At 47.5% G+C, this 57,200-nt stretch carries 59 protein-coding genes and 1 tRNA gene (1 of these 60 running past the window's edge); 30 read left to right on the plus strand and 30 right to left on the minus strand.

All coding sequences use genetic code 11. The annotated features are described in order from the left end of the window. Window positions 1-465: 465 nt before the first annotated feature. Window positions 466-984: a hypothetical protein gene (locus F6Q11_RS04500; RefSeq protein ID WP_297026623.1), complete on the plus strand. Its 519-nt coding sequence runs from the start codon at window positions 466-468 to the stop codon at window positions 982-984. 3 nt (window positions 985-987) lie between these two features. Here F6Q11_RS04500 and F6Q11_RS04505 read toward each other — a convergent pair whose 3' ends face one another. Continuing rightward, complete coding sequence (locus F6Q11_RS04505) at window positions 988-2,337, minus strand: acetyl ornithine aminotransferase family protein (protein ID WP_297026625.1); 1,350 nt, start codon at window positions 2,335-2,337, stop codon at window positions 988-990. 160 nt (window positions 2,338-2,497) lie between these two features. On the opposite strand from F6Q11_RS04505, the gene F6Q11_RS04510 reads away from it, so the two are divergent. From F6Q11_RS04510 to F6Q11_RS04540, 7 genes are all read left to right on the plus strand, one after another. Continuing rightward, the gene (locus F6Q11_RS04510) at window positions 2,498-3,478 is read left to right on the plus strand and encodes a VIT1/CCC1 transporter family protein (RefSeq protein ID WP_297026627.1); all 981 of its coding nucleotides are present in this window, start codon (window positions 2,498-2,500) and stop codon (window positions 3,476-3,478) included. An 80-nt stretch (window positions 3,479-3,558) separates the two neighbouring features. Beyond that, on the plus strand, window positions 3,559-4,338 hold the full coding sequence (locus tag F6Q11_RS04515) for an ABC transporter ATP-binding protein (protein ID WP_297026629.1): 780 nt from the start codon (window positions 3,559-3,561) through the stop codon (window positions 4,336-4,338). Further along, window positions 4,322-5,959, plus strand: a complete 1,638-nt coding sequence (locus F6Q11_RS04520) for a permease (RefSeq protein ID WP_297026630.1) — start codon at window positions 4,322-4,324, stop codon at window positions 5,957-5,959. The genes F6Q11_RS04515 and F6Q11_RS04520 overlap by 17 nt, the downstream gene beginning before the upstream one ends. Before the next feature lie 127 nt (window positions 5,960-6,086). Beyond that, complete coding sequence (locus F6Q11_RS04525) at window positions 6,087-6,359, plus strand: acylphosphatase (protein ID WP_297026631.1); 273 nt, start codon at window positions 6,087-6,089, stop codon at window positions 6,357-6,359. Window positions 6,360-6,365: 6 nt separating this feature from the next. Then, a complete protein-coding gene (locus F6Q11_RS04530) occupies window positions 6,366-8,678 on the plus strand; it encodes a DNA topoisomerase I (protein ID WP_297026633.1) in 2,313 nt (770 codons plus the stop codon). Further along, window positions 8,662-9,528, plus strand: coding sequence for a presenilin family intramembrane aspartyl protease PSH (locus F6Q11_RS04535; RefSeq protein ID WP_297026636.1), 867 nt, complete (start codon window positions 8,662-8,664; stop codon window positions 9,526-9,528). The genes F6Q11_RS04530 and F6Q11_RS04535 overlap by 17 nt, the downstream gene beginning before the upstream one ends. Before the next feature lie 252 nt (window positions 9,529-9,780). Continuing rightward, window positions 9,781-10,536 (plus strand): enoyl-CoA hydratase/isomerase family protein, encoded by a 756-nt coding sequence (locus F6Q11_RS04540; protein ID WP_297026638.1) that lies wholly within the window; start codon window positions 9,781-9,783, stop codon window positions 10,534-10,536. Between the two features lie 19 nt (window positions 10,537-10,555). Here the strand turns inward: F6Q11_RS04540 and purH are convergent, their stop codons facing one another. Then, window positions 10,556-12,031 carry a bifunctional phosphoribosylaminoimidazolecarboxamide formyltransferase/IMP cyclohydrolase gene (gene purH, locus F6Q11_RS04545; protein WP_297026640.1) on the minus strand — a complete coding sequence of 492 codons (1,476 nt, stop codon included), beginning with the start codon at window positions 12,029-12,031 and terminating at the stop codon, window positions 10,556-10,558. Window positions 12,032-12,165: 134 nt separating this feature from the next. On the opposite strand from purH, the gene F6Q11_RS04550 reads away from it, so the two are divergent. After that, window positions 12,166-13,368: a methionine adenosyltransferase gene (locus F6Q11_RS04550; RefSeq protein ID WP_297026642.1), complete on the plus strand. Its 1,203-nt coding sequence runs from the start codon at window positions 12,166-12,168 to the stop codon at window positions 13,366-13,368. A 216-nt stretch (window positions 13,369-13,584) separates the two neighbouring features. On the opposite strand, the gene rimI is transcribed toward F6Q11_RS04550, so the two are convergent. Further along, window positions 13,585-14,040 carry a ribosomal protein S18-alanine N-acetyltransferase gene (gene rimI, locus F6Q11_RS04555; RefSeq protein ID WP_297026644.1) on the minus strand — a complete coding sequence of 152 codons (456 nt, stop codon included), beginning with the start codon at window positions 14,038-14,040 and terminating at the stop codon, window positions 13,585-13,587. 53 nt (window positions 14,041-14,093) lie between these two features. Beyond that, the gene (locus F6Q11_RS04560) at window positions 14,094-15,956 is read right to left on the minus strand and encodes an ATP-dependent DNA helicase (RefSeq protein WP_297026646.1); all 1,863 of its coding nucleotides are present in this window, start codon (window positions 15,954-15,956) and stop codon (window positions 14,094-14,096) included. Between the two features lie 113 nt (window positions 15,957-16,069). On the opposite strand from F6Q11_RS04560, the gene pyrE reads away from it, so the two are divergent. Next, window positions 16,070-16,585: an orotate phosphoribosyltransferase gene (gene pyrE / locus F6Q11_RS04565; protein WP_297026648.1), complete on the plus strand. Its 516-nt coding sequence runs from the start codon at window positions 16,070-16,072 to the stop codon at window positions 16,583-16,585. A 21-nt stretch (window positions 16,586-16,606) separates the two neighbouring features. On the opposite strand, the gene F6Q11_RS04570 is transcribed toward pyrE, so the two are convergent. From F6Q11_RS04570 to fdhF, 9 genes are all read right to left on the minus strand, one after another. Next, on the minus strand, window positions 16,607-17,257 hold the full coding sequence (locus F6Q11_RS04570; protein ID WP_297026650.1) for a translation initiation factor IF-6: 651 nt from the start codon (window positions 17,255-17,257) through the stop codon (window positions 16,607-16,609). Window positions 17,258-17,303: 46 nt separating this feature from the next. After that, a complete protein-coding gene (locus F6Q11_RS04575) occupies window positions 17,304-17,573 on the minus strand; it encodes a 50S ribosomal protein L31e (RefSeq protein WP_297026652.1) in 270 nt (89 codons plus the stop codon). A 10-nt stretch (window positions 17,574-17,583) separates the two neighbouring features. Continuing rightward, window positions 17,584-17,739, minus strand: coding sequence for a 50S ribosomal protein L39e (locus F6Q11_RS04580; RefSeq protein ID WP_010900481.1), 156 nt, complete (start codon window positions 17,737-17,739; stop codon window positions 17,584-17,586). After that, window positions 17,736-18,083 (minus strand): DNA-binding protein, encoded by a 348-nt coding sequence (locus F6Q11_RS04585; protein ID WP_297026656.1) that lies wholly within the window; start codon window positions 18,081-18,083, stop codon window positions 17,736-17,738. The genes F6Q11_RS04580 and F6Q11_RS04585 overlap by 4 nt, the downstream gene beginning before the upstream one ends. 182 nt (window positions 18,084-18,265) lie before the next feature. Continuing rightward, entirely contained in the window at window positions 18,266-18,718 is a 453-nt protein-coding gene (locus F6Q11_RS04590) for a 30S ribosomal protein S19e (RefSeq protein ID WP_297026658.1), read from the minus strand. Between the two features lie 174 nt (window positions 18,719-18,892). Next, a complete protein-coding gene (locus F6Q11_RS04595) occupies window positions 18,893-20,323 on the minus strand; it encodes an MFS transporter (RefSeq protein ID WP_297026661.1) in 1,431 nt (476 codons plus the stop codon). 522 nt (window positions 20,324-20,845) lie between these two features. Beyond that, window positions 20,846-21,601 (minus strand): FAD/NAD(P)-binding protein, encoded by a 756-nt coding sequence (locus F6Q11_RS04600; RefSeq protein ID WP_297026663.1) that lies wholly within the window; start codon window positions 21,599-21,601, stop codon window positions 20,846-20,848. Between the two features lie 16 nt (window positions 21,602-21,617). Beyond that, on the minus strand, window positions 21,618-22,538 hold the full coding sequence (locus F6Q11_RS04605) for a 4Fe-4S dicluster domain-containing protein (protein ID WP_297026665.1): 921 nt from the start codon (window positions 22,536-22,538) through the stop codon (window positions 21,618-21,620). Further along, window positions 22,535-24,544, minus strand: a complete 2,010-nt coding sequence (gene fdhF, locus F6Q11_RS04610) for a formate dehydrogenase subunit alpha (RefSeq protein ID WP_297026666.1) — start codon at window positions 24,542-24,544, stop codon at window positions 22,535-22,537. Before fdhF ends, F6Q11_RS04605 begins: the two co-directional genes overlap by 4 nt. A gap of 281 nt (window positions 24,545-24,825) precedes the next feature. On the opposite strand from fdhF, the gene pyrG reads away from it, so the two are divergent. The 5 genes from pyrG (at window position 24,826) to F6Q11_RS04635 (ending at window position 27,925) form a co-directional block, all read left to right on the plus strand. Continuing rightward, complete coding sequence (pyrG, locus tag F6Q11_RS04615; RefSeq protein WP_297026668.1) at window positions 24,826-26,463, plus strand: glutamine hydrolyzing CTP synthase; 1,638 nt, start codon at window positions 24,826-24,828, stop codon at window positions 26,461-26,463. Further along, window positions 26,423-26,752, plus strand: coding sequence for an SCP2 sterol-binding domain-containing protein (locus F6Q11_RS04620; protein ID WP_297026670.1), 330 nt, complete (start codon window positions 26,423-26,425; stop codon window positions 26,750-26,752). Before pyrG ends, F6Q11_RS04620 begins: the two co-directional genes overlap by 41 nt. A gap of 75 nt (window positions 26,753-26,827) precedes the next feature. Beyond that, window positions 26,828-26,974: a hypothetical protein gene (locus F6Q11_RS04625; RefSeq protein WP_297026672.1), complete on the plus strand. Its 147-nt coding sequence runs from the start codon at window positions 26,828-26,830 to the stop codon at window positions 26,972-26,974. Window positions 26,975-27,032: 58 nt separating this feature from the next. Beyond that, window positions 27,033-27,311 carry a hypothetical protein gene (locus F6Q11_RS04630; RefSeq protein WP_297026674.1) on the plus strand — a complete coding sequence of 93 codons (279 nt, stop codon included), beginning with the start codon at window positions 27,033-27,035 and terminating at the stop codon, window positions 27,309-27,311. Continuing rightward, complete coding sequence (locus F6Q11_RS04635) at window positions 27,308-27,925, plus strand: DUF99 family protein (RefSeq protein WP_297026676.1); 618 nt, start codon at window positions 27,308-27,310, stop codon at window positions 27,923-27,925. The genes F6Q11_RS04630 and F6Q11_RS04635 overlap by 4 nt, the downstream gene beginning before the upstream one ends. On the opposite strand, the gene F6Q11_RS04640 is transcribed toward F6Q11_RS04635, so the two are convergent. After that, window positions 27,922-28,413 (minus strand): type II toxin-antitoxin system VapC family toxin, encoded by a 492-nt coding sequence (locus F6Q11_RS04640; RefSeq protein WP_297026678.1) that lies wholly within the window; start codon window positions 28,411-28,413, stop codon window positions 27,922-27,924. The two genes, F6Q11_RS04635 and F6Q11_RS04640, sit on opposite strands and share 4 nt — an antisense overlap. Window positions 28,414-28,549: 136 nt before the next feature. Between F6Q11_RS04640 and F6Q11_RS04645 the strand changes: the two genes are divergently transcribed. From F6Q11_RS04645 to F6Q11_RS04655, 3 genes are all read left to right on the plus strand, one after another. Continuing rightward, window positions 28,550-30,922, plus strand: a complete 2,373-nt coding sequence (locus F6Q11_RS04645; protein ID WP_297026680.1) for a valine--tRNA ligase — start codon at window positions 28,550-28,552, stop codon at window positions 30,920-30,922. 7 nt (window positions 30,923-30,929) lie between these two features. Continuing rightward, complete coding sequence (locus F6Q11_RS04650) at window positions 30,930-31,394, plus strand: molybdopterin-guanine dinucleotide biosynthesis protein B (RefSeq protein ID WP_297026682.1); 465 nt, start codon at window positions 30,930-30,932, stop codon at window positions 31,392-31,394. 93 nt (window positions 31,395-31,487) lie between these two features. Continuing rightward, window positions 31,488-32,192 carry a tetratricopeptide repeat protein gene (locus F6Q11_RS04655; RefSeq protein WP_297026684.1) on the plus strand — a complete coding sequence of 235 codons (705 nt, stop codon included), beginning with the start codon at window positions 31,488-31,490 and terminating at the stop codon, window positions 32,190-32,192. Between the two features lie 49 nt (window positions 32,193-32,241). Here the strand turns inward: F6Q11_RS04655 and F6Q11_RS04660 are convergent, their stop codons facing one another. Beyond that, window positions 32,242-33,021, minus strand: a complete 780-nt coding sequence (locus F6Q11_RS04660) for an ATP/GTP-binding protein (protein WP_297026685.1) — start codon at window positions 33,019-33,021, stop codon at window positions 32,242-32,244. 1 nt (window position 33,022) lies between these two features. Next, window positions 33,023-36,283: a DNA polymerase II large subunit gene (locus F6Q11_RS04665; RefSeq protein WP_297026687.1), complete on the minus strand. Its 3,261-nt coding sequence runs from the start codon at window positions 36,281-36,283 to the stop codon at window positions 33,023-33,025. Between the two features lie 135 nt (window positions 36,284-36,418). Between F6Q11_RS04665 and F6Q11_RS04670 the strand changes: the two genes are divergently transcribed. Continuing rightward, window positions 36,419-36,943 (plus strand): hemerythrin domain-containing protein, encoded by a 525-nt coding sequence (locus tag F6Q11_RS04670; protein WP_297026688.1) that lies wholly within the window; start codon window positions 36,419-36,421, stop codon window positions 36,941-36,943. Between the two features lie 88 nt (window positions 36,944-37,031). Continuing rightward, window positions 37,032-37,316 carry a ferritin family protein gene (locus F6Q11_RS04675; RefSeq protein ID WP_297026690.1) on the plus strand — a complete coding sequence of 95 codons (285 nt, stop codon included), beginning with the start codon at window positions 37,032-37,034 and terminating at the stop codon, window positions 37,314-37,316. Between the two features lie 85 nt (window positions 37,317-37,401). Here the strand turns inward: F6Q11_RS04675 and F6Q11_RS04680 are convergent, their stop codons facing one another. Further along, window positions 37,402-38,001, minus strand: coding sequence for a regulator (locus tag F6Q11_RS04680; RefSeq protein WP_297026691.1), 600 nt, complete (start codon window positions 37,999-38,001; stop codon window positions 37,402-37,404). A 315-nt stretch (window positions 38,002-38,316) separates the two neighbouring features. Here F6Q11_RS04680 and F6Q11_RS04685 point away from each other — a divergent pair, with 315 nt between their 5' ends. Further along, a complete protein-coding gene (locus F6Q11_RS04685; RefSeq protein WP_297026692.1) occupies window positions 38,317-38,820 on the plus strand; it encodes a hypothetical protein in 504 nt (167 codons plus the stop codon). Here the strand turns inward: F6Q11_RS04685 and F6Q11_RS04690 are convergent, their stop codons facing one another. Together F6Q11_RS04690 and F6Q11_RS04695 are read right to left on the minus strand one after the other, a co-directional pair. Next, window positions 38,821-39,285 carry a Zn-ribbon domain-containing OB-fold protein gene (locus F6Q11_RS04690; protein WP_297026694.1) on the minus strand — a complete coding sequence of 155 codons (465 nt, stop codon included), beginning with the start codon at window positions 39,283-39,285 and terminating at the stop codon, window positions 38,821-38,823. It abuts the gene before it with no gap. Between the two features lie 9 nt (window positions 39,286-39,294). After that, complete coding sequence (locus F6Q11_RS04695) at window positions 39,295-40,467, minus strand: thiolase domain-containing protein (protein WP_297026696.1); 1,173 nt, start codon at window positions 40,465-40,467, stop codon at window positions 39,295-39,297. Window positions 40,468-40,580: 113 nt separating this feature from the next. Between F6Q11_RS04695 and F6Q11_RS04700 the strand changes: the two genes are divergently transcribed. The 4 genes from F6Q11_RS04700 to F6Q11_RS04715 all read left to right on the plus strand — a co-directional run bounded on the left by F6Q11_RS04700 (window position 40,581) and on the right by F6Q11_RS04715 (window position 45,017). Next, entirely contained in the window at window positions 40,581-41,426 is an 846-nt protein-coding gene (locus F6Q11_RS04700) for an aldo/keto reductase (protein WP_297026698.1), read from the plus strand. Between the two features lie 142 nt (window positions 41,427-41,568). Further along, entirely contained in the window at window positions 41,569-42,519 is a 951-nt protein-coding gene (locus F6Q11_RS04705) for a pyridoxal-phosphate dependent enzyme (RefSeq protein WP_297026700.1), read from the plus strand. Further along, window positions 42,519-43,553, plus strand: a complete 1,035-nt coding sequence (locus F6Q11_RS04710; RefSeq protein WP_394349634.1) for a DUF1611 domain-containing protein — start codon at window positions 42,519-42,521, stop codon at window positions 43,551-43,553. Before F6Q11_RS04705 ends, F6Q11_RS04710 begins: the two co-directional genes overlap by 1 nt. Before the next feature lie 30 nt (window positions 43,554-43,583). Beyond that, window positions 43,584-45,017 carry a metal-binding protein gene (locus F6Q11_RS04715; protein WP_297026705.1) on the plus strand — a complete coding sequence of 478 codons (1,434 nt, stop codon included), beginning with the start codon at window positions 43,584-43,586 and terminating at the stop codon, window positions 45,015-45,017. A gap of 1 nt (window position 45,018) precedes the next feature. Here F6Q11_RS04715 and F6Q11_RS04720 read toward each other — a convergent pair whose 3' ends face one another. The 3 genes from F6Q11_RS04720 to F6Q11_RS04730 form a co-directional block, all read right to left on the minus strand. Further along, on the minus strand, window positions 45,019-45,510 hold the full coding sequence (locus F6Q11_RS04720) for a DUF367 family protein (RefSeq protein WP_297026707.1): 492 nt from the start codon (window positions 45,508-45,510) through the stop codon (window positions 45,019-45,021). After that, on the minus strand, window positions 45,507-46,277 hold the full coding sequence (locus F6Q11_RS04725) for a D-aminoacyl-tRNA deacylase (protein ID WP_297026709.1): 771 nt from the start codon (window positions 46,275-46,277) through the stop codon (window positions 45,507-45,509). Before F6Q11_RS04725 ends, F6Q11_RS04720 begins: the two co-directional genes overlap by 4 nt. Window positions 46,278-46,438: 161 nt before the next feature. Then, a complete protein-coding gene (locus F6Q11_RS04730) occupies window positions 46,439-47,443 on the minus strand; it encodes an aminotransferase class I/II-fold pyridoxal phosphate-dependent enzyme (protein WP_297026710.1) in 1,005 nt (334 codons plus the stop codon). A 156-nt stretch (window positions 47,444-47,599) separates the two neighbouring features. Between F6Q11_RS04730 and F6Q11_RS04735 the strand changes: the two genes are divergently transcribed. Beyond that, window positions 47,600-47,875 carry a hypothetical protein gene (locus F6Q11_RS04735; protein WP_297026712.1) on the plus strand — a complete coding sequence of 92 codons (276 nt, stop codon included), beginning with the start codon at window positions 47,600-47,602 and terminating at the stop codon, window positions 47,873-47,875. A gap of 32 nt (window positions 47,876-47,907) precedes the next feature. On the opposite strand, the gene thpR is transcribed toward F6Q11_RS04735, so the two are convergent. Both thpR and F6Q11_RS04745 read right to left on the minus strand, forming a co-directional pair. Next, the gene (gene thpR / locus F6Q11_RS04740) at window positions 47,908-48,426 is read right to left on the minus strand and encodes an RNA 2',3'-cyclic phosphodiesterase (RefSeq protein ID WP_297026714.1); all 519 of its coding nucleotides are present in this window, start codon (window positions 48,424-48,426) and stop codon (window positions 47,908-47,910) included. A 2-nt stretch (window positions 48,427-48,428) separates the two neighbouring features. Beyond that, window positions 48,429-49,070: a MarC family protein gene (locus F6Q11_RS04745; protein ID WP_297026716.1), complete on the minus strand. Its 642-nt coding sequence runs from the start codon at window positions 49,068-49,070 to the stop codon at window positions 48,429-48,431. A 134-nt stretch (window positions 49,071-49,204) separates the two neighbouring features. On the opposite strand from F6Q11_RS04745, the gene F6Q11_RS04750 reads away from it, so the two are divergent. The 4 genes from F6Q11_RS04750 to F6Q11_RS04765 all read left to right on the plus strand — a co-directional run bounded on the left by F6Q11_RS04750 (window position 49,205) and on the right by F6Q11_RS04765 (window position 51,257). Next, complete coding sequence (locus F6Q11_RS04750) at window positions 49,205-49,885, plus strand: DUF47 domain-containing protein (protein WP_297026719.1); 681 nt, start codon at window positions 49,205-49,207, stop codon at window positions 49,883-49,885. Then, the gene (locus tag F6Q11_RS04755) at window positions 49,885-50,778 is read left to right on the plus strand and encodes an inorganic phosphate transporter (protein ID WP_297026721.1); all 894 of its coding nucleotides are present in this window, start codon (window positions 49,885-49,887) and stop codon (window positions 50,776-50,778) included. Before F6Q11_RS04750 ends, F6Q11_RS04755 begins: the two co-directional genes overlap by 1 nt. Before the next feature lie 157 nt (window positions 50,779-50,935). Beyond that, window positions 50,936-51,020: transfer RNA gene (locus F6Q11_RS04760), tRNA-Leu, on the plus strand. An 87-nt stretch (window positions 51,021-51,107) separates the two neighbouring features. Beyond that, the gene (locus tag F6Q11_RS04765) at window positions 51,108-51,257 is read left to right on the plus strand and encodes a hypothetical protein (RefSeq protein WP_297026723.1); all 150 of its coding nucleotides are present in this window, start codon (window positions 51,108-51,110) and stop codon (window positions 51,255-51,257) included. Window positions 51,258-51,348: 91 nt separating this feature from the next. Here F6Q11_RS04765 and F6Q11_RS04770 read toward each other — a convergent pair whose 3' ends face one another. The 6 genes from F6Q11_RS04770 to F6Q11_RS04795 form a co-directional block, all read right to left on the minus strand. Continuing rightward, entirely contained in the window at window positions 51,349-53,223 is a 1,875-nt protein-coding gene (locus tag F6Q11_RS04770) for a hypothetical protein (protein WP_297026725.1), read from the minus strand. 622 nt (window positions 53,224-53,845) lie between these two features. Continuing rightward, on the minus strand, window positions 53,846-54,151 hold the full coding sequence (locus F6Q11_RS04775; protein WP_297026727.1) for a hypothetical protein: 306 nt from the start codon (window positions 54,149-54,151) through the stop codon (window positions 53,846-53,848). A 310-nt stretch (window positions 54,152-54,461) separates the two neighbouring features. Beyond that, window positions 54,462-54,968 carry a hypothetical protein gene (locus F6Q11_RS04780; protein WP_297026729.1) on the minus strand — a complete coding sequence of 169 codons (507 nt, stop codon included), beginning with the start codon at window positions 54,966-54,968 and terminating at the stop codon, window positions 54,462-54,464. 214 nt (window positions 54,969-55,182) lie between these two features. Continuing rightward, complete coding sequence (locus tag F6Q11_RS04785; RefSeq protein WP_297026731.1) at window positions 55,183-56,052, minus strand: ABC transporter ATP-binding protein; 870 nt, start codon at window positions 56,050-56,052, stop codon at window positions 55,183-55,185. Window position 56,053: 1 nt separating this feature from the next. Beyond that, window positions 56,054-56,902: a hypothetical protein gene (locus F6Q11_RS04790; RefSeq protein ID WP_297026734.1), complete on the minus strand. Its 849-nt coding sequence runs from the start codon at window positions 56,900-56,902 to the stop codon at window positions 56,054-56,056. A 155-nt stretch (window positions 56,903-57,057) separates the two neighbouring features. Beyond that, window positions 57,058-57,200, minus strand: the 3' portion of a protein-coding gene (locus F6Q11_RS04795) for a hypothetical protein (RefSeq protein ID WP_297026736.1). Its footprint extends 319 nt past the window's final position; 143 of the gene's 462 nt are visible here — the last part of the coding sequence; its start codon lies beyond the right edge, outside the window; it ends in the stop codon at window positions 57,058-57,060.

Consider the following 57,200-nt stretch of genomic DNA (forward strand, 5'->3'; position numbering starts at 1 on the left):
AGTCAGTATACAACAACATCCGGTAAACACAGACTTTGCCAGAATGCTACATATTACCAAAAATTCAAGGAGTTAAGGTTACAAATGAAATAAGAGCAATAGAATTCCCCTAAAGTGAGCTACTCCTCAGCTAAAGTATCGAAGAGGCCTTTCAGCGAAGGGACATCTGCCTTTCCGGACATTCAGACAAGCCAGAAGCAGCGACATCCACAGCGTTGAATCTGACTGCACCAGTCCTACTTAGGTATCACCCAACTTGGTTATCGTGGATGATACAAAAAATATAGATGCGCATTTTAAAGATCTCTCCATTGGGAATAGTCCGTGCATCTCATCGTTGAAGCTGTTAGGAATTACAGCTTCCTCCAAAGCCCTAAATTTTCATTAAATTCAAAGCGCATAATTGTTTATATAGGATTTCAATCACCCGGTGATCTTCCTTTAAATTCAAACTTGGCATACGGAATGGTGAATGCAAGTACCTATGAACGCGAGATAAGGGACATACTGGGTGGAAAAGAACAAGCTGTGAGGAAATATGCCAGTAAGATACCTGAAAAATCAGATGCCATAATGTCCCTGATAGAATCTCCGTTCTACGTAACAAGATCCGCGGGCTCCTTCGGTGCAGATGTGATAGCTATAAGGCATGATTTTTCCATGGTCATAGAGGTAAAATCATCCGTCAGACCGTACCTCATGTTTTCCGAGGGATCCGGAAAAAAACAGGAACAGGCCAACAGAATAAATGATATGTGTATCAGAGCTGGAATATTCCTGACCTATGCTTACAGGATAAAGAATGTGCAAGGAGATCCATGGAGGTTATTTGTTGTTGAATCTAAACCGGTTGGAAGGTTCAACATGGTCTATGAAATCATACCCAAAATAGCAAAGACTAAAGAAGGTAATTATGTAATGAAATGGGAAGACGGTCTTCCCCTATCATCATTCATTGAAATAATAAATAAAAAGGTAATATAATTATCACAGTGCCTGTTTTATTGCCTTATCTAGAACCTCGATGCCCTCATCGATCTGCTCCTCTTTTATTATCAGCGGTGGTATTATCCTTATGGCGCTTGAACCGGTTGAAAGCAGTATAAGTCCAAGCCTGAAGGCGTTGTCTATAACAGCATTCCTGAGCTTGCTGTTCGGTTCCTTCGTCCTCCTGTCCTTGACGAAATCGATCGCCTGCATGAGACCGAGGCCCCTAACGTCGCCAATGGCATCATACTTGGCCTGCAGCTCCTCAAGACGCTTCCTCATGTAGGCGCCCTGCTTTGCGGAGTTCTCGACGACATTGAGCTTCTTCATCTCCTCGATGGTTGCAACGCATGCCGCCGAAGCTATCAGGTTTCCCCCGAACGTGTTGGAGTGCAGCCCGCTCTCCTTGAAGTTCATCTCCTTCTTCATCACAACTGCACCCATCGGTATGCCTGATGCTATTGCCTTCGCAAGCGTTATGACATCTGGTTCCACACCGAAGTGCTCAGAAGCGAAGAACTTGCCTGTCCTTCCGAATCCGCTCTGAACCTCATCCATCATAAGAGGTATGTTATATCTGTCAGCAAGCTTGCGCAGCTCCTTGAAGAAGTTCATTGGTGGAACTATGTATCCCCCCTCTCCCTGGACTGGTTCAGCCAGGATACCGGCAACTTCCTCTGGCGGAACATACGTCTTCAGCAGATAGGTCTCTATGTAATCTATGACCCTGTTCACGAGCTCATCTGGGTTCTCATAGCCATCTATTCCGAACGGGTTTCTGTAGGGGTTGGGGAAAGGCACATGCTCCACACCTGGCATCGACGGGAAGAATCCCCTGTGGTGTATCGGTTTGGAGGCTGTGAAGCTCAGCGAACCCTGTGTCCTTCCATGAAATGCACCGATAAAGCCAATGAACATGCCTCTGCCCGTGTACGACTTCGCCACCTTGATGGCTGCCTCGACGCTCTCGGTACCGCTGTTGGTGAAGAATACCCTCTTTTCGAACTTGCCTGGCGTGACCTCGATCAGCGATTTTGCTGCGAGGACCTGCATCTCGGTATAGAAATCTGTCCCCGGGAAGTGCCACATCCTGTGCAGCTGCTCCTCTACCTTCTCGGTGACGTACGGATCAACATGGCCCAGGTTAGTCACGCTGATACCGCTTGAGAAGTCAAGATAAACGTTTCCGTCAACGTCCTCAACATAAACGCCACGGCCGAGCTTTCCCACGACAGGCAGAGACTGTGTGCTCCTGGCCAGATACCGGTCATTCATATCTATTATCTTCTTTGCCTCTGGGCCCGGCGGCGTTACTTTTATCTTAATTCCATTAAGCTCTTCCTGCATCATAGTAACTATATTAGGAGTAATAATATATATTTTATTGAATGAAAAACGTATGCGTAATACGATTTTCGTATCCAGAAAAATGTCAGGATAACCTTATTCATACATCAAAGCGGGCTTAGAAAAAACGATAATTATTTAAGGTAGATATCGATAATTAGATATGGAATCCGATGTCAGGCAGTGGTCAGAGTTCTACCGTGATGAACTCACAGACATGACGTTCTATTCGATACTTTCCAGGAAGATAAAGGATGATTACCTGAGGGATAACCTGTCAAGACTCTCCGGTATAGAGAGGGAGCATTCAGAATTCTGGAGGCAGAACCTTGAGAAGGCGGGTATCAAAGTGCAGCCAACGTATAACAGGTTAAAGGTGTTTTTCCTCGTTTTCCTGAGGCATTTCATCGGTGTCTTTCTGACAGCCCGCCTCCTGGAACACGGAGAGATCACCACAGTCAGGGTTTACAGCGAATACCTGAAGAGACCAGATCTGGATGAAGCCTTCAGACACAGGCTTCAGGAAATTCTCAACGAGGAGATAGAGCATGAGGAGATCTTTGAGAAGGCCATGGAGAAGTCCAGCGATACCATAGAGAGGAACAAGGATATGATATATGGCATAAGCGATGGCCTCGTAGAGGTTCTTGCCGCGCTGGCCGGCCTGACGTCAATAATAACGAGCAACATAGATATAGCGCTAGGAGGGCTCGTCGTGGGAATAAGCGGTACAGCGAGCATGAGCATAGGCGCATACCTGTCAAAGAAATCCGAAACCGAGTACAAGCTTGTTGAGGAGGAGAAGAAGGTACTGTTCAGGAAGAAGGAAGCCAACAGGGATTACATCAATTCCATAAGGAACGAATCAAAGACCTCTGCGCTCTACGTTGGCATATCTTACATAATAGGTGCAGCGGTGCCCATACTACCGTTCGTGTTTCTCAGCAAATACCTGGCGCTGGTTATATCGATAGTTCTTGTGTTCATAGTGCAGGGCCTATCCAACTCCATAGTTGCTCTCTCCGTCAACGTTGGAATATTCAGGATTGCCATAAGGGCGTCGCTCCTGGCTCTGCTTGCCGCATTCATAACGTTCATGGTTGGCTTCTCGTTCCACTATTTCCTACACATATCTATAATATGAAGTTCGCAATGAGCGAAAAATTCCAGCATGCATCTCCATACTTATTAAGGTCTTTTTGATATGATTTCAACTGATATAGGATGACATGCTCCATCAAGATCGATAACGTCTCCATGCGGTACGGCGATAAACTGGCGCTGGATGGCGTATCGCTGGAGATCCCTGAGGGTACCATATACGGGATCCTTGGCCCAAACGGTTCCGGGAAGACCACGCTCATGCGCATAGTACTCGGCCTACTGAAGCAAACCGGAGGCAGCACCAGCGTGTGCGGATACGACAGCGTGCGCGATCAGATGGAGATCAAGGCAATATCCGGCTATGTTCCGGAAACTCCCATACTGTACGAATCCATGACGCCCTCTGAGCTTTTCAGTTTCATAGCCTCCATAAGGCGCATGGATGAGGGGACATTCCGAAGAAGGATAGAGGCGCTGATAGATGCGTTTGGCATAGACGAGTACATGAACGAGTTCATAGGATCCCTTTCGTTTGGCAACAGGCAGAAGGTTGCCATAATATCTGCGATAGTCCACGATCCCAAGATACTCATAGTTGACGAAGGTATAAATGGCCTTGATCCAAGATCTGCAAAACTCTTCAAGAGCATCCTCCTCGATATGCGGGACCATGGAAAGATAATAGTCTTTTCCACGCATATCCTCGAGATCGCGGAATCACTCTGCGATCATGTTGCAATACTTTACAACGGGCATATAGTTGCAAACGGTACTATAGCCGATCTCAGGAATGAGGCCAACGAACCTTCACAGAACCTTGAGGAAATATTCCTGAAGCTGACTAACGCCGATGATATACCTGAGGTTGCGAGATACCTGAGGGATGAGATTGAACACTAAGACGCTCTTCTATCTGGCGAGGAGGATACTCATCGAGGAGAGATATCTTGCATTGAAAAATTCAGCTTCATTCATGATCAGATCCTCAAAGGTGAGGAACAAGGGAAACTACATAATGAGATACGTCAACATATCATATGGTGCTACATCGTTCTCCTTCATTATCTTCTCGCTCATACTCACAGCCCCAAGCCTCATGAATCATGAGATATATACGCTTTCCAGCGTGGTTCTCCTGCTTTTCATATATTCCCTTTTCATCAACATATCAAACTCCCTTCTCTTCTTTGTCTCCGTGAATATAAACCACATACTGGATCCACTGAGGGTTCTGCCTGTGGACTTTCCTGACCATGTCATAGCTGTCTCATGGTTCATCTACACAGGAAGCTCTTCTCTCTTCGCCGTCCTCCCCGCGGTGTTCCTGTCAGCTTTCCTTCTCGACGATCCATATATACTTGCCATGGGAATTATATGGAGTCTCTTCTCCGTGATGCTGGGCTACATAATAGGATCGGCCATGTTCGTTGTCTTTGGAAGCAGACTGAGCGGAAGGAGGACAAGAGCAACGAACATACTGAGGAACGTCGGTAGAATACTTTTCCTGATCTTCGTGTTCGCAATATTCGAGATAATACTGTACAACGCCAACATAGTGAATGGCGTGATCCCAAGGCTCCCGTTTCCCTATTCCTATTTCGCACCCGTATTCAACATACAGTCCACAATATTCTTCTTCCATGGCCCATTGATGGAGGCAACAGGGTACATTATAGCGATAACGTACACGGCGGCATCAATCCTCAGCTTCGTATACGTAAATAAAAAGGCCTTTTACAAGCTGCTTGAGCCCACAGCGAGAACGCAGATAAAGGGGGAACAGCACGTGAAGGCAAACGTGAGGAGCCAGCAATTCTCCTTCTTCTCAAAGGACCTTAAGATCTCATCCAGAAAATCCCAGAATCTTGTACTGCTCATAATGCCTATTTTCTTCGTGTTTCCGACCATAATGTCTGAGGTGCTTTATGCTCCAACTGCCAGGGCCGATCCTGTGACGCTGTACAATGCAATGGTTGCCTTCGTCATCGTTACCTCTTCGTTCTATTCCATACTCTTCCTGGTAATTGAGGGCAGCGGCATATCCTTCATAAAGGCTTTACCACTGGACAGCAGGAACATAATAAGATGGAAGATACCGGCGCCCACCTTCATATTCGTTGTGATAAGCGTATCCATGCTTGTTGCGATCAGCATCAAGATAGTTATGGGCTTTGCTTTCTACCTCTTCATAATTCTGGACATGATCCTATACTTCGTTTCGTCCATAGTTTACAACATGAACAGGCTATACAGGAAGATACCCGACACCGCTGATACTGTGAACTTCTATTCTTTTGGAGGGCAGATAGCCTTCATAACGACCTTTGCATTCACCGGCCTGATCGTTGGATCAGCCGACATATTTTCGCTTATGATCCAGGATCTGCTCAGGCTCAGCGTGTATATGTTCTTCGTTGTGAACACCATCGTCGGAATATCGATCCTCCTGATCCTAGCTTTCAGGTACGGAATTCTCTCTTACAGGATCAGGCATGAAGATGGCCCAATGCTTCAGGCATGATCCCACCGCTTTTTCGTTTCGCTCTGTTGTCACCGGGATCGGCGCTATACGTATCATCCACCAGGGATCATCGCCTCCATCCGGACGGCATAAAACTATTAGTCATGGTGATCTATTATGCTTTGTAATGCTGGTGACCAAGAGGGTTCTCTTCTACGGCAGGGTGCAGGGTATAAATTTCAGATCCAATACGCTGTCCAAGGCGCTCGATCTAAACGTCAGGGGCTGGATCATGAACAGGATAGACGGATCCGTGGAGGCTTTCTTCTCCGGTGAACTGTGCGACGTGATGAGCCTCATAAATTACTGCGTGGCTGATATGCCCTATGCCATCGTGAAGAGATACGATGTCTACGACATACCGTATACAGAATTTCCAGATTTCAGGATAAAGAGGTAATAGGTTTTGGATGGCTTCAGGATAATAATTGCGGAGAAAGCTGATGCTGGCAGGAGGATTGCCTACTTTCTGTCGGGAGGGCAGGTGAAGTCCCACCGGGCGAAGGGGACGTCCTACCTCGAATTTGAGTACGATGGATCGAAGACTTATCTGATTCCGCTTTCAGGCCATATAGTTGAGGCGGACTTCGAGAGCGGATACAGCGACTGGAGCCGGATAGATCTATCGGATCTGATAGATGCCAGGATCGTCAAGAACATAAAGAACAAGGTAGCCTACCAGACTCTCCTGGCATTCCGGGGCAAGGTTGAGGAGATAGTCATAGCCACGGACTACGACAGGGAAGGTGAACTCATAGGCGTCGAGGCTCTGGACATCATAAAGGATGGCAGGGAGGAGGTGAAGCGGGCCAAGTTCAGCGCACTCACAAAGAATGAGATAATCGACTCCTTCAGGAACCTGATAGGCGTCAACTACAGTCTTGCCGACGCTGCTGATGCCAGGGAATCCATAGACCTGATATGGGGGTCCGTCCTAACAAGGTTCTTTTCAGTCACAACAGGGCGGCTCGGAAAATCTTTTCTCTCGGCGGGAAGGGTCCAGACGCCAACCCTGGCCATAGTGGTTGATAGGGAGCGGGAGATCCAGGGCTTCAGACCTGAGCCATACTGGATAATATCCGTTACGTTCGAAAAGGGCGGGCAGTTCACCGCAAGGTATCCCGAAAACCTGAAGGATCAGGAGGCGGCTGAACGGATATATGAGGCGATAAAGGGAAAGGACGGCACCGTTCTATCGTACAGATCAAAGGAAGAACCAATAAGAAGGCCAGCACCATTCAGCACCACGGAATTCCTCAGGGAAGCATCCAGAATCGGCATAATGCCAACCAAGGCGATGAGCATAGCCGAGAACCTGTACATGAGGGGGCTTATAAGCTATCCCAGAACAGACAACACCGTTTATCCCAGATCAATAAACCTGAAGTCCGTTCTCAAGAAACTTGAAAATACCGGTTATTCCAAGTATGTGAAGGAGATCGAATCATTCGATAGGATATCGCCATCAAGGGGCAGAACGGAGACAACCGATCACCCACCGATATACCCGGTCGATTCTCCAAAAGAACAGCTCAAGGGTGATTACGGAAGAGTGTACGACCTCATACTCAGGCACTTCCTGTCGACGCTTTACAGAGAGGGAAGAAAGACCGTTGCGGAGGCCGAAATAGACGTCAACGGTTACACCCTGAAGGCTTCTGGCCAGCGCACCACTGATAGGGGATGGACGGAGATCTATGGCTATGAACCAAAGGATACATATCTTCCGGATCTGGTTGAGGGAGAGAAGATCAGAGGTGTTGAGTGGAATATACAGAAGGAAGAGACAAAGCCACCGCCGAGATATGATATGTCCTCGTTGCTGAAGAAGATGGAAGATCTGAACCTTGGTACCAAGAGCACAAGGCATGACATCATAGGAAAACTGATAGAAAGGGGATTCATAGAGGGCAATCCGGTAAGGCCAACTTCCCTTGGCATGGCCTTCATAGATGCGGTCAGATCGGTGAACTCGCACATAGCCGATCCGGAGATGACCGCAAAACTGGAGCAGGACATGGACAGGATAGAGAAGAACGAGATGAGCAAGAATGATGTCGTCGAGGAATCTAAAAGGATGCTGCATGAGGTACTCAGCCACTTCCTGACAAAGACAGAGGATGTGAAAAACATAATAACGAAGGGCCTCAACGCGGGGCAGGAGATAGGTGATTGCCCATTCCATGATGGGAAAAAGATCATGGTCATCAAGGATCGGTTCACGTACACCGTGAGGTGCGAAGATCCGACATGCAGGATAAACTTCAAGATAAAGAGAAATGGATCAATAACGCTCACGGATCAGAAGTGCCCAGTCTGCGGGCTCCCCATGATAAAAATAATAAGGAGGGGGCAGTCGCCTGAGATCAAATGCATAGATCCTGATTGCGCCTATAACAGGGATAATGAAGATTATGGAGAATGCCCATCCGATCATGGTAGACTCGTCCTCAGGCAGTCAAAATACGGGAAGCGCTTCCTGGGATGCAGCAATTATCCAAAGTGCACTGTCACCTATCCACTTCCGCAAATGGGCAAAATAATAAAGACTGACGAGGTATGCCAGTACTGCGGTGCGCCGATACTTGCTGTGTCCAGGAACGGAAGAAAATGGAAATTCTGCCCCAACATGCAGTGCGAATACAATAAGAAGCAGAAGCCTGAAAAGCCTGCAGAAAAGAAGACAAAGAGAAAGAGTAAAGATGCGAGCGAAAGCTGAAATCGTTTCCATGGTCATATTCGTGATCTCCTCTCTTCTGGCCATACTCTTAGCCGTGGCCATATACAACTCACAGCCATCGTCTTACGCCCACAGATCGCCCACATACGGCATAGGATATGTTTTCGTATACATAATAGCCGCATTCCTGTTCTCATTCGTGATCATATATCTCGGAAGGAAGAGAAAGCTCAGGATATTTCGGGTCATATACTCGATCGTCGTGGCATATGTCATATTCTATGTCTTTCTGATACTTCTCTCGATATTTCTGTACAACGTATATGCGATATTCACAGCCTCCATTGCAATAGCCATAGCATTTTTTTACCTGATGATCTTCAAAAATGAATGGTATATCACTGATGCTGCTGGGTTTTTTCTATCCGTTGGAATATCATCGATATGGGGAATCACCTTTGGAGTGTGGGCTGCAGTTGCGTTTCTTGTTGCGTTCGAAATCTACGACTACATAGCGGTTTATAAGACGAAGCACATGATAAGTCTTGCAAGGTATGCCGTTGACTCCGACCTTCCCATGCTCTTCGTACTGCCGGAGAACAGTGGTTTCACAATGCGCGGTCTGAGCTTTGACAACCGTGGCGAGGGCAATGTTCTGATGATCGGGTTCGGAGACATCGCTCTGCCGAGCATAATGGTTGTATCTTCCGCCATATATGGCATATCCCACATACTTTTTTTCACCCTGCTGCCCCTGGCTGGGGGCCTGATAGGCATGGCCGTTCTTTACTTCTGGAATCGTGACAGGCCAGCCCCAGGGCTCCCATATATAAACACTGGAACCATACTTGGCTTTCTCATCGCCTTCATTGCTTTCCACGTGTTCTGATGCGTCTCACGGAGTGGTGAATCTGCCCAAGTTTTAAAATGCGTATCGAACCGAAGGTGTCCGGCACCGCCATGCTGAATGCCCCGAGAAAAAGACGATGATCATATCCCTGAATCTCCATTTCCATCCAGTAAAGTGATGCGAACTGACCCGATCGTTATTTTTCCATTCCCGTGTATGGTTCGGATGAAAGCTGTGGTTCCGCAGAAAGCATAAAAAGATTTCAACGGATAATCATGCTGAGGTGCTCAATTGGTTGAAGAGAAATACAAAGAGATGGTGGTGAAGGATGAGGATGGAGTAAGGATCATACAGATAAAGAGGGATAACCCGCTTAATCCTCTGACGATTGATCTGCTGCAGGAGATCGAACATGCGGTGAGGGAGTCCGGAAGAGTTGTCGTTATCAGGGGAAGCGATCGTGCATTCTCTGCAGGTGCTGATATAAACAACTTTTTGAGCATGGACGATCGTGCGGCCTTTCACTTCTCAGATCTGGGCCAGAATGTGATGAACAGCATTGCAACATATGAGAAACCCGTGATAGCTGCCGTCCACGGTTATGCCCTCGGTGGCGGTTTTGAACTCGCACTTGCATGTGACTTCAGGATATCAGACGTGAACACAAAGTACGGTTTCCCCGAGGTCGGGCTTGGCATAATGCCCGGATTTGGCGGAACGCAGAGGATAATGGAACTGGCCGGGCCATCCTACGGAAAGTACCTTGCACTTACGGGTCGTGTGATAGACGAGAAGGAGGCCCTTGATCATGGTATAGTGAACATGGTTTCTGAGAAATACCTCGACGAGGCCATGAATCTTGCAAGGGAACTTGCTGAGAAACCTGCAGTTTCTGTGAGATACATAAAGGAGGTCATGACGGGCATAAACAGGGAAGGATACGAACTTGAGAAGGAGAGGTTCGCATTGACCTTCCGCACAAAGGATGCCAGGGAAGGGCTCACCGCTTTCAAGGAAAAGAGAAAACCGAAATTCACCGGAGAGTGAATTTCGGACCCTATATTTTTCAGTGCAGGAATACCCTTTTACCCGTAAAGTACATGGGTATCCCCAGGTCGTTGCAGCGCTTTATGACCTCATCATCCCTTATGGATCCGCCTGGCTGAATTATCGCCTTTATACCCGCTGATGCTGCTACATCTATACTGTCCGGGAACGGGAAGAACGCATCTGATGCCATCACAGACCCTCTGGATCTATCTCCCGCGCGCTGTGCAGCGATCCTGACTGCCTCAACCCTGGAGGTCTGCCCGGCCCCTATGCCAGTTGTGACAAGATCCCTGGCAAAGACGATGGCGTTGCTCCTTGACCTCGCCACGACCTTCCAGGCAAAGATCAGATCATGTATCGTCTTTTCATCCGCGCCCTTCTCGGTCACCAGCCTGATGGAAGATTCAGCAATGGATGCACGCATTGGAGACTGTGCAAGGAATCCGCCAGATACCGATCTTACCCTCAGGCGGTCATCCCTCTGCCATTTCAGCCTCAAAACTCTGAGGTTTTTCTTCTTCCTCAGCAGATCGAGTGCACCATCATCATAATCTGGAGCTATCAAGACCTCTATGAAGTACGGCTTCATGGCCTTCGCGAGATCCTCGGTCACTTTCCTGTTGACAGCTATGACGGAACCATATGCACTCTCAGAATCGGCGTCCCATGCCTTTCTGAATGCTGCCACGATATCGCTGTCCTGCGCCACGCCGGACGGCGTGTTGTGCTTCATCACTATTACAGCTGGTTCCTCGAACTCCAGAGCGGTCTCAAAGGCCGAATCGGCATCCAGTATGTTGTTGTATGACAGCTCCTTTCCGTTGAGCTTCTCTGAGGCTGCAACACCAATGCTCTGGTCGGTCATGAACATGTAGCCTTCCTGATCTGGGTTTTCGCCATACCTTAGCCTCTCTCCATTGTAGCCTATGACTGCATAGGCATCAGGTACAATGCCAGATATCCTTGACAGCCCATCGTTTATCCTTGCATCATACTCGGCCATCCTGACGAACGCCTTCATGGCCATTCTCTTCCTGTAATCCTCAGGTATCTGTCCGGAGTTTATCACTTTGGCTGCATCGCCGTAATCATCCGGAGAGGTCAGCACCAGTATGTTCCGGTAGTTCTTTGCTGCTGCCCTTGTCAGTGAAACGCCGCCTATGTCGATGTTCTCTATCATCTCGTCCTCGCTCTTCATATCAACGCTGAAGGGATAGAGGTTAGAGACGACGACATCGAATTTAACCTGATCACCTTCGTTTCTGTTTCTGTAAAGGAGACCAGCGTAGAGCACCGGATGCAGTGTCTTCACCCTCCCGTCCAGCAGATCTTCGAAGCCTGTGATCTCTGAGGTTTCATGGAGATTAAGGCCCAGACCACCAAGAGATCTGTAGGTACCTGATGTGGCGTATACAATATCTATCCTGTCCTTCACTTTATTCAGAAAATCAACGAGTCCGGTTTTGTCATAAACACTAATGAGGAAGTTCATGGGTGTTATTAAACGGGAAGCATAAATATTGTCCTAATTACCATCAGTAATATTATTTTCCGATGCCGTAATATTTAGAATTTGCTTACAAAACATTTAATAAACCATAAATATGGACTAACCAGAGGTAAATTATGGAGAGAAATATCTCAGTCGAAGAACTACACCAGATACCGACTCCAAAGAAGGAAGTGGAGATAGTAGAGAGAAAGGGTATCGGACATCCAGACAGCGTTGCGGACGGAATTGCAGAGGCGGTCAGCAGATCACTTTCCAAGTACTACATACAGCACTACGGAAGGATACTCCACCACAACACCGACCAGGTAGAGGTTGTCGGCGGCCAGTCAGCGCCGAAATACGGTGGAGGCCTCGTTCTTGAGCCAACCTACATTCTGCTCAGCGGAAGAGCGACCACAAAGGTCGGCAACGACCGTGTACCGTTCAAATCCATAACGATAAAGGCTGCAAGGGATTACCTCAGGGAGCATTTCAGCCACCTTGACGTTGACGCCGATGTCATGATCGATTCAAGGATAGGTCAGGGTTCAGTTGACCTTGTCGAAGTCTACGATACGAAGAAGCTGGAGGCCAACGACACCTCGTTCGGTGTTGGCTTTGCACCGCTTTCAGAGACGGAGACCATGGTCCTGAACACGGAGAAGTACCTGAATGGTGAGCTGAAGAAGAAGATGCCAATGGTCGGATACGACATAAAGGTAATGGGGTTCAGGCAGAAGGACACAATCAATCTGACGGTTGCGGCCGCAATGGTGGACAAGTACATACACGACGCTGATGAATACTTCAACATAAAGGATGAACTCAAGCAGCTTGTCCTGGACAATGCTGTTGAATACACGGACAAGGAGGTAAAGGTGTTCATCAACACGGCTGATATAAAGGAGGACGGAAAGGCTGTTGGCTATCTCACCGTAACGGGCATGTCGATGGAGAACGGAGACGATGGATCAGTTGGAAGAGGAAACAGGGTGAACGGCCTCATAACGCCTTACAGGGCAATGAGCATGGAGGCAGCGGCTGGAAAGAACCCAGTGACCCATGTTGGCAAACTGTACAACGTCCTGTCGAACAAAATAGCGAACGACATCGTAAAGGAGGAGGGCAACGATATAGCCGAGGTCCTTGTAAGAATCGTTTCGCAGATCGGCAGGCCTATCGATGACCCGCATGTTGCAAGCGTACAGGTCATATATGAGGGGAACGTCGACCATTCCAAGCACAAGAACAACATCAGGAACCTGGTGGACGACCGCCTTGCCCACATATCCGATCTTACCATGCAGTTTGTTGATGGTAAGATACCTGTATTCTGATGACATATTCCACCATGGGGTGGAATAATTTTTTTAAAGATAAACAGTCAACTGAATTATAGCATCCGCTGCATCATCTTACGGATGCATATGCTATGGTGCCATTTTCTGCGAAAAACCGTGCACCTATCCTGCCTCAGGAATACCGATTCCAGAATTGCACCGAAAACCCATTCACATCATACGAGCATATCAGAGAACTATGACCCCACTGTGCTAAACTATGCGCCACATGGTATAGGCGTTCGATGAATCGCTGTAATAGCCTGGAAGCAGTGCAGTGATCACAAAACCGTATTTCTTATAGAACCTTATTGCTTCATCGTTATCCGTTCGTACCTCAAGCCGCACGCTGAGCATATTCTCCTCCCTGCACAGTTGCAGGAAGCGATCCATGAGTGCTGATCCGACGCCCATCTTTCTGAATCTCTCGTCCACGGCAAACAGCAGTATCCTTGCCTCCGTTCTTGAGTACTTTGAGCCAACTATGAAGCCGACAACGGTGTCCGTTATGGTGTAGACCATGAAGGACTCTGGCCATTCCCTGTGGAGATCCATTATCAGGGACTGCGTGTAGAATTCTGTGAGAGACTCCTGCGCTATTCTGTATACCTGCTCTATGTCCTTGGGCGAGAACTCTCTGATGGAGCCGGCCACAGCATTGATAGCCATATAAATCACTTTTTACATATCAAAACAGGCATAAAACGTTTTCCACGCAGGGATCATTGTGTGTGTTTTTCGCGATATTCCGCGGATAAGAAAAAATTGTATATATCTGCCGCTGGATCGGTTGTCTTCCTCAGATCAGGTATGAATTTCCTGAACTGGCCGGCTCTCTTATCCAGGATCACGCAGGCGCCTATGTCCTCTGCGCTCCTGATGAGCCGCCCTATTTCCTGCTTTATCTTTATGGCCGTTGGATAGATTACGCTGTACTCCCAGCCCTTACCGTATTTCCTCTCATAGTAATCGAAGAGCGCGCGATTCATCGCATCGGGCCTGGGAAACGGGAGCCCAGCCAGTATTATGAGCTCAAGCTCGTTCCCTGGAAAGTTTATCCCTTCGGAGAGCCTGCCACCAGATACCGCGAAGATCGTACCCCTGTCCCTCCTGAATTTCTTAAGAATGGCATAGAGATCCTTCTGATCGATGCCCCTGTATTCCTTCATGTGTTCGAAGGATACCCTGTTCTCAACCTTGTCCATGAGGGAGTATGACGGGAAATAAACTATGGTGTTTCTCATCACCCTTGTGACGATGCTCTCTATGGTGGTTGCCATCTTGTCCAGTTCCTTTTCATCCAGCGTGTCGTACTTGGAGGATACACCATCATAATAGGCTATGTACCTGTTCTCAGGAGGGAAGATCTCCCCGATCTTTTTAAATGGTATCTCGAATCCGGTGATATCGGAATAGAAATCGAATGGATCGAGCGTTCCCGACATGTGTATGGTCTTTGATTCCTTAAGGACATCAAGTATACCTGATGGATCGAGGCATGCCGCCTGCATGTATCCTGAATCCTCTGGCGAGAGTATTGCCGCATACCTTTCCTCATCCTGTTCCGAGAATGCGGTCAACCTGCTCGCGACAGATGAGCAGTAGCTGAAAGGTACCTTTCCGGCCTTCTCCTTCTCGTTTTCCACATATTCTCCAAAGAGGTATAGGTAGTTAAAGAGCGATCTTATCTCCCTCTCGCTCTTCTTATTCATTATCATCATGTACTCCATGAATTCCTGGAACCTGATCCTGACATCGCCCTTCTGGCACCTCTCGCTCACCATGCTCTGAAGTGCGCTTCTCACCATCTCTATGAGATCAGAAACATGGATCTTCTGCGAGAGTTCTGGGTCTCCGTAGGCCTGCGCTTCTCTGTCTGCCCTGTTGAGTGATTCTACGGAGATCCTGAAAGAACCTATCGATCTGCCTATCTCAGGCAGGTTGTGCGCCTCATCAAGTATTATCACTATCTGGTTTCTGGACACACCCCAGTGGCTGAGGAACTTTTCGGCCACGGATCTGTTCAGAAAGTATGCGTATGGTGCTATGACTATATCTGCATCCGGCAGGGCCGCCTTCATGCTCTCGTACGGGCAAACATTGTTCCGTTCGCCGTAATCGTAGAACTCTTCAGCGGTCGGCAGTTCATCAAAGAGGAACCTCTTTGTCTCATCCGATCTTATCTTGAAGTTGAAGTATGGACATGCTGACTCGTTTCCAGATATGACCTCGCGCTTCTTCATATTGCAGAACTTTGCCAGGGATTCCGCATTGATCTCATGGAGATCGTCGACCATTCTGTAGAGTATGCACATGTTGATCCGGCCCTGCATGGGTATTGCGCGTATCTTCACAGATGACGATAGTGATCGGAGCTCCTTTATCACCTGCTCTTCCTGCGAATTGGTGCGAACAAGGTAGAGAACCTTTAGCTTCTTTTCGCTTGAATACTGCAGAGCTGACTTGAGGGCCATCATGGTCTTTCCAGAACCGGTTGGAGATTCAAGGGCCACTCCGTAATTGCTCTGGAGCGAAGAACGAAGAAAATCAATGGCCTCCACCTGATACTGCCTGTTCTCGTACATCCCTTCGTGAAAGATGCTGACCGGGTTAATGAATGTTAGTAGTTCAGGATAATTCGCTATTCCTGCGTTATGGAAACATTTTTTTCTAACGAGCAGATCGCCTGCGGATACAGATGGGTGAACTGGAAGAGGATCTGCTGAGAGTTGGTGCCATAAAGTTCGGTGATTTTGTCCTGACCTCCGGAAAGAGGTCCACATACTACGTTGATATAAAGGAGGCGGCCACAGAACCTGCTGTGCTGAATAAAATTGCATCTGAATTTTCCAGAATGATAAGAACAAGAAAGATCGCAGGCATGGAGCTTGGAGCTGTACCGCTGACCGTTGCGACAGCACTTCACATGTCAATACCTTACATCATAGTCAGGAAGGAGAGATCGCATGGCACGATGAGCCTGCTTGTAGGCAAGCTTGAAAGGGGAGAGGAGATAGATGTCATAGAGGATGTGGTCACAACGGGCAACTCCGTGTTGAAGGCCGTACAGGTCCTACGTGAAAATGGAGCTGTTGTGAAACGCGCGTTCTGCGTCGTTGACAGGGAGGAGGGTGGATCAGACCTTCTAAGACAGAACGGCATCGATCTTAATCCCATAATAAGGATCTCACAGGTGAGAGGATTCAAAAAATAAGTTCCTGAAAACCCTTCCAGATCACGACAGTACGTCGTCAATCCTGTCCATCTCAATCGGAGTGGTGTCCTTGCCCACGAGAACACCCTTCGAATTGGCCACTATGGATGCTCCAACGTAGATGCTTCCAAAGTTTGCAGTTCCAGATTTAACCGAAACCTTGAAGAAATCCCTGAGAAATTCAAGTTCGTCGTCATCTGTTTCAGGATTAACAAGCATGCCCTTTGACGTAAGTATTCCAGCAGATCCCACTGTGAGTATATTTCCTATGGTCGTCCTTATGGTCTCGACGCCAAGTGTATCCTCTATCTCCTTCCGCGATCTGTTGCTGAAACTCTTGTGTATTATGGCACCATGATCGTTGGCTATTATGTCGTTGCCTATGGCATTGATCTTATCCTTCAACTGGAGTATGTTTCTCCCGTCCAGATCTCCCAGTCCGGTTATCTCGGATCCGTATGGTACGATCAGGCCGTTTGAATTCATGACCATCATCGTACCTATGAGGCTTGAATTGTCTATGCTTATTTTCCTGACGTCGACCTGAAGCACTTCCTGAAAATCAGCCACCGTCTTTTCATCGGCCATCATAGTGATGAAGGCAACGTCATCCCATGCCTTAGCGTATATACCGATAAAGTTACTTCTAAGGACTGACGTTTTCCTTATCACAACACACCACCGCGGTAATCGAAGAACGAAAAATAATGAGCCGGAATCACGGCATTATGATTTCCGTTGTTCCTTCCTCTAATTTTATTACCTTCACAGATAACTTTGAGGGGATATGTTCCCTTCCACGCTCCCATATCTTTTCACTTACTTTTGGATCGATCCAGATCTTGCCCTTATCGATCTTCATCTTTTTTGAAACGAAATTCCTCAGCACCGATACCGCCGTATCGGCCCTCCTCTTCCTGGATGATGCCTTCGCATCCCTCAGAGGCACGTTTATGATGACTTCCTGAGCTACTGTTTCATCCGCCATGATTTTCACCTCATATCTTCAGGCTTCCGCGTCTCCAGTTCCTTCTGAGCGGGTTCTGGGTCACCTTCCTGGCAGTCCTCATCATGACCCAGCCAGGCACCCTCCTGTTCTGCTTTATCTTCTTCATCAATCGTATCTTTCTACCAAGTTCCTTGTTCCGGCTCATTTGCTTCTCCTCTCTATCTTTGGTTCTCTCTTATTTTCGGTAAGCTTACTTAATATATCAATTATGTCTCTTTCTGAAAGCACACGGTTGATCCTTCCCATGCTTGCGAGCTGAATCAACTGGTTTTCAACGTTATCTGCAAGATCAGGCCTCACAAGTCTTACGTTGTTAAGGCGTTCCCTTGCAGATGGATCGAGTATCTGCCTGAGTATCTGCTGACGCCTGGCCCTCTCTGCCTCCCTCTGCTTCTCCTGCTCCTCACGCATCTGCTCCTGCATGGCCTGCCTTTGCATGCTTTCCAGTTGCTGCCTTCTTATTCTTTCAAGTTCCTCGTCATCATCCATATCCATCACTTTCGGATGAGATGCCATGTATCATCAGCGGGATCTTGGACACACCCTGCTGGGGTACATCCATCAAGCAATCAGATCCAGTAAATTACCAATTTCAATTTAATTTATAAGGGTTTTTATCCCTTCATTCGTCAACCGCGGATCGAACCTGATACCTCTAATGCAGTCCAGCATCAGATGAATTTCTGGAATGCAGGATCCTTGTCAGCAAGCTGTTTTATTATGTCCTTGCTGGCGTTGTCCAGAAGCGACATTCCCTGCGGTGAGAGGGATCTGCCCTTCGGTGTCTTCTGCACATAACCTGCCTTCTCCAGTTCGTGGAACAGATACCTGATTATTGATCTGCTTCCCTGCGAGGCGTGGTACCTCTTTGATCCTCTGTCAACCTTTCCGCCGTATTCACTGCTCATTCTGGATATTCCCAGATAGCCATTTATATAGAGCTTTCTCAGCATAGCAGCCGCACGGACATAGATCCAGTCCCTGTTCACAGGTGATTTCTCACGGCTTATGCCCGTCTTAACATATTTTGACCAGTCAGGTTCAGCTATCTTCTTCTCGCTCTTGAGCTTTTCAGAGACGTAATTGATCAACAGATCACTTGGAACGTATTTGACGCTAACCATGTTATCACAGGATGTGAGGCATATTTAAACTTGATTAATAATGTTTTCGTAGGTGTTTCCTCCGGCTTTACTCAGAAGTTGTAGGTATAAGAATACCCCAATACTACCATGGTAAACAACGATCACATGCAGGCGACATAGGCATTCAGTGAACATATGGAGGATCACCATCGATCATTTCTTTGAACCACTGCCTATGGCCCTTTTGTAGTTTCTCTCTCCTGAGATGTCCTCAAGACTCCTTCCCGAAGTCTCTGGAAGGAAGAAAATGGTGAGGAGTGCACCAAGGAAAGAGATCAGCGCAAGCATGATGAACAGGATGCTTTCGCCGAACAGGGCGAATATTATCACATTGAGCGCAGTACCTATGAATGCACCGAGCTTCCCGCCTGCTGAGGACAGGCCTGAACCAAGTCCCCTCAGGGATGTCGGAAACATTTCAGGCCCGTATATGAACGTGGTGACGTTTGGCCCGAATTCAGTGAAGAAGTAGCTCATTCCGTAGATGGCCATGAACCAGATGATGTACGATGGAGCAGATATGAATCTGAATACACTCAATATTATGTAGGATATTGCCATCATTAAGAACCCGATTATCTGCATCGGCTTCCTGCCTATCCTGTCAACGGTAAATGTAGCTATCCAGTATCCTGGAAGAGCAGATACAGCGAAGATTATCAGCGAATATAACGTGGTCATTCTGACCTTAGCCACCCCTGCGATGGACGCTGGGACTATGGCGGATAGCATCTGGTGGCTCATTATTGAGTTCCCGTAGAATGCCCAGTCAAGTGCGAACCATGCCCCGGCTGTACCCATGAGCGTCATAAGGAAGTACTTGTCCGTGAACATCTTCTTCCAGCTTATGTGCTCCTCGATCAACTCGTCTGGGCTAACCTGCACCCTGGCATTTCCCGATATCTTCTGGATTGCCTTCTTCGCGGATGAAACATCACCTGAAACATTTATAGAATACCTGGGCGTTTCGCCTATGGTTCTTCTACCGTAAAGCACTATCGCTGCAGGTATTGCACCGAGGAACAGCAGGAGCCTCCATACCACATCTATATCTGGTATGTACCTGAGCATTATCAGTGCGACAACCGGCCCGAAAACCAGGCCGAATCCCTGCATGGAGAATACCATGCCGATAAGCTGGCCCCTGTTCTTTGCATTCGAAAATTCAGCCATTATGGTGGAGCTTCCAGCGTAGTCTCCGCCTATGCCCAGGCCCAGTATGAATCTCCATGCGAGCAGGTATGCAACACCGTTAACTGGAACAAGGAATGCACTTCCCACGGCACCTGTTATCAGAAGCATCAACTCAAATCCATATACTCTGCTCCTCCCGAGCAGATCAAGGAGCCTTCCAAAGGTGAATGCACCTATGACGGACGCGAGAAGCGCTACAGAGGATATCAGTGAAATGTCTGCCGTGGAAAGCGAGGTCCATCCAGCCAGTGGAAGCAATGAGACTACAGTTCCTATTATAAAAAGATCGTATGCATCCGTGAAGAACCCCATACCAGAGATGACCCATGCCCTCAGATGAAACTTTCCTACCTTTGCATTATCCAGCTGTTGCAGGAGTCCTTGTGCCATCTCCACTTCCTCAGATCAGGTGAGATATTGAATATGCATAGTTAAGATTCATCTAAATAAAATATATAGATATATATTCTCATATTGTCGTTTCTTTATAGAAAAGTTAGGAGTCTGAGTGAAGCACTAAAATTCCCCTTCGAACAAAAGATGCACGGGTTTCCTTCAGTGGAAGAGTTCATATCTAAAACTCCTAAATCTAGTGAGCTACTCCTCAGCCTAAGCTTCGGAGCTTCCTTTCAGCGAAGAGACATCTGCCTGTACGGATATATTCCATGCAAGCCCGAAGTTGCGATCTCCACAGGCGTGAATTCGGACTGCACCAGCCCTACTCAGACATTTTGCTCGTACTGCTTGGTTATCGCAGTACGTGTTTTAAAACCAAACATCTTTATTAGTTTTTCCATTGGGGGAAGTCCGTGTATCTCCTCCCTTAAGGTCGGAGTTTTACTGCTTCCCTCAAATTCCTAATAAAAGTTTAAAGTGAGACCGTTACACGATAGATACCTGTGGAGATTTGCCTCAGAGGAACAATTCAGGCTCGTTCATCACGTCTGAATACCTGAATATTGGGCCTGATTCGCAGACGTACCACTGGCCAAGATTGCAGTGGCCACATACCCCTATACCGCATTCCATCCTGCGCTCAAGTGACAGGTATATGTTCTCCGGGCTGAATCCATTCTTGAGAAGTTCCTGAACCGAAAACTTCATCATTATGGGCGGCCCGATAACGAACGCACGGCCTTTCCTGAATTCATCAACGCCAGGTATCAGAGTGGTGACCACACCAACATGGCCATTCCAGGATGAATCGCCGCTGTCCACAGTCACCCGGAAATCCAACTTCTTTTTCCATGCCTCTATCTCGTTCCTGTAAACTATGTCCCTGGGGGATCTCGCCCCATACAGAACTGTGAGGTCATGGAGGTTGCCCTCGGATTCCATATCCTCTATCAGCGCCTTTATTGGCGGGATGCCTATGCCCCCAGCTATGGCCACTATGTGGTCTGATCCCTTCCATGGCCATACATTGCCGTACGGTCCTCTGAGGCCTATTTCAGCATCCCTGTGTTCCATAATGTATCTTGTTACAGACCCAACAGCCTTGATGGAAAATGTGAGGGGGTTGCAGAAACCAGATGCCACAGATATCGGGGATTCGCCTACACCGTCAACTGATAACATGTAGAATTGGCCCGCATGAGAATCCGTCTTCTTCGAAAATACCATCGTGTAGGTGTCATCTGTTTCCATCCTGAACTTTATCGGTTTCATCCTCACAGGAACATAATCATTCCTTATCGTAATCGTGTGTTATCACCTCCTTTATATCAATATCTACTGGACAATCGTCAACGCACCTGTTGCAACCTGTGCACAGGTATTCTCCCTTTGAAAGCTTATAGTACTTGAACTTATGATAGAACCTCTGCCTCAGCCTGTCTGAAAGTTCAGGCCTCACGTTTCCAGCAGCTGTCCTGGTGAAACCTTCGAGTATGCATGAGTCCCACTCCTTCTTCCTGCCTGTTTCATCATCATACACGTCTATGCAGTAGCACGTCGGACATGAGTAATTGCAGGCCCCGCATGATATGCAGTAGCTGGCGAACTCGCTCCATAGCTTCGAGTTCCACTTCATTCTCTTCTCTATGCCATTGAGGTCTATTTTACCGTATCTCTGCAGAAATTCTTGAGAGTGCCTTGAGAATACATTCTGGTCTTGGGATATTTTGAATCCGGTCAGAAATCTCTCATATCTATCATCGGCCTGAACAAAATACTTTCCATCCCTGTGCAGCACCTGAATGTCATATCTGTCCAGAACCGGGCCTCCGAATGATGTGCAGAAACCGCCATTGCACATCTCGTTGCATACAAAATTCACGAATATCGTGTTTTCCCTCCTGACGGTGTAGAATGGGTCCTTGTTCAATATCTGCAGATCCATTATCTGGAAACCACGCAGGTCACAGCTCTTGACCCCGAATACCGCCTTCTTATCGGCACGTGGGACCTCTAAGATATTCTCGGATCTTTTTATCAGAAAATCTTTCGGAGAATAGCTGCTCTTCTCTTCTGAGACCTCGCTGAACGAGGATATGCGCGAGAAAATGACCTCGCCAAGTTCCTCCTTTGCGCCGAACGTTTCGTATTCCTGTGATATCCTCTGGTATAGCTTCTCCATATCATCTCTGGTGAGCTCGTATATCATGCTTTCACCCTCACTGCGACGACCTTGAACTCGGGTATCTTTGAATATGGATCCAGGTTCTCGCCAACCAGCAGGTTTACCCTTGCCTCCTTGAAGTGAAATGGAACAAACACTATGCCGTCCGGTATCTTAGAGGTCACCATGGCTGGAAGCTTTATGGTGCCGTGCCTTGATTCTATTGTTACCGTCTGGCCGTTCCTTATGGATAGCCTCTTCGCATCGTTGACGCTTATCTCAACGTATGGATTTGGAGATTCCCTCTCCAGTATATCGCTGCGGCGCGTCATTGTTCCTGAATGCCAGTGGTAGTAGTTCCTGCCCGTTGTGAGTATGAATGGATACTGATCGTCAGGCGATTCTGATGGCGGTCTGTATGGTATTGCCATCAATTTTCCCAGTCCCCTTGTGAACCTGTCCACATGCAGTATCTCTGTTCCATCCGGATGCTGATCGTTGATGGGCCACTGTTTCCCATCCGGGTAAAGATCCGCGTATTTCGCTCCTGAATAGTTTGGGATGGCCAGTCGTATCTCGTTGAATATATCCTCAGGTGATCCGTAAGCTTCGCGGTCGAAGAGCTTTGAATAGATCTGGCTTAGGATCCACCAGTCCGGCCTGGCTTCACCGGGTGGATCCTTAACCGGAACAACGCGCTGTATCCTCCGCTCTGTGTTTGTGAACGTACCCTCCTTCTCAAGCGCGGATGAAGCCGGAAGCAGAACATTTGCATATCTGGCGGTCTCGGTCATGAAGATATCCTGCACAACGAACAGCTCCAGATTTTTCAGCCCCTTTTCAACCTCAGAAAGATTGGCCTCAGTTATTACCGGATTCTCGCCCATCAGGTATATTGCCTTGACCCTTCCGTCTATGGCGGCATCGAACATCTCGGAGAGCATGAGGCCTATCTTGCGTGGAAGCTTAGCCTCCCAGAGCTTCTCGAACGTCTCCACCTTTTCTGAATCTGGCGGTACATAGCCGGGATAGAACTCAGAAAGCGCGCCCATATCGCTCGATCCCTGAACGTTGTTCTGGCCCCTCAGTGGGAATATGCCGGATCCGTATTTTCCCAAGTTTCCTGTCATCAGTGCAAGGTTTGACACGCTCATCACGTTTTCCGTGCCATGTATGTGCTGCGTTATGCCCATACCATAGAGTATTGCGGATGGCCTGTTTGATGCATAGATCTCTGCGGCCTTCTCGACAAGATCCGGCGGTACTCCGGTGATCTGCTCCGTCAGCTCTGGAGGATACTTCTCTATCTCCTGCGCAAATTCATCAAAACCCTCTGTCCTGTTCTTTATGAAATCTGAATCTATGAGGCCCTTCTTGAGGATGACAAACATCATTGAGTTCAGCAGCGCAACGTCCGATCCTGGCCTGAACTGCAGGAAGACATCGGCCATTGAAGCAAGCTTTGTCCTCCTTGGATCAGCCACTATGAGCTTTTTACCCATCTTCTTCTGTTTGATTATGGTTGTGCCTATTATGGGGTGCTGTTCCGTTGTATTCGATCCTATCACGAAGAACGTCTCTGTGGATTTCAGGCTTCTTATGGATCCGGTTGCCGCCGCAGTGCCGAGAGTCCTTATCAGGCCGGCGACCGTGGAGCTGTGGCAACTCCTCGCGCAGTGATCAACGTTGTTTGTTCCCATCATGCGCGCTATCTTCTGCAGCAGATAGTTCTCCTCGTTTGTGCATTTTGCAGAAGCCTGAAAGGCTATGGCGTCAGGTCCGTATCTGTCCCTTATCTCACGAAGCCTCTTCACCACAAAATCTATTGCCTCTTCCCAGCTCACATTCACCCATGATTCGCCCCGCCTGATCATGGGTGATGTTATCCTGTCATGAGATCCTGCGTAGGAGAGCCCCTGATACCCCTTTATGCACAGTTTCCCCTCATTCACCACAGACCTTGTATAACCGTGAACCGTGTAATGATCTCCAGAATAATCAACTTCTATCTGGCAACCCGTACCGCAGTATGGGCAGACAGTTAATGTCATGATTATAATATTCCGTCTTTACTTAAATATATTTTCCATGCATCGGCCCGCTGGCCCCGTATAATACGTAAAGACTATCACATGATAGCATGTTTATATTTATACATATTTATATTGTAAATACGTGTGCCTGTGTGGAAAAATACGAAACCAACTGCATGGGATGCATGGAACAGGTACCTGCCAGATGAAAACATGTCAGCGTACTGCTCTGAAAAAGCGGTATAAGCGGCTCCGGGTCAGATTGAAAAATTTAATTAACGAGTCTGTGTTTATCCATAATGCAGTACATAGTTGTGACTGGTGGAGTTATATCCGGTCTCGGCAAAGGTACCATAACTTCAAGCATAGGTCATATTCTCAAGGATTCAGGCATAAAGGTATCTGCGGTCAAGATTGATCCATACATCAACTATGATGCTGGAACGATGAATCCGTACCAGCATGGCGAGGTCTTTGTTCTGGATGATGGTGGCGAGGTGGACCTTGATCTCGGTAACTATGAACGCTTCATGAACATCAGTTTAACGAAAAACAACAACATAACAACTGGAAAGGTTTACCTGGAGGTCATACAGAAAGAAAGACACGGCGATTATCTTGGTAAAACCGTGCAGATAATACCGCATATAACGGATGAGATAAAGCGCAGGATAAGGGATGTTGCGAAGTCAAGTGGCGCGGACGTTGTTCTAATTGAGGTTGGCGGTACAGTCGGCGATATAGAGTCCATGCCGTTTCTGGAGGCGCTGAGGCAGCTCAAGCGTGAGGAACAGAATGTTGTTTTTGCCCATGTTACGCTAGTGCCTGAGATAGGCCTGACCCTGGAACAGAAGACGAAGCCGACGCAGCACAGCGTTAAGTCACTCAGGGAGATAGGGATACAGCCAGATATCATATTCGCAAGGTCCAAGAATAAGCTGACGGATGAGACCAAGTCAAGGATATCGCTGTTCACAGACGTTCCAGTTGATGGTATAATAAGCGTCAGCGATGTTGAGAACGTTTACCTGCTTCCACAGATGATGGTAGAGGAGGGGCTGATAACAAGGCTCTCAAAGCTTCTGAACATGAATATAGAATACAGGGACACATGGGCCAAGTACACGGAAAACATAAGGCATCCAAGGGAGAGGGTGAAGATTGCCATCGTCGGGAAATACGTGGATCTGCACGACGCATACATAAGCCACAAGGAGGCATTTTCCCATGTCACTGGGAATACCGGCATAGCCGTCGATATCATGTGGATCGATTCCGAGAAGGTCAGGGATGATCAGAGTGTTCTAAGCGAGGCAGACGCCATACTTATACCCGGCGGTTTTGGCTACAGGGGTGTGGAGGGGAAGATAGCCGCCACAAAATATGCGATGGAAAACGGTGTTCCATTCCTCGGGATATGCCTTGGATTCCAGGTTGCCGTCATAGCGGTGGCGAGGTACATTCTAGGGCTGGATGGGGCGAACAGCACAGAATTCGATGAGAAAACACGCTACCCTGTTGTGGACATACTGCCTGAACAGAGGGGTGTGAAGGACATGGGAGGGACCATGCGCCTTGGATCAAAGAAGGTCGTTATAAAGAAGGGGACACTGGCGCACAGGATATACGGCACAGATATAATATACGAAAGGCACAGGCACAGGTATGAGGTCAACCCTGATTACATCGATATGATAGAGAAGGCAGGATTCAAATTCTCTGCAACCGACGAGGAGGGTATCAGGATGGAGATCCTGGAAAGGAATGGGGACGAAAGCTTCATAGCCACCCAGTACCACAGCGAGTTCAAATCAAGGCCTCTGGATCCGTCAAAGGTACACCTGCATCTGGTCGAACAGGCATTAATTTTTAAACACAGAAGGATGGGGGAAAACCATGAAGGATACGTTGCAGCAACTAGTAGCCAAGGTAAATAAGAAATTTGAGGATGATCCGAAATACAGGGAGAAACTGAAATCCCTCAGCAGAAGCATAAATCTTGAATTCGATGGAAAAGACAACTACCACTTTTACCTCAAGGACGCGCATCTAAGTGATGTTGAGGATGGAAAGATAGATGCTGATATCAACGTGATCGTTTCCTCAGACACGTTCAACAAGATACTCTCCAAGGAGACAGATCCGCTGACAGCTTACCTGACAAAGCAGATCAAGATAAAGGCATCGCTCATGGACAAGCTCCTCATCTCGGACCTGTTAAAGTGATTAATCTCCGATATTTCAGATCAAATCACGAAAACGCCATAATTTTTTATCTTTATGGACCGATAGAATATTGTTGTGGCAATCGTTGAACCATGCATGCCTGGATGCGTCAGGGTGATCGTCTCAGGGCATTTTGAATACAGGTGCCCTTTCTGCGGCCTTACCTTCAGATCGGAGGATGAATGTACAGGACATGTGATATCGGAACACACGAAGAGGTAGAGATCCGCAATAACTATTATTTCCGGATAACTACCTGTGGTATCAGGTGATCTTTCTTATGCCAATGATATCTTCATCCGGTGCCATCAGAGACATATCATCCATGATCAGAAAACTGAAACCCGGATACGAGATAGAGATGAAGACCTTCAAGAAAGACCGTGGAATCGAGATAGCGAAGGAAGAAGATGGATCGCTCAATATAAGGGAGTTCGGCTTCAGGACTGCTGAGTATCACGCGGCTTCGGATGACTTCGAGAAGATCTTCAAGGAGGTTTATCAACGCGAGTTTCCAAGGAGCCATGAGATAAGGTACTCCGTCAGGAGGATCAGATGAGAGATTACAATGGTGATCAGCCACGGGGAGGTCTATCGCTTCCATTTGAACCGGCACCGCAAAGGGTCCAGATCAAGAGAGGGATAAGGATCCTTGGCATAGACGATTCGCCATTCTCAAGGAACGATGCCGAGAGCAGCCTGATAGGCGTGCTTATGCGCATTGATGGATACATAGAGATGATCGAGAAGGAGAGGATCCATGTCGATGGAACGGACGTCAACGATGCCATGGAAAGACTGTTCTTCAAGACAGGCGGAGTTGCCAGGGTCATAATGATGAGTGGCATATCTTTCGCCGGCTTCAACATATGCGACATAGACGCTTTACACGAGAAAATCGGAATACCTGTCATATCAATATTTGAACAGGGTGGAAGCGTGGACCGGATGATCGATGCCATAGAAAAACATCTTGGTGATGATGAGAAGGTCAGGATACTGAGATCGCTTAGGCCCGTGGAGATAATCAACGGGCGATACCTGATAATGGCGAACCTGGCAGGAATAGATCCACAGAGCGCCAGAGAAATAATAACAAGAAATACCATCAGGGGCAAATTTCCAGAGGCAATAAGGGTGGCAGATCTCATCGGGAAGGTGGCAGGAAACTAGACCTTTCTGACCAGGGATCTCTTCTTGTCGTAGTGCCTCTTAACCTCATGCCCGCATATATCGCATACCTTTACTGGCTCCGGAAATATCTTCTTGCATCCAGTGCAGCGATAGACCCACGCTATCTGCTTTTCTATCCTCTTTATGTTAGCATTCATGAATCCAAGGTTCAGATATGATGCAACGTTCTGTATCGAATAGTCATCCGTAACGATCGTGGCATCGTACTGGAGCGCGATGGCCAGGACATCCTTATCTGTCTGGCTCAGATTCATCAGATCGCCTGTCTTCGAAGCGGTCTCCTCCACGATCCTCAGGAATTCCTGATCCGGGCTGGCCACCTTTATCATCGGCAACAGGGCGTCTATCATGTATCGGAGTTTTCCCTTCTTTATCTCGCCGATAACCGATGATGGGAATATCAGATCGCCCTCCAGCAGGTTCAGATTCCTTGAGATTATAGCGGAGGTATCTATCACATATATCATTCATGAAGCTATCAGTAATTGATATAAAATGTTTGACAATGCCATGGTCCTTGCAGGATGATCGTTTAGCTGACCTTGAATCCGTGATGAAAATGATAAAGTAAATTAATTAAGCGTATCTCAATTACAAATCAGGATGGACATAGATATAAATCAGATGGAAGAGAAATGGATAAAATACTGGGACGATAATGATGTTTACAGGTTTGAGCCCGCTGACCGAGACAGGGTATTCGCCATAGATACCCCGCCACCAACAGTATCCGGCAAGATGCACATGGGCCACTCATTCTCATACCCGCATCTCGATTTCATAGCGAGGTATAAGCGCATGCGGGGTTACCATGTGTTCTTCCCATGGGGCTTTGACGACAACGGCCTTCCGACTGAGAGATATGTTGAGAAGGAGACGGGAGTAAAGCCAACCGACAGCAACGTTGAAGAATTCATAAGGTTGTGCAGGGAGATAAGCGAGACCAGTGAAAAGAGCCTCCTTGAGGGATGGAAACGGATAGGGATGAGCTGCTATTTCAAAGATTATTACGTTACAAGCTCTCCTGAATCTATAAGGATATCACAATCGATGTTCCTTGACCTGGTCAGAAAGGGGCGGGTATACAGGGACCTCGCGCCTTCAATACGCTGCCCAACATGCAAGACATCGATATCGCAGATAGAGATGAAGGACCAGGAGATGCACACCAAACTCGTATACATTAATTTCAGTGTCGAGGGAAGGCCGCTGACCATAGCTACCACAAGGCCGGAGATGCTCGGATCCTGTGTTGCAGTGTTCGTTAACCCTGAAGATGCCAGGTACAGGGATCTTATAGGGAAAGAGGCCACCGTGCCGGTGTTCGGCAACCGTGTTAAGGTTATGACCGATGGATCCGTTGACATGAACTTTGGAACCGGCGCAGAGATGGTGTGCACCTTCGGCGATCAGAATGACCTCGACCTCTGGAAGAAATACAATCTGCCACTGAAGATGAGCATCGACAGGGATGGCCGGATGACCGATGAGGCCGGCCCATTGAAGGGTATGACCATACCTGACGCGAGAAAGCGGATCATAGAAATTCTCAGGGATGAAGGATACGTGGTGAAGGAGGAGAACATAAAGCACTCTGTGAATACGCACGAGAGGTGCGGCACGCCGATAGAGATATTCATAGAGAAGCAGTGGTTCATAAAGTACCTGGACATGAAGGACGCGTTTATCGAGAACGGCCGCAGGATAGAGTGGATACCTGATTATATGCGCGTAAGATATGAGAACTGGGTCAACGGTCTCAAGTGGGACTGGCTCATATCAAGGCAGAGGTACTATGGTGTTCCATTTCCAGTATGGTACTGTGCGGACTGTGGCAACACAATATACGCGGATGAGGCGGATCTTCCGGTTGATCCCAGGATACAGAAACCAGATAAGAGATGCGATAAGTGCGGATCGACCAACCTCGTGCCTGAACGTGATGTGATGGATACCTGGGCTACGTCCTCTCTAACGCCAAGGATCGCCCTGACGCACTTCGGCCTCTTCGACAGGTACTATCCAGAGGATCTCAGGGGGCAGGGCCATGACATAATATCATTCTGGGCTTTCACGACCATAGCCAGGTCAAAGATACACGATGACAGGATACCCTGGTACAAACTCATGATAAGCGGCAATGTCTACGACATGTACGGAGAAAAGATGAGCAAGAGCAAGGGAAACATAGTCGATATATACAGCGTTATAGATAAATATGGGGCTGACGCACTGCGTTTCTGGGCCTCAACCGTGTCCCAGGGAGACGACATAAGGATCAAGGAACAGGACTTCACAAGGGGGCGCAGGACTGTCATAAAGATGTACAACGCGAAGAAGCTCATCGACATACTGAAGGGGGACAGGAAAATACGGATGTTCCAGGATGTCTCAAATCCAGTGAACAGATGGATACTGACTGAGGAGTCCAGGGCAATGGAGGCCATAACATCGCATATGGAGAACTACGAGGTTTCAAAGGCGAGGACCTTGCTGGATACCTTCTTCTGGAACGTGTTCTGCGACAATTATCTTGAGATGATAAAGCCAATCGTACAGAAGTCTTCGGAATCCGGGCGCAGCGATGACGTTGATGAAACATTATACACCGCATCCAAGGTAATGATGGACGTGGCAAAGGCCTATGCTCCGATTATGCCGTTCATATCCGAGGAGATATACCAGACTCTTGATTTTCCTGGAAAGAAGATCAGCGTGCATGTTGATTCATGGCCAGAGGAAAAACGCAGGTATGGTGATGCAGAAGAGGTCTCATACATAGTGAGCGTGATCGACGCCATAAGATCTGCAAAATCAGCTGCCAAGGTCTCAGTTGGGACCAGGGTGAAAATCGCTTCGATAAAGGGGAGGAAGGCTGAGATAGAGAAATATCGCGATCTGATCTCTGGAATGCTGAGGATAGATCAGCTTGAAATCATGGATGGGGAGGCCGTGGAGGCCACGGTGATTCCATGATGTTAGCATGAAGGTGTTCTCCTTTTTCGGTTCCTCCTCGTCTGGAAAGACAACGGTCATCGAAACGCTGATACGTACGCTGCGCGATAAATACAAAATAGCGTATATAAAAAACATACCGCATGACAATCTTGACCTCGATACGCAGGGCAAGGACACTTGGAGAGCAGAGAATGCAGGATCCTACGAGACGATAGCTCTCTCGCCGACAAGGACATACAGGCTCACCAGGAAGAGAAGCGATATCGACGAGATCCTTGCATCGCTCGACTCTGATATCGTTTTCATCGAGGGCTTCGGTGGTTACGCTCGTTCGATAAAATTCCTTGTGATCGGCGATGAATCCTTCCTCAGATTCTCGCATGACTTCGTGATAAGAGCCAATAATTCCACGTATTCTGGAGATGCCATAATATTTCCGGAAGAAGCATCACGCATAGCGGACATAATAGAAGGACGTGCTTCCTCATAATAGAACAGGAATCCCTGCAATCGTTCTTGCATTAGTTTTCAAGTGGAAACAAAAACATTGTATAATACCTTCGTTATAGGACACGGATAAGACATGGCGGATGAGTTTAAGCTCAATAACAAGGAACAGCGTGCCGATGAATACAATGAGAGGGGCATATCGTATTTCAATATCAACAAGTATGATAAGGCCGTTGAGGAGTTCAGCAAGGCCATAGAGATAATTCCAGACGATCCTGACCTGTACCACAACAGGGGGATGGCCTACTATTCCATGAAGAAGTACGAGGAGGCTATCAAGGATCTGAAGAAGAGCATAAGCCTTGACAGTTCACAGCCAGACTACCACAACGTGCTCGGTTCTGTCTATGAGGACATGGGGCTTGTGGACAAGGCGATACAGGAGTTCACGGCAGCGATAAAGTTGGAGAACGATATACCGGATTATTACTACAACAGGGGCAACGCATACTGGAAGAAGGGCGATACAGAAAAGGCGCTTGAGGACTATTCGAAGGCTGCTGATCTGGATTCAACCGATCAGATATTCGTGTACAAGAAATACGAGGCGCTGATGGATCTTGGCAGGCTGGAGGACGCGCTCGCCACAGCTGAGAAAGCCATAAAGATCGTACCGGCAAACTACAACTACCTGCTTATGAAGGCTGACGTGCTCATAAGGATGGGAAGAAAGGATGAGGCTTCAGCGGTGCTGGAGGAGGTTGAGAAGCTCGATCCAGGAAATCAGGAGGCCGAAAGGCTCAGAAAGATGATAATGCAGGGGGATACTGTGCGCTGACGTTAACGCTAGGCCTTTTTGCCATTTGAACGTATTTTTGAAAAAAAAGTTATCCTTCCTCCCTGTATGTGTCGTTGTCCTCTCCACCGGTGAAGTAGAGCGCCATCTGAGAGTATATATCCTCGAAGCCGAATGAGTCCTTCGAAGATACCGGATAGATCTTTGTCATGATGTTGCTCTCCTTGAACGCTTCGAGTATTCCAATGAAGTAGTCCTTCTCCATCTGCCCCTTTTCCTCCATGAATGCATCGTTGAGCAGATCCGGGGATGATTCCCATTTCTTTACCTCCTGTATGTCCTCGTCCGAAACGAGGTCTATCTTGTTCAGGACGAACATCATTGGCCTGAAGAACCTTGAGAAAACTGAAGCGTAAAGCATCTTCTGTGCTATGAAGCCGGATGGATAGGTCGAAAGAGGCGCATCGGCTATGTAGGCCATCATTGACCTCTGGCCTGATACCTTCTCCACGATTTCAGTCGACGATGTCCTGAAGGTGAACAGCTCTATCTGGCCCGGCGTGTCCACTATGACGTAGTAATCATCGAGATCTTCAAGAAACTCCGTTATCTTGTCTGCGTAGCTCACTATCATATCTGCAGCAACTATCTGCGATCCGTTCGGCCCAAGATTGTAATCTGACATTATGGAGTCAAGGGATATGTATTCCCTTATATCAAAATCAGGTTCGTATGGCAGATAGTCCGCACCCGGATCAAGATTTATTATGGCAGAGTCAAACTCCATGTGCTTCAGCCATTCATTCAGCGATCCGGAGAATGTTGATTTGCCTGTACCTGCAGGACCAACAACGTAAAGTGCACCTATCATATCAGTACATATCAAGGCCGGTTATTTTAACTTCTTTGGCCTCTGGCTTCTCATCATCCTCCTCCGTGTCAGGAAACGTCTCCTTTATTGTCCTTGCCAGGTTGTCTATTCTTGCCCTCAGATAATCTGGAAGCCTGTAGTTCTCGGCTATCTTCAGTGTCTCATTGAGGTACTTGACAACGCTTCCCTTGTGTATGGTCAGCGTCAGGCTTGTGGATCCGCACTTCTGGCATCTGCCCGACAGCGGAATCCTGCGATACTTTGCGTTGCACTTAGTGCACCTGAACTCCTGGGAGAAGAACCTCCTGAAGTTTCCATACATATCCGGCAGGAAATGCGTCGATATGACCCTTGCAGCCACATCATCCGCATCGACCGCCCGGAGCTTCTTTGCGAGGCCAAGCTGCTCGTTTATCTTCTCGTCCATGGTTCCAAGTGTCTTATACGATGACACGAGAACGCCGCTGTTTATATCCGAGGTCTCCATCGTGTAAGATGAACCCATATACGTACCCGTCTTCTTTATCCTCACCTTCATGGTCATCATTGTATCCTCTATTTCGGACGGTGAGGCATGACGCTCCGCAGCCTCATAGAAAGGCAGAGGATAGCGTGAAAGCGTGTCCACATTAAGTGCCTCCTTATCTATTTCGTCTGGGTTTATGAGCACGGACAGAACCAGCGGTGCGTCCATAAGGCCCCCGCGCGTCGATGGCAGGTATCTGGCAGAGAAGTTGAGGAAACCGTCCATGAGCAGCATCACGCTGTCCTCATCGCCGTCACAGTTTCTCCTCTTGGCAGCATGGAAGAACGGATGCGCGTAGAACGCGTTAACATCGCTGAAACCTATGATCCTTCCCACGACGCCGCCAGACGTGTGCGGGGCCAGGCCTATCACCAGGTGACCTATCAGGTCCTCCTCGCTGTCCAGAGAGTAGAACGGGGGCATGTTGTAGTATTTGACCAGCAGATCATCAACGAATTTCGATACGTTGAACAGGTACTTCGCTGCTTTCCTCGGTATTATGACATCCTGCGGGAACAGCTCATTTACGTCCTTGACCGCATAACCGAGATCGAAGAGGGTCTTTTCGTCTATGCCGATCTCACTGTACCTGAAGTGCGTGATTGGGATATCCGACATATCGAAGCGGCAGGTGCCGTCCTTGTTTACAGAAATGTCATGAATGGCCCTGAGTATACCCTTTTCTATGGGTTCAGCAACCTTCTCCCTTGACATGAGCTTCTTCACGCCCTTGAACTCCTTGAGGTCGTCAAGGGATATGCCGAGCACAGATTCAGCCCTCTTAAGTATCGACTCCAGATCTATGCTTGCCGTCTTCTCGCCAACGGGGGAGCAGTGGCCGCCGCATCTCGGACAGACAGGCGTTGGCGTCTCGAATCCGCATGAATTGCACCTGTAGAAGAAAACCTCTGCCCTGTAGCTTCCCTCGCTGTTCCTGTTCGCACCCAGTATGGAACGTCTGGCCTCTCCATAGCTTTCCACAGGGAACAGCGAATGCACCATGGGCTTCATCTTCCTGTCCCCTGCCTTCTCCGGCCTTCCAAGCCTTGAACCAACCCTCGTCGGCGCCCTGGGCTTTATGATGAGGCCTGAGAGGTAGTTCACGGTCTCCAGCACACTGCTCTTTCTCTCATACTTTCTTGCCAGCACGATCGATCCGCCTGAGACGTCGTATCCCAGGGAAACCAGAATAGGATAGTAATCCCTTATCAGCAGGTATTCGCCCGATCTCCTGAACTGGACGCCAAGCCTTATGAATACGTCTGAAGCCTCGTATGGCACCTGCACGCCATCCCCCGTAATCTTCCATTCCCGCACATTCCTGACAAGAAATTCCAGATCTTCAAAGGATATGTCATGCCAGTAATAATCGTAGTCCGGGTGAAGCGGTATACCGTACTTTCTCGATATCTCCACCGCTGAGAACTGATCTATGTGGTCAGCGCGGACGCCATCCGGCAGGTACTGCTCCCACCATTCAACGGTGAATGAGGGCGTGGGAAGCGGGTAGTTGTTCTCAAGAAAGTCTCCATAGGCTATCAGTATCTCGCCGGCATCCGTTATCTCCACGATGTCCTCGTACACCTCCCTGGCCTTCTCCATATCGTTTATCCTGACATGGTCTCCGTTCTTAAGGAGCACCGTTGGGCCGTCTATAGTATCGCATGGAGTAACGGCCGCAGCCTTGCCGGGGAGTTCAACCTTTATCTGCGATCCTATCGCTATGAACTTCCCCATGATGTACATGGTCGCAGGGTTAAGCGAGGCTGCGGCAAGACCGTTCACCCTGCTCCTTCCGTACCTGAGCCTGAATCCGCCAGGCCTTGACGGATGTGAGAATACCGGCCTGCCTGCAACTATATCCTTCAGGAACTTGTCCGATTTCTTCGAGGTCTTTCCCTCTGCTTTCCCACCGAGGTTCGCCAGGAAGTTCCAGTCATCCAGATGCATTGAACTGGTGTACTTCAGTATCTTTCTCGCCTTCTGCACAAGGCCTTCGCAGAGCACAAGGCACATTCCGCCGCGTATCCTGTTCGTCTTTATCCTCTCCATGTCCCTGTGCCCCGACACCTCCTCCTCTTCGCTTCCCTCCCCGTCTATGCAGATCGGAGAGTTCCTAACAACAAGCTTTATCTCTTCCGGTGTGGGCATGTACTGTAGATGTTTTATTCGATCGTAGCTTTCGATCTCCTCTATGTATCTCTCTATCTCATCCTCCGTGGGCTGGAAGCGCGATATTCCGAGTTCCCTCCTCACAACGTCGCCTATGAGCACGCTCAGAGCCTGCGCCGTTCCACCTGCACCACGGATGGGCCCAGCGTATGATATACCGACGTATTCGCTTCCGTCCTGGTTCTTGCCTATATATACGTCAGCTATCCCCTCGAGAGGCGCCACCAGAATGCCCTCTGTCAGAATGGCAAGCCCAACCCTGATGGCCTTATCGAGGGCCTCCTTCCTGTTATCCCTGAACATTGAGGCGATGCGCCTGGACATCTCCAGCGATACCTCTTCCCTCGACATCCTGCTGCTGAGATCCCTAATCTCCTGCGCTATACCCTTTATGCCTATGAGCGCCTCTATCCTTTCGGCCATATCAGACGCAAGAGGTATCTCGACATGATCTGAAACGTCAAGGCCCTTGGCCCTGGCTTCCTGAGCCACATTGTAGGCCTGCCTGACCCTCTCGGATATATATTGCCTGTACCCTTCGAGATCGAAAACATTCTGGGACATCGTCAACTATCTGTAAAGAGAACAGGCATTAATAAAAATGATCTGGGTTCATAAGGCATGGCTTCCATTCCGACTGATCTGCGGTTTTGCAGAAGCCAACGAAAATATGTATTAACTATCATATCATGATCATGCATGGCTGATCTGTCTGAGCTGTTGATGATGGAGCATTCTGCCATAAGGATTCTTTCCAGGGTATCTTACGGTAAGGATTCGCTTGAAGCTTTCGAGGACTTCAACGATTACCTTGTGAAGGATCACGTGGAGGTTGAGGAGAGGATTCTTTTCCCTGTCATCGTCGATTTTGAATGGAATGACCGCAGGGATTTCGAGCAGACAGTAAACAGGATAAAGGCGGACCACAGGCTCATAGAGACCCTGGCTGACAATATGCTGAAATGGAAGAGATCGGGCAACGATGACCTTTACGATCTGAGGATGCCGCTGTTTTACAAGACGCTGACGGATCATAACCTTTCTGAAGAGGATCAGATATTTCCGAGATGGAAAAAACTGGAGGCTGAGGACAGGAAAAGGGCGCTGAAGGAGGCAATGAGTATAATAGTGGAGACAGGCCTGGACAGATACTCAAGGAACACAGGCATTTCAAGGGAGTTCCTGGCCTATATGGATCCGGGAGGAAGTGGAAGTATCCCATGAAGCATTGCCTCCTCCGACGCGATTGGCACTGAATTTAGTCTTCGTGGAAAATACGGCAGATATTTATGCCATCAGTGGATAACTTAGCATGCCAAGATACGAGGTTTCGGAAGACCTGTCGGAGAGAATAAAGGATCTTAGCAGGGCAAGGCAGTCCCTCATAGAGGAGATAGAAGCGATGATGTTCTACGATGAGCGCGCGGATGCCACGAAGGATGCAGACCTGAAGCACATAATGGAACACAACAGGGATGATGAAAAGGAGCACGCCGTCCTGCTTCTTGAATGGATAAGAAGGCATGATCCGGCTCTGGACAAGGAGCTGCACGAGATCCTCTATTCAAACAAACCCATAAAAGATCTGGGAGACTGAGGGGCAGTATTCAATATTTGAACTGATTTTTATCCGCGTGTCGTTGAAGCAGGAAGAAGCTCCGAAGCTTCAGCTGAGGAGTAGCTCACATATCCTCTATCTCTTCCTTTTCAACGTCTGAGATGTATTTCGTCGGGCATATCTTTATGTCGCAGTTGTTGCACAGGATCTGATCCACATCGGTGCTGACCCTGACTTCAAGAGACTTGACGCCATCGATCCTCCTTATCTGGTTCAGTATTTTCTCCGGGATCGGCCTGTAAAATATGATCCTTATGAAGCTCTCCTCCTGGCTGATGTTCCTTGAAAATACCTCCCTTATATAGCACCCGTACTTCGATATGGCATTGAATATCTCCCTGAAAACATAGGGGAAATGTCCGAGGCTTGTGTATGCGATCATTATCTGGTTTCCGGTCAGAAGAGCAACATCGGCGATATCGGCCATCGGTTTTATGGATAACATAACCTTCTTCAAGGAATCGTTTGATTCAACCATCTTTATGGTCTCGTAGACCGTCTTCCTGTTAACGTCGAATGCGTTCGCTATCTCGCTCACAGATATTTCAACGTCATTGGTGAAGAACCTGCCATCCCTTATTGATATGCCTGATCTGTAAAGTCCATCCACTATCCTCAGTTTTATCGGGTGTTCCTTGAAGTACTCGTCGAGGATAAGCAGCATGCGTCTACATTTTGATTATGTATAAATAGGTATCCAAATCTGACCAGTCAAAAAATATGTGGAATACCGGTATCCGCGACAGCCACAATGTTGAATTTTTCACTGAGACGCCGAAAACCAACAGTACTTCTCTATACGAAGGCTGGAGGAAGCTGTAGGACTCCATCTTCGGATATGAGATGAACGGGCTTCCGCCAATGGAAAAGTTATATAAAAGATTTAAGATATGATGGTGACTATCTGGGCGATCGGATCAGCTGCGTTGATGTTGGTCCGGAAGCGAGTGAAAACGGTTAGTTCGAATAGATGGTGAGCATGCGTGTAAATCTGAGGACGATATCCGCAATCGGTGCCTTAGTTGTTGTACTTTCCCTCGTCATATTTTCAGCTTCAGTTTTTTCCATATCCAGGGATACTAATGTTTACAGCATTTCATTGAACCCTGGTGAGTCAGAGAACATATCCAGGTATGCCGGCCTCAATGATTACATAACTTACAGGATAACATTCATCAACCTTACGCAGCCTCTTTCATCATACCTTATTTCTCCTTCCGGCTCACACAGCTCAGGTCATGGCATTCCGATAAACACTACGGGCAGCCTGGTTGCAGATGAAAGCGGGCCCTGGTCTCTATTCATACTTAACACAGGGAACCGGACAGTCTACCTGACCGTTGAATACACGGTTGTACCGGAAGGGATAATGTATGCTATTATAGCCGCATTCACTCTCCTTCCGATAGGTATCGTGATCATCATACTTAATCCATTGAAAAATAGGATAGATAAATGGAGAAAAAGAAGGCAGAAGATCTGATCATGGGCTTGCTATGAAGTATACAGTGGCCCCGTCCTCCTTCCTCTTCTCCACCTTTATGACCGTCTCCATGCCGACCTCTGGCTTCTGAATGGATTCATCGATCCATGCAAGTATGTTGAGATCCTCCTTGTCGAGATGTGCTATGCCCACAGTGTAATCTCCAAAGCTGGAGAATGACTTCGGTTTCGCGAATATCTTCGTGAACGTCATCAGATGCCCGTGGGTATCCAGGGGATAAAACTCCATCTCTCCAGAGTAACCGCAGTCCGAGCACCATGCCTGTGGCGGAAAGAATCTTGCGCCGCAGACAGGGCATTTAGTCCCCATTATTATGCCCTGGTCCAGGGCCTGGTAGAACTTTTCAATCCTAGAAACCGGTATCCTGTACTTTATGTCCAGTTCACGCAGGTCAAGAAGCACAGGGTTCTTTGTCTTTTCATCCTTCACAATGTATCCTGGCATTTTTTCACCTCATATCGAATAAACTGTCACGTATGCATAATGGCCCGTTCCGCCGACGTTGTGTGTCAGGAACCTTCCGTTCTTCACGTCTATCTGCCTTCCGGGTTCCGCTTTCCTCAGCAGCTGTTTTGATGCTTCCACAGCCATGGCCACACCGGTTGCACCTATGGGATGGCCCTTTGATATCAGACCGCCATCAACGTTCACGGGTATTTTTCCACCTATGTAGGTTTCCCCGTTCCTCAGCATATCAAGGCCCCTGCCCCTCTCAGCGAAGCCAAGATCCTCGTATGCCAGCACCTCGGCGATGGAGAAGCAGTCATGCACATCCGCACCGTCGATGAACCTGTATGGTTTTTCCGCATCTATCTTCGCCATCCTGTAGGCTTTCGATGCGGCTTCCCTTGCAGCCTCTATGTGCACAAAATCGTTCCTCTTGCTGAGATTGGCTGTTCCGAGGTTAGATCCTATGCTATCTATCCAGATCGGCGTATCAGTGTACTGCTTGGCGATATCCTCCGATGCCATGATAACAGCTGCGGACCCATCGGTTATTGGCGAAGAGTCATATAGCTTAAGCGGAGATGCTATGTATCTGCTCTTCATCACATCCTCAACCGTTATCTCATTTCCGAAATGGGCTATCGGGTTGAGATGCGCATAGTGGTGGTTCTTAACAGATACCAGCGCCAGATCCTCCTCCTTTCCAGAGTATCTATTAAGGTACGCGGTGGCGTACAGGGCATAATAACCTGGAAATGTGAGCCCAAAGAACTCGTATTCCCAGAGAAAATTGCCTGCCCTACCGATGAGTTCTATTGCGGTTTCGCTCTCCACCTCATTCATCTTCTCTATGCCGACTGCGATTGCGATCTTCGATCTCTCTGATCTTATGGCGTCATAAGCGGAGGCAATGGCTGAACTCCCACTCGCACATGCAGCCTCTACTCTGTGAAGCCCGGCGTTCTTTATACCCAAAACCTCTCCAGCCACTACTGCAGGGAGTTCCTCCGAGCTCCACATTCCCATGTTGGATACAACCATGTAATCGATGTCCTTCTTATCCACACCACTTGATCTTATAGCTTCTGATCCGGCCTCCCATATGAGGTCGTACATCGATGCATCCGTCCTTTTGCCGAATTTACTGATGCCATAACCGATGATTCCTACCCTGTTCATTGATCATTGTATGCCTTCTCAATATAAATAATACTATAGAAACAGAACGTGCACATGCTTTTATTCATAGCATAATACACAACGCTTAAATGCCGTTCATCAATATGAAAGGGATGCAAACAGCGGAGTTCGATGGCACCGGCGTAAAGGTATCCGTCATTGGCGTTGGCACATGGTCCCTGGAAGGCCCCAGGTCTGAGAATATCCGATCCATAAGATATGCCCTGGATCACGGCGTTAACTTCATTGATACAGCTGAAATGTATGGTACTGAAGACATCGTCGGCGAGGCCATAAAGGGTTATCGCAGGGAGGATCTCTTCATAGCCACGAAGGTATGGCCCACCCACTTTTCCTATCATGACGTCATAAAGTCCTGCAATGATAGTTTGAAAAAACTGGGTACAGATTACATTGATCTCTACCAGCTCCACTGGCCCAATTCGTCCATAAGCATTAAGGAGACCATGAGTGCCATGGAGAAACTGGTTGACGAGGGCCTGATCAGGTACATAGGTGTGAGCAATTTCTCTGTGGATGAGACGAAGGATGCAATGAAGGCTCTGGCTAAGAACAGGATAGTCTCAAACCAGCTCGAATACAACGTGGCAACAAGGGAGATCGAGGATGAAGGCATCTATGATTTCTGCAGGAAAAATGGAATGGCCATCATAGCCTACAGCCCGCTGTCCCATGGAAAGATCTTCGGGAATGCTATGATCTACAATGCGCTTGAGGAGATAGGCAGGAAATATGGTAAGAAACCTGCTCAGGTGGCACTCAACTGGATCATCAGGAAGGGTGCGTTTCCTATCCCGAAGGCCAGCAATCTGGATCACATGGCCGAAAACGTTGAATCAGCTGATTTCAACCTGTCCGATGATGACATGAAGATTCTCGATTCCCTTTACCGAAAGCACCCCATCAGATCCATAGCGAGCAGGTACAGGACCCACTGAAATTGCATCTGTATAGGATCATGGAGATGAATCGTTAGATTGCTGAATCCGGAAACAAGCGAAATTTCGAACTTCGGAAATAAAAATTTTAATACTGTATTGCACTAACTTGTCGTACCAGTTTCAAGACTGGTAGATGAGAATGGAAGAACTGCTAAACGTTGAGGCAAAACCCCCGGGGCGTACGCCCACAATAAAAGCGTATGCACTTGGGAAGAAGCTCCATCTGAACAGCCTTTTTTTGAAGTTCGAGGGAGCTAACGCAACAGGAACTCAGAAGGATCGTATCTCTGAGGCGCATGTTATAAATGCAATACGTGGAGACTACAACGGGATCGCCGTGGGTACATGTGGAAACTACGGTGCTTCCATAGCTTATTTTGCGCACAGATATGGCGTGAAGTCATACATCGGAATACCAAGATCGTATTCGCATGACAGGACAGACTTCATGCAGTCTGAGCAAGCAGAGATCCTCTACTATGACGGCAAATACGAGGAAACGGTTGATTACATCAGGGACTTTTCCAGGGACAACGGCCTGTATGATGCAAGCCCGGGATCCGTGAACTCGTCCATCGACAAGATGATGTACGCCACCATAGCCTTCGAGATATATGAGGCGCTTGTCAGCGTTCCTTCCTATGTCATAGTTCCTGTGGGAAACGGTACAACACTCGCAGGCATATATCATGGCTTCAGGAGGATGTACGATGAGGGTGTCATCGACCGCCTTCCGAGGATGGTCGGCGTAAGCACGTCTGGAGGAAATCCCATAGTTGATTCCTGGAAGCGTGGCTACAACAGGGTGGTCGATCTCAATCCTGATGAGATCAGGGAGACCAGCGTAAACGAACCGCTGGTATCATACAGATCGTTCGACGGACAGGATGCCCTCAGGGCAATAAGGGAAACCCACGGCAGGGCCATGTACGTCAGCGACGAGGAGATGGTTTACTACTCCAACCTCATATACAGGGAGGAGGGCCTTAACCCGCTGCCAGCTTCGGCTTCGGCGGTGGCTGCAATAGGCCATATCAAGATAAAGCCAGATGAAACTGTTGTCTCTGTCATAACTGGGAGGCAGATATAATGGAAACTGCAACAATTTTGTCAGAAGGTGTTTTTGGTACAACATACGGAAAGACCGCAAATGGGCTTGTCAGGTACAGCAAGCGCTACAAGATACTGTCAGTGATAGACTCAAGGCTGGCCGGACAGGACGCCGGCAACGTGCTCATGCACAGGTATGCAGGAATACCGATAATATCAGGCGTTGAGGAGGGCCTTCGGGGCGGCGCAGAGACGCTCATAGTCGGGATCGCTTCCGACGGAGGAGTGCTTCCGGACAGCTACAGGCCATACATAAAGACAGCCATAAACCACGGGATGAATATAGTGAGCGGCCTGCATGACTTCATAAGCGATGATCCTGAGTTCGCGAAGCTTGCAAAGCGCACCGGATCCAAGATAACCGATGTCAGGAAGATGTTCAAGGACAGGAAGTACTTCTTCACCGGAAACATAGAGAAGGTGAAGGCAAAGAAGATAGCTGTCCTGGGAACGGACAGCGCCATAGGGAAGCGTACAACGGCGATATACCTCAACCGCGCCATGAAGGCGATAGGCAAGAAGAGCGTCATGATCGGTACGGGCCAGACCTCGTGGATGCAGGGCTTCAAGTATACGGTGGTTATAGACGCCATAGTCAATGACTTTGTGGCAGGCGCTCTGGAATCCATAACATACGAGGCATGGGACGCTGAGAGGCCAGACTACATGTTCATAGAGGGCCAGGGTTCCGTCCTGCATCCTGCATACCCTGGAAGCTTTGAGATCATAGGCGCAACCAGGCCGGATGCCATAATACTCCAGCATGCACCGATGAGAAAGTACTTCGACGGCTTCCCCGGATATGAGATACCGCCACTTGAAAAGTTCATAAACATACTCGAGCTGCTGTCAAACAAGCGCGTCATAGCCATAGCTCTGAACACGGAGAATATGGATGAATCCATGATCAAGGAGGAGAAGTCGAGGCTCCAGGCCAAGTTCGGGATACCTGTTTTCGATCCATTGCAGAGGCTTTCCTCGGTAACAAGAGAGATAGACAGCTACAAGATCTGAATCATTTTTTTCAATTTTTGGTGATATATTTTGAATACAAGCGTTGAGAATTCAAGAAGTTACTACGAAAAGGTGCGACAGTTTGATACCATCGACGTCAGCATCGACTCCGTAACAGACAGGAGGATCAGGGCCAGGATCGATGCTGATAGACTTTCTTTCAATCTGTACTTTGATTATGATGAGGATGTACCACTGGATGAACGGGTTGCCGGAATGATTGCATCGCTTCCAGTGGTCAACTATGCATACTTCACAAGGGAGATAAGACTCAATTTCCCAGTATCGGAGAGCTTCCTTCATCAGGTCCGCGAGTTCGTAAGGATAAACAACATCGAGACGTTCATAAACAGCATAGTAAGGAGAAGGTACGAGTTCTTCAGGAAGCAGTACCTTCCTTGCGATAATGATATAACGCAGGAGAACGCCGAGGGACATACCCTAGTAAGTGCCAAGGATACTTACAGGGACAATGCAGTGAAGTTTGAACCGGATAGAAACATGGTGGCAGTCATGTCGTCTGGTGGCAAGGAGAGCCTTACCACGTTCGGTATGCTCAGGGAGATCGGCGCGGAAGTGTTTCCGGTGTTCTTCAACGAATCCGGGGGCCACTGGAAGACCGCCAAGGTGGCCTACGACTACATGAAAAAAAATTACAGCAACGTGCACAGGGTCTGGTCCAACGTCGACAGGTTCTATGCTTTCATGAACAGGAACATGCCGATGCTCGACCAGAGAGAGATAAGAAAGACCGCGGACAGTTACCCGATACAGATGTTCATATTCCCAGTCTACGTCTTTTCAATGCTGCCCTATATTCTGAAATACGGAATAGGAAACATAGCCCTCGGCGATGAATTTGACGATCCGCTGTATCAGGAAGATTACAGAGGCATAAGACACTTCTACGGCGTCTATGACCAGACGAATGAGTTCAATGATACCGTTTCGGATCTTCTGGCCAGAAACGGCATGCCTGTCAGGGTATTCTCCGCCGTCTATCCCATATTCGGTACGCTTGTCGAGAAGATACTTGTCAACCGCTATCCAGAACTGCTCAGGGTGCAGAGGTCATGCCACCTGTGCCATTATGAGGGCAACGAGGTCGTACCATGCGGCAGATGCACAAAGTGCCTGGGCGTCCTTCTGTTCATGATCAACGCTGGTGCCGATCCAACCGTTGCGGGCTACAGGCCAGACGCCGTCAGGGACCTGAGGAATAACCTTGAGAGCGCAAACATGCGCCTCGATCCAGTTGAACTTGAGTACCTAAAAAGATCGGTATTCCTCGGGCAGAAAGGAGAGAGCCATGTAGAAGGCATACATCTGATTCCAGGAGAAGATCGCCCATTTGCCAGCGTTCCTGACCAGTTTCGGGATGGCGTCATGCGCATAATAGCCCAGTACGCAAGCGGCATCTACAGGATCGATGGCGGGTCGTGGAGGAAGATCCGGGCACAGTAGTTCAGAAATAAGCCTTTTCTATCTCCGGAATTTTTTCCGGATCCGCCTCGCGGTATTCGTCAAGCGGGTTTCTGTTAAGCTGTATGAAGTTCATGCCCCAGGTGTACTTTGACAGGATCATGGATGCCTCGTCTCCATGGCCTGTTATATAAAGTGCTGCTGCAACGGCCTCTATTGATGATAACTTCTCAAGCTTCCCGTAGTTGACAGGATTTGCGGCAAGCAGCTTTGGGAGCCTGCGGCCGTGAGCGAAATGCATATCGATGAACGTCTCCTGCCTGTTCCATGATCCCTCGATCACGCATATTCCGTCTCTTTCCATCATCGGGCCGTCATACTTCGACAGTATCCTATCGGCAGAAGGCGTGAGCGTTATCTTTTCCCTTGCAGCGCTTGGGCTTATCCTCCTTGCCAGCCCGAACCTTTCTAGTTTCCTCATGGTTGATTTTTTCGGATCGTCCTGTCTGAGGTAGATGAAGTAGATCTGGATCATATGGTTATCAATTCGAGTGAATGTTCATCGACGTATTTCTTGACCATCTCCCTGACGTTTCCGCGTGTACCCTTCCTGTCCATTACGAAGCCCCTGCATCCCGGCGTCCTCTTCACGGCCATATCTATCTCCCAGGCCTCAAGAGCGTCGTGATCATGCTTCGATATTATGTGGCCTATGTTGACGCTGTTCTCCCTGAAATAATCCTTTATCTTAGGGGCGTAGTGGCCCCCGCCAACTCCAACGAAGTTATCGTAATCGCGTATATCCGGATTCATCACCGCATCCACCGTGGTGCTCAGGGCCTCAGGATCGTTCCATTCGTTTTCGGTCGTGCCTATCTCAACGTAGTAGTTCGGTATATCGAATATCGGCCCATGGTGAGTGGCCTCGAACGTTACTTCAAACTTGTTGCCGCTGTAAGATTCCATCATCTTCCTGAGCGTACCAGACATGATCTTTGGGCATGAGATGTTTATAGTCCTTGGCTTTCCGCCTAGATCTGCTGACGGGCCGAAGTTACCCGTGGGATGGGCGGTCACCGACTTCACATCAGCGGCTGAGGAATGCCTCGAAAGAACGACGACGTAATCATACTTTCCGGAAAGGGTCATATCGTGGAATATGTGCCTGTCCTCTATTACCATAAGATCGAAATCGCCATGGTTCAGAATTCCATCCCTCTCTGAGAACTCATACTTTTCAGTGAGGTAATCCAGCATCTTTACACTTGCAGGATCCGATCTGGAAGCTATTATCAGGTGCATTGCCACGAATATTTTTGCAAGCTATATGAGGATTGTCTATTTCTTCTTCTGCCAGAGAAAACCCATTTGATCCCTTTATTCGATTTGTTTTGAACAGGTTAAGAAAATGGCGGTGGCCAGTCTATCGTGAGCAATATCCATCTTATGATATCATGCCCATGTCAGAAAGTAGTTATTACGGATCTAAGAGCTTCTATCAGAATCCTATTCTCTGATCTCTCCCTTACGGCAACTCTGTAGCAGTTTTTGCCCAGATCCACATAGTCTGATAGATCTCTTATCAGTATTCCGTATTTCAAAAGACTATCTCTCAGATCCACATTGAATGGGGATCTGAAGGCTACGAAGTTGGCCCTTGGTCTTCCGAGTATCTCGAAGCCGAGATTCTCCAGTTCTTTTATCATATAAGCCCTTTCCCTATCAACCCTGGGCAGTGTTATCTTACTTATTGCTGAAAGATCCGTCTTCCTTAAGAATTCTATCGCAGGCTCACAGACCGACCACGGTTCTGTCTTATCTTTGATCATATTGAAAACGGATTCACTGACCATGATGTATCCTATCCTGAGCGAAGGCACTGCTAGGATCTTTGTGAGCGATCTACCTATGATCATGTTTCCTGTCTCCTCCGCTATCCTGACCGTTTCCTCGGCATGTCCCGGGACGAAATCGCCAAATGCCTGATCCACGAATAGTATGCCACCTATCCTGTTCATCTCATATGATATCTGGCGCAGAAGAGCAGTATCCACAATGTCTCCTGTTGGATTCACGGGTGAACATATGAAAACACAGTCCGGATTGTATGATCTTATGATCCTTGGATTCTTCTCAAGAACGCCGAGACTCAGCGATGAAACCTCTGCACCATATGCCGCCAGCGAAGATTCGTATTCATTGAAGTTGGGCGTGATCACAAGCGAACGCCTGATCCTGAGCCATGATGGTATTCTGTATATGAAATGCGTGAGGCCTGGACCGATAATGACCTTCATGGATCTTGATCCGGTGTACTTCATTATCTTCCTTTCAATATCCACCGCAGTGACCTCAGGGTACCTTGCCAGGGTACCTGTATCCAAGAAGGCGTTGACGTTTGCGCTGAAGTCGAGAATTTTGTCGGCCATATCGCCATATCTGTAGACATCCCCGCCGTGCTCTCTCATGGATGCACCCGTTTATCCTCTGCATATATCCCGCGGTTGATGTTCAACTTTTGCAGGAATATGCGATCAGGATCTTTTGTTCATGACCTGGATGGTTTGTACTCCGCAGCGTTTACCAATCTTTATTAAGGAATTAAAATTAGACCACCGGATATCATGGAAATGATAGAGATCAAGAAAGGTGGAAAGTACACGGTTGTATCCAACAGCGGAAACGATAAGCCCATGATAACAAAGGGCGAGTTCGTTGGCTACACGATCATAGGGGAGGAAGGTGCAGTGTGTTTCAGGACGATCGGAGAGGACGGCAAACCTATACTGAGGCTCATACCTGTATCAAACCTTATATCCATAGAGTTCTCAGAGGATGACCTAGTGACAACAAAGAAGACCGAGAACAACGAGAAGGATAAGACAACATACATAAGCTGAAGTATTCGCAGCAGCTGCGGATAGATCTCTTGTCAGGATGGGCCATCAGAATCCTGTTTGCCCAGCTGTTTGCAGCATATCTTCGTGTATATCGGCCCAGACGGCTTGAGATCACTTCTGAAAAGGCATATCTCGTCTATCCTGTATTTTTCGCTTTTTAATTCAATATTTGGCATGGATATCCTGTGTTTCACCCTGCCCACCGTTATGTGCGGTATGAAGTCCTTCTCTATGGGCACAAATTTTCCCACCTCAGCCACAAGTCGGTAGAGGCCGTCGGATCTGCATCCTATGTATATCACTCTGGGCCTCTCCATTGACGGAAATGCGCCTATGCCCTCGGTCTCCAAATCAAAGCTGTCTGAACCTATGCTTCTTATGCCGCTGCATATATCAGATGCTTTATCATCATCAATATCCCCGAGAAACTTGATTGTGAGATGGATGTTGCTGTACTCTGTGACCTTTATACCCTTTATTTCGCTGAATCTTCTGAACACGCTGGCCAGATAATCGCTCGGCTTAACCTGCACAGCTATGAACGCGCGCATCTTCAAACACCAGTTATGCTCTTAACTATGAATGCCAGCCCGGTGACCATGAAGTCTATGGCTATGGCCGCCAGCAGGAGACCCATTATCCTTGATATTATCAGGGATCCGGTCTTTCCCAGGTACTTGAAAAGGACAGAACTGTAGTGGAGTATCAGGTAGGATATCACAACGACCAGAGACACGGCTATGACAACAACGATCTTCTCCGGCACGTCAACGCTGTAGGAATTGAAGTATATGATCGCTGCAGTTATGGAGCCAGGACCGGCAAGCAGTGGCGTACCTATAGGCGCTATTCCTATTGATGTCCTCTCAATGCTCTCCTCCTTCTCTGTAGGCGTTAGTTTTGTTGTCGAAGTCCTGCCCTGCAGCATGTCGAACGCAACCTTGAAGAGCAGCACTCCACCTGCCACCTTGAAATCATTTATGTTTATGCCGAGGACCTCGAATATGTAGATGCCTATGAGCATGAAGCTGAACAGCATAAGCGCCTCTGACATCACTGCGTATCGGACGACCCTCTCGAAGTCCTCCTTTGAATAGCCCTCTGTCACGGATACAAGAACCGGAAGCGCACCTATGGGATTTACCATCGCGAAAAGTGCGACGAATACCGTGACTAGGTATAGTATTATATTCATCCTTACAGGGAGTGATTTTTAACACGGATAAAATTATATTGATCATCCCGCAACTTGATGGTATTCCAAGCATCAAAGATTTTTAAAAATATATATTGAAATAACGTTAAATATCCGTTGACAATAGGGGAAGAATGGTCAATTCTCACTTTTTGAAGAGGATAATATCTGTAGGTGAGAAGGATATACTGTCCCGATTAACCGATTACACGGAGCTCGCATACAAGGAGAGCGATATACTCATAGATATGCTTTCAAACAGGAATTCACTCGTTGAAAAGAACGAGGAGATAAAGGATATAGAGAAGGTTGGAGACGAGCTTGATATTTCCATAAGGCAGGATATAACCAAAGGAGCGATAAGCCCCACATTGATGAACAACCTCCTTCAGCTAGTTGAAAAATGCGATGACATAGTCGATACGGGATACTTCATAAGCAGGGAGATAAAGAGGATGTTCCTGGACTATGAAGGCGGAATGGAGAAGTGTATAAACCTTGTTACAAAGAGCTATGCTACGTTCATATCAATGCTGGAATACAACAAGGCTGCGTTGAAGCACCTTAACCAGATGCTGAATGCGTCAGAGGATGAGAAGATCAGGGACGAAAGAATTGCCATTGAAAAGCTTGAGGAGAAGGTCGATGAGCTGAAGGACGACACCTTTGATTACATATACAGGAACGCGGACGGCCTTCCGTATCTTGTGTTCTCACATCTCATAGATCTGACGCACAAGATCGACGATATGCTGGATGATTGCGAGGATGCTGCAGATCTAATAATAACGATAACAAGGTCGATAACCAGCTGATGTTGGCCATAATCGTATTCTCCTTCCTGCTCGTAATACTGGTGGCAGGCAACAACTCTTCAGCCGTGTCAGGTACGATAATAGGATCGAAGATGATGAACAGGTACGTGGCACTGGCCGTAACGGCTGGCGGCTACATCGCAGGATACCTTCTCGAAGGCCAATTCCTGCAGCACGCCGTCAATGAGCTTCTGCCGTTCAAACCAGAATACGTTCTTTATGCAATAATCGCCTCATTCATAATATTCACAATAGCCTTCTTCGTGAAGGTGCCAATATCGCTCACCATGGCGCTTGTCGGATCAGCGATAGGCCTCTCGCTGAAGCTTGGATACAGTTCAGATTTCAGGTTTCTGACGGAGATAATAATAGCATGGATAGCTGCACCTCTGATCTCCATAGGGGCCTCGTACATATTCAATGACTGGCTGTCCAGGATGCCGCACAGGAATCTTTGGTCATATGCCTCGGCAATAAAGGGGTTGCTCATAATCACTGCAATCTTCACAGCCTTCACACTCGGTGCAAATACCATAGGCTTTCTTGGCGACATATCGGGCACAGGCCTCATCAATGAGATCATGGTATCCGTAGGATCAATCATAGGGACTTTCTTCTTCAGTTCCGGCATAATGAAGAGCGTTTCACAGAACATGTACATGATGAAGTACACCAACGCGTTCAGTTCCCAGCTCGTATCGGCACTGGTAGTAGAGGTCTCTACCCTGTTCTCTATACCGATGTCTAACACTCAGACACTTACGTCCGCTGTGCTTGGATCTGGGCTATCATACAGGGCCAAGGCAATATACCTGAAGCCGTTCCTGTACATAGTGGTTATGTGGATTCTTTCCCCATTGATAGGGCTCGCATTCACCTACGTGCTCGCATGATCGGTGTCATATTCCGTCCAAGATAAAAAATAATGGGAAAAATTGATAAATGGATATACAATAAGCCCAAGCCCACACTACAAAATTGATATAAGTGCAGTTGTGGTGATCCCTCCTGATCCGGGCTTCGATCCTGAATTGAAGGGATTGGAAAAGAGCGGAGGTTGTCGAGACTGGTCAAAGGCGCCAGATTGAGGGTCTGGTTCCGTAGGGATGCGAGGGTTCAAATCCCTCCCTCCGCACTCATGCCTGTATTTTATCCGCGTGTCTTTGAAGCAGGAAGAAGCTCCTAAGCTTCAGCTAGGAGAGTATGTCTGCATGGCGGATTGATGAACAAGAAGGCCAGAAAGGCAATGAGAGCTCACGTTTCAGTGGTAACCCTTGACGGTGATGAATATCTCTTCGATCAGGCTCCAAAACCAAACGTAGCTCTCATAAAAAGATTTCTATGGATCGCCATAGTCAGGTGCATCATATAATATTACAAACATTTCATTGAAAGACAAAGACTCAGAAAAATTGAAAAATTAACGAAAATAATATTGAACAATTATAGACTCCGCGTGAAAATCATGGTATGATTGACGTGGCATTGAGGTAATCCTCTGGTGCATAGAAGAAATAGCTGTTTCCGTTCATATTCAGTATCATGGGCTGTCCGGTTAACATAACGGAGATACCGTAGCTGCTTCCTGGATTGATAAGTGCCTCGTTTGTTATACTGTATGCTATGCTGGCTATCTCTGTATCTGAAACGAAGCCCATGGATGATATGTCCCCGAGGATGGCGGAGCCCAGATCTGCAACCTTGTCTATGAGTTCCGCAGCAAGCAGGGCGGTTGCTGCCTCTCCAGCATCGAAATCTAGTATATTCAAGGCATTCAGCAGTTCAATGGTGGCAATACCCACGCCAAGGGCTGCGGAAAACGTGGTTAGAGCATTGTGCGCCTCTTTTACGGCGTCGGAAGCGTCCACATAGCCAGATAAATCGTATTCAACAGATGATGAATGGAGCGATGAAGAGTTCCCTGTGGTGTTCAGATCTAAGTGCTTGTAAATGGCGTCTGAATGCATAAGATATGATATTCCGTAGGCTATCTGGTTGGGTATGAGTTCTGCAACCAAGTTGAGCTGATTGTTGATCGTGGTCTGTATGTACGATATGGCGAGAGAGAAACCCTCACCATCGTATGTGGTTCCTACATAACTCGTCCCTTCGTTCTCCCTGTAAACGTGGCATATTGCAACTTTGCCATCAATCTCCTCATAGTACACGATTTCATGCCATTTCGTCCTGTATTCACTCGTATATTGATTGAAATCCTTTATGGCGTATGAGGCGTTGGTTATGGCAACGATGCCGGTTGTCCTGTTGTTGGCCTGTGAGACGTTGTATCCATTGTTTAGAGACATATCTAATGGAATTACTCCATAGCCCACAGATTCGGTTGATACTGATAGGTTTGCATTGTGTATGTAGGACGGATCCGAGCTCATTGTGGTTGTTACATCCCCAGAGTTTGGCTTGTAGGCCTGATCGGATTCTAGGCCCACAATACCATTTATTATCGTATAGGCACCGCTCATTATTATCATCGATTTTCCATCTGCAACATTCTTGGACATGTGAACGATCATTATCGGAAACGGACCGGTCAGGTTATGCGTTGCTGTTACTTTGTCGTACGTATCGTACGAATACGTGTAATAATCGAACTGGTACTCCTCGCAGTATGGATCCGCCCTTGACTGCACATCGACGTTGGTGAAAACGGATGCGTTTATGACCTGTATCGGCTTCTTCGAGAACGACAACGATACGTTGACGACGTACGGAGTGAACGTTATATTCGAGTAATTCCCAACATTGATGCCTGTGCCGTTGAAAACGTTAAGTGCAATTGATGCCTGAACCGATCTATCCTTTATCGCTGAGGTGAGATTGCTGGATGCCATGGAAACGATCTTGATGGCATAAGGATCGAATGGTATGTTGTTGTAGTATGAATAGATGTACACGCTTCCGTTTTCGTAAATATTTTCATACGCCTCAATCGTCAGCGATGGATACATGTTGAGATGGTGTGAGGATATGAACGATGACCATGCATTCGATACGTTGTAGAACTGTGGCGATAGAAAGATCGATCCGTTGAAAAAGTCGAGCGATGTGTTGGCGAGGACATACGTTTCATTGGAATCGGGATAAGAACCGAATATCTGCACATTGATGGTTGTGTTGTTTATGACGGATAACTCCCTTGATATGTTCGTCATATCGGTTATCGGATCATCGTAGATATGGTAGTTGACACGGGGACCAAGATCCAGATCCCCCTTAACTGCAGCATGGGACGGGTGCATGGCGAAGTACCCGAAGGAGAAGAGAGCGGAGACGACAAGAACAGAGACGAGTATGATGGAAACGAGTTTGTCCTTCTCCATTTCTCGCACTTAAATATATAAGATTAATTCTATATATTAAGTTTTCTGGAATATTCATCGGCATTGAAATAATGGTCATATCATATAATATGAGGACCTTTATCGATGTCTCTGGAACAACCTGCGGCATACTTCAACTGCATTATGGATAACCCATCATTTGATGAGATTTGATGGCCTATGTCCTCGTATTTCCTCTGGCAGTGAAAATGGAAAAGCCTCATACTGGCATATGAAAAAGAAACATTCCCGAAAAAGATATATCTTGCGCAGCCTACCATCATGGAAGTTATGTTCAAGGTGCAGTAACATTCAAACGAGAACTGGAGCTTTCGGACTGAGTATATCATTCTGGTGTCTGTGGCTTTGTCATGGACAGGGATCTGAAAGCAGCCATGAACATACTTAAAATCGGTCTGATCAAGGTAGGGCTGATGCACAATCGATAACTGTGGAGATGCTTCTATTCTACGGCATATGTCCGTAAAGGCAGAGGTCTCTTCGCTGAAAAGAAGCCCCGAAGCTTAGCTGATGAGTAGCTCACTCTATTTCTACTTTGCACACTTAAAGAGAATATAAAAATGAGTTTCGAAAGATTGCTGCGTGTGTTATGCAACAGTTTTCACCCACGCTTGAAATTACTGTTGAATCTTCGAATCTCTGAAAGAGATATTCCCATGAAGATAGCTGCAGCAGAAATGGAAGCAGCAAATGGATAGATATATATTGTTGAATCAGGTTTGATAAGGTTTGTTATGAAAATGCCAGAAATATTTCGCCATATTTCATACGGAATGCCGGAATCGTTTCTGCCATTCTCTATAGGTATGTTAATTCTGAACATCGCCTTTATGCTGTAAAAACCCGGCCTGAGTGATAGCCTCAAGTTCCCGTAACTGCCATAACTGAGGTTTTTTATTTCCAGCATGGTGCTTGAGGATGATGAGTTAACATAGATGATATATTCATTCCATGCATTCGTGATTGTGCCATTGATCCTGATCCCGTCATAATAGGAGATCGCACCTCCATTACCATATGAAACGGTCTGTTCTGTAACGGGCAGCGACAACGGTATGTTTTTAGAGAAGGTACTGTTATAGAAATCGAGATAAGTTGTGGTTTCTACCTTGATAGGAGAGCTTTGTGAACCAGAGTAATACCATAGACTTGAAAACAGCACGACGAATCCGAGTGAGATAACTGTCAGTCTCAGAAATTGCTTCCATCTCACGTTATCACCTCCTCATGGGTTTAAGGCTCCTTTTCCCAATGACCATTAGCGCCAGTGCAAACAGGACAGCACCTATAACAAATTCCAGCATGCCACCGTCCACAAACACACTCGAAAACGGTGCGTAAAGGCCTATGTGTGAGAATCCAGTGAGGGCGAATGAAAGAGGATTGGCATCGGCACTTTTACCAAAAAAGGTTGGTGAAACAAAGATGAAGAACGCTATTAGTGATCCTGCAGAAACGATTGGGCTTCTTATGGAAGTGGCGATAAGAAAGCCCCCGCCAGTGAACAGGACTGAGAACGAAGCAAGATAGAACACCATCTCTGCAAAGACCGCCGGCGATTCTGTGAATTCAAAGAAATAAACATTTGCAGTGAAAATCAGAGAAGTGATAACTGTTGAATACAGTACTGTCCAAAGGAACATGCAGGTTAGCACCCTCCTTGCACTCATACCAAATGCCACAAGCGTGAGAATCTTTCCGTTCTCCAGAAAAAGGGTTATCATGAAAATATTCAAGGATAGTATCAATACATATGGAAAGTAGATAGAATTCAAGATCGAACCAGTAAAATTATATAATTGTAGAGAGGAATCTCCAGGCTGCATGCCATACTCGTAGATCAGCGAATAGTTAGCTATAAAGACAGAGAAGATAATGATAAGCTCAGCTAGAAAGTATGGATCCATTTCCACACTGATCAATCTAAGAAGAGCAAATCTATTCATAGATTCTCGCCATTTCAGCTGGTATAAGAAAATAAGACATGATAACAATCCCATTTTCGGATGCTATTTCTGCGCATCTCTTTATTTCCAGCGATGTGAAAACAGCGTTATTGATCAGCACTGCACTGCTATCCATTTCCCTGACAGAAGCAAGCATTTGATTGTTGTTATTGGTGCGCAGTACGCTTACAAATGATACCTTTCCGGATTCCGCTGAAAACCTTACTGTGTGTTTGTCCAGCACCAGCATCCTATCATAGATCGTCAGCATTTCGTCTAGCACATGTGTAGAAATCAGGAACAGGCTGTTGGATTTATCAGCCTTTTGCCTAATCGCTTCAGATACCAGTGAACGCTTATGAACATCCACATTGGAATTTGGCTCATCAAAAATGAAAATTGACGATTCTGTGCTGAGATAGCATGCGATCATCACAAGCTGCATTTCACCCAAGCTCAGTGACTGAAAAGTGGCTGGCAATATATAATCGACCTGAAAGAAATGCAAGTAATCTATTATGCGTTCCATGCCGGTACCGTTCAAGGACGAGAACCAGTAGATATGTTCTCTCACGGATGTTCCCCCCAGCACGGAAGGTTTTTCAGGCATGAAGGAAACCTCTCTCATTGCCTGCCCATGGTTTTTCCAGGAGTCTATACCATTGAGCATGGCTATGCCGCTGTCCGGCTTCATTATGCCGCTGATGAGGTAGAAAAGGGTGCTCTTCCCTGCACCATTCTCACCAACAAGGACATTGACACCATCGCTGAGGGCGAAATTGACCTTGTCCAGAACCCTACGCTTTTTGAATGCTTTTGTGAGATTTCTGCAAACGATCGCCTCAACGGAGCCTGACACCATTCTATCTCCTCTGTTTCAATGAGACTCTTCTGTACAGAGATACCATGTAAACCACACTCAGAATCCACAGGATCACCACCACAGCAATGTAGTTCATCACATAATGCGATATATTCAAGGTTTCGACGGCAACATCTGTCTTTTCCAGTGAGATATAAATCAGAGTAACGTTGGAGACAGCCGATGAACCGAGCAAAGCAGAGAAGACGGTGGAATTGCCTGTGAACACGATGTAACTAAGGAAGGAATGCGACGGAGATTCAATGTAATAGACCGTGTTCGCATCGAAGTTGCGTGACAGATTTTCGTAGTAACCGGACGGCTGTCCCGGAACGTTGATAAGTTTCACCATCTGTGAGGTGGAGTAGAGAGTAGCTGTGCCAACGTTTACAGCTGAGAATGAGCTCACAGTGCCGTAATACTGGCCAGTGTTGTTGAACACGTTGACAAATTCTCCCTCCATCCCGAGTCCTGATGGAAAGAAGGACTCGAAGAGTCTGGAGTGATCACCGGCCTTCAGAATAAACGAATCTGCAAGGGTTACATTTTCTTCCGAGGACTCGCCATACAGCTTCACAGAGAATACTGCATAGCCATTTTCCATGGTGATATTTATGTAGCTCGTGGTGAAACCGAGATTGCCCAGGAGATTGCTGACTGAATTATTACGGTAAAAATTTATCGGGCCTAATGCGTTCATCTCGTAGCTGTAAGTGGCTCCTGGACATACCGCCCCGTCAACGAGTGAACTGTTCAGGCTGTATGCCTCGAGAAGAGGAGAGAGCAGGAGTATTATAGAGACAATTGCAAGCACGGACGTGAGCAATATCAGGAACCTTTTTAATTTCATTTTCAGCCCCTCACATTGTTGATATTCCAGCCGGGGTACCTTTCATTAAAAAAATTTGAGCAGATATAAAATTTTGTATCTCTTATCGATTCTCTTCATCTGCTATCTGCCGATGACCTACATTGGCCTTATCTATTGGCATTATTCTCCTCCAGTTATCCCCCACCGGATTGTGCGAACTCTTTCGCTAGATTGGTAATTGCCATCCAAGCGGCAACTTCTGAATTTATAACATTGTTATATGATACCCAGTACTTGATGTAGATATTTCCGTTACCCATTACCATGTAATCAACAA

Origin of the sequence: Thermoplasma sp. (genome assembly GCF_008709555.1) — an archaeon.
In the GTDB taxonomy this organism is placed as follows: Archaea; Thermoplasmatota; Thermoplasmata; order Thermoplasmatales; family Thermoplasmataceae; genus Thermoplasma.

Coding starts and splice junctions, on each gene's coding strand:
- F6Q11_RS04670 (WP_297026688.1), top strand. CDS start 36,419: ATGGCTGATCTGTCTGAGCTGTTGATGATGGAGCATTCTGCCATAAGG.
- F6Q11_RS04510 (WP_297026627.1), top strand. CDS start 2,498: ATGGAATCCGATGTCAGGCAGTGGTCAGAGTTCTACCGTGATGAACTC.
- fdhF (WP_297026666.1), bottom strand. CDS start 24,544: ATGACATTAACTGTCTGCCCATACTGCGGTACGGGTTGCCAGATAGAA.
- F6Q11_RS04560 (WP_297026646.1), bottom strand. CDS start 15,956: ATGTACGAGAACAGGCAGTATCAGGTGGAGGCCATTGATTTTCTTCGT.
- F6Q11_RS04535 (WP_297026636.1), top strand. CDS start 8,662: ATGCGAGCGAAAGCTGAAATCGTTTCCATGGTCATATTCGTGATCTCC.
- F6Q11_RS04640 (WP_297026678.1), bottom strand. CDS start 28,413: ATGATATATGTGATAGATACCTCCGCTATAATCTCAAGGAATCTGAAC.
- F6Q11_RS04750 (WP_297026719.1), top strand. CDS start 49,205: ATGGTCAATTCTCACTTTTTGAAGAGGATAATATCTGTAGGTGAGAAG.
- F6Q11_RS04745 (WP_297026716.1), bottom strand. CDS start 49,070: ATGAATATAATACTATACCTAGTCACGGTATTCGTCGCACTTTTCGCG.
- F6Q11_RS04680 (WP_297026691.1), bottom strand. CDS start 38,001: ATGCTGCTTATCCTCGACGAGTACTTCAAGGAACACCCGATAAAACTG.
- F6Q11_RS04500 (WP_297026623.1), top strand. CDS start 466: ATGGTGAATGCAAGTACCTATGAACGCGAGATAAGGGACATACTGGGT.
- F6Q11_RS04685 (WP_297026692.1), top strand. CDS start 38,317: ATGCGTGTAAATCTGAGGACGATATCCGCAATCGGTGCCTTAGTTGTT.
- pyrE (WP_297026648.1), top strand. CDS start 16,070: ATGGGTGAACTGGAAGAGGATCTGCTGAGAGTTGGTGCCATAAAGTTC.
- F6Q11_RS04705 (WP_297026700.1), top strand. CDS start 41,569: ATGGAAGAACTGCTAAACGTTGAGGCAAAACCCCCGGGGCGTACGCCC.
- F6Q11_RS04620 (WP_297026670.1), top strand. CDS start 26,423: ATGAAGGATACGTTGCAGCAACTAGTAGCCAAGGTAAATAAGAAATTT.
- F6Q11_RS04790 (WP_297026734.1), bottom strand. CDS start 56,902: ATGAAATTAAAAAGGTTCCTGATATTGCTCACGTCCGTGCTTGCAATT.
- F6Q11_RS04605 (WP_297026665.1), bottom strand. CDS start 22,538: ATGATATACGAGCTCACCAGAGATGATATGGAGAAGCTATACCAGAGG.
- thpR (WP_297026714.1), bottom strand. CDS start 48,426: ATGCGCGCGTTCATAGCTGTGCAGGTTAAGCCGAGCGATTATCTGGCC.
- F6Q11_RS04645 (WP_297026680.1), top strand. CDS start 28,550: ATGGACATAGATATAAATCAGATGGAAGAGAAATGGATAAAATACTGG.
- F6Q11_RS04630 (WP_297026674.1), top strand. CDS start 27,033: ATGCCAATGATATCTTCATCCGGTGCCATCAGAGACATATCATCCATG.
- F6Q11_RS04580 (WP_010900481.1), bottom strand. CDS start 17,739: ATGAGCCGGAACAAGGAACTTGGTAGAAAGATACGATTGATGAAGAAG.
- F6Q11_RS04675 (WP_297026690.1), top strand. CDS start 37,032: ATGCCAAGATACGAGGTTTCGGAAGACCTGTCGGAGAGAATAAAGGAT.
- F6Q11_RS04755 (WP_297026721.1), top strand. CDS start 49,885: ATGTTGGCCATAATCGTATTCTCCTTCCTGCTCGTAATACTGGTGGCA.
- F6Q11_RS04650 (WP_297026682.1), top strand. CDS start 30,930: ATGAAGGTGTTCTCCTTTTTCGGTTCCTCCTCGTCTGGAAAGACAACG.
- F6Q11_RS04785 (WP_297026731.1), bottom strand. CDS start 56,052: ATGGTGTCAGGCTCCGTTGAGGCGATCGTTTGCAGAAATCTCACAAAA.
- F6Q11_RS04660 (WP_297026685.1), bottom strand. CDS start 33,021: ATGATAGGTGCACTTTACGTTGTTGGTCCTGCAGGTACAGGCAAATCA.
- F6Q11_RS04695 (WP_297026696.1), bottom strand. CDS start 40,467: ATGAACAGGGTAGGAATCATCGGTTATGGCATCAGTAAATTCGGCAAA.
- F6Q11_RS04550 (WP_297026642.1), top strand. CDS start 12,166: ATGGAGAGAAATATCTCAGTCGAAGAACTACACCAGATACCGACTCCA.
- purH (WP_297026640.1), bottom strand. CDS start 12,031: ATGAACTTCCTCATTAGTGTTTATGACAAAACCGGACTCGTTGATTTT.
- F6Q11_RS04585 (WP_297026656.1), bottom strand. CDS start 18,083: ATGGATGATGACGAGGAACTTGAAAGAATAAGAAGGCAGCAACTGGAA.
- F6Q11_RS04710 (WP_394349634.1), top strand. CDS start 42,519: ATGGAAACTGCAACAATTTTGTCAGAAGGTGTTTTTGGTACAACATAC.
- F6Q11_RS04505 (WP_297026625.1), bottom strand. CDS start 2,337: ATGATGCAGGAAGAGCTTAATGGAATTAAGATAAAAGTAACGCCGCCG.
- F6Q11_RS04655 (WP_297026684.1), top strand. CDS start 31,488: ATGGCGGATGAGTTTAAGCTCAATAACAAGGAACAGCGTGCCGATGAA.
- F6Q11_RS04770 (WP_297026725.1), bottom strand. CDS start 53,223: ATGGAGAAGGACAAACTCGTTTCCATCATACTCGTCTCTGTTCTTGTC.
- F6Q11_RS04690 (WP_297026694.1), bottom strand. CDS start 39,285: ATGCCAGGATACATTGTGAAGGATGAAAAGACAAAGAACCCTGTGCTT.
- F6Q11_RS04700 (WP_297026698.1), top strand. CDS start 40,581: ATGCAAACAGCGGAGTTCGATGGCACCGGCGTAAAGGTATCCGTCATT.
- F6Q11_RS04525 (WP_297026631.1), top strand. CDS start 6,087: ATGCTGGTGACCAAGAGGGTTCTCTTCTACGGCAGGGTGCAGGGTATA.
- rimI (WP_297026644.1), bottom strand. CDS start 14,040: ATGGCTATCAATGCTGTGGCCGGCTCCATCAGAGAGTTCTCGCCCAAG.
- F6Q11_RS04635 (WP_297026676.1), top strand. CDS start 27,308: ATGAGAGATTACAATGGTGATCAGCCACGGGGAGGTCTATCGCTTCCA.
- F6Q11_RS04590 (WP_297026658.1), bottom strand. CDS start 18,718: ATGGTTAGCGTCAAATACGTTCCAAGTGATCTGTTGATCAATTACGTC.
- F6Q11_RS04735 (WP_297026712.1), top strand. CDS start 47,600: ATGGAAATGATAGAGATCAAGAAAGGTGGAAAGTACACGGTTGTATCC.
- pyrG (WP_297026668.1), top strand. CDS start 24,826: ATGCAGTACATAGTTGTGACTGGTGGAGTTATATCCGGTCTCGGCAAA.
- F6Q11_RS04575 (WP_297026652.1), bottom strand. CDS start 17,573: ATGGCGGATGAAACAGTAGCTCAGGAAGTCATCATAAACGTGCCTCTG.
- F6Q11_RS04730 (WP_297026710.1), bottom strand. CDS start 47,443: ATGAGAGAGCACGGCGGGGATGTCTACAGATATGGCGATATGGCCGAC.
- F6Q11_RS04665 (WP_297026687.1), bottom strand. CDS start 36,283: ATGTCCCAGAATGTTTTCGATCTCGAAGGGTACAGGCAATATATATCC.
- F6Q11_RS04725 (WP_297026709.1), bottom strand. CDS start 46,277: ATGCACCTGATAATAGCTTCCAGATCGGATCCTGCAAGTGTAAAGATG.
- F6Q11_RS04720 (WP_297026707.1), bottom strand. CDS start 45,510: ATGATCCAGATCTACTTCATCTACCTCAGACAGGACGATCCGAAAAAA.
- F6Q11_RS04780 (WP_297026729.1), bottom strand. CDS start 54,968: ATGATAACCCTTTTTCTGGAGAACGGAAAGATTCTCACGCTTGTGGCA.
- F6Q11_RS04775 (WP_297026727.1), bottom strand. CDS start 54,151: ATGCTGGAAATAAAAAACCTCAGTTATGGCAGTTACGGGAACTTGAGG.
- F6Q11_RS04600 (WP_297026663.1), bottom strand. CDS start 21,601: ATGAAACCGATAAAGTTCAGGATGGAAACAGATGACACCTACACGATG.
- F6Q11_RS04520 (WP_297026630.1), top strand. CDS start 4,322: ATGAGATTGAACACTAAGACGCTCTTCTATCTGGCGAGGAGGATACTC.
- F6Q11_RS04515 (WP_297026629.1), top strand. CDS start 3,559: ATGACATGCTCCATCAAGATCGATAACGTCTCCATGCGGTACGGCGAT.
- F6Q11_RS04765 (WP_297026723.1), top strand. CDS start 51,108: ATGAACAAGAAGGCCAGAAAGGCAATGAGAGCTCACGTTTCAGTGGTA.
- F6Q11_RS04595 (WP_297026661.1), bottom strand. CDS start 20,323: ATGGCACAAGGACTCCTGCAACAGCTGGATAATGCAAAGGTAGGAAAG.